The sequence below is a fragment of the Muricoccus roseus genome, from assembly GCF_900141905.1.
GTDB lineage: Bacteria > Pseudomonadota > Alphaproteobacteria > Acetobacterales > Acetobacteraceae > Roseomonas > Roseomonas rosea.
The window spans coordinates 1-53690 of record NZ_FQZF01000034.1 but is presented as its reverse complement, the minus strand read 5'-3'; the positions used below and the strand labels follow the sequence as shown (position 1 = coordinate 53690).

The following is a 53690-nucleotide window of genomic DNA, read 5'->3' as shown; positions in this document are numbered from 1 at the left end:
TGGCCCTCTCCGCCGCGCTCCGCGGCCCGGCGGCGCGCCGCGCCCATGCCATGGCGGCGGGGGACCTCTTCTTCGCGAACCATGCCGTCGCCGCCCTCTCGGCCTATGCCATCAACGCCCTGCCGGTCTGGCGCGGCCGCAGCCGCCGCGCCGATCTCGAGACGATGCGGACCCGCCTCGCCGAGGACGGCCTCGTCTACATCCTCTTCCCCGAGGGCACGCGCAGCCGCAGCGGCGCCATGGCCTCCTTCCAGCCCGGCCTCGGCATGCTCGTCGCCGGCACCGAGATCCCGGTCGTTCCCTGCTGGATCGAGGGCGCCCGCGAGGCCTGGCCGGCCCATGCCCGCGCCCCGCGCCCCTTCCGCCCGCTGAGCCTCAGGATCGGCCCGCCGCTCCGCTTCTCCGATGCGCCGCAGACGCGCGAAGGATGGCAGCAGGTGGCTGAGTCTGGCGAAATCGCGACGCGCAGCCTCTCCTTGTGATCCGGTTGCCGCTTTTCGAGATGGACGCGATGCGATACCGACGGCGCTGACCGCTCCGCCAGGACAGCGATTCCCATGCTCGATGTGAGACCGGATTCGGCCGGCAATCCGTACCGGCGCGCCCGGCTCGCCCGCCTCCGCGCCCTGGTGGACGAGGTTCTCGCCCGCAAGCCGCTCTGCCGCATCGTCGACATCGGAGGCACATCCGGCTTCTGGCGTCTCTGGCTCGCCGAACTTCCCGCCGACCGGGTGCAGGTGGATTGCTACAATCTCGACCCCGCCCATGCCGATGTGGGGCGGGTCGAGCATGTGCGCGTCATGCATGGCGATGCCACCCGCCTCTCCCAGGTGGCGGACGGCGCCTATGACGTCGCCTTCTCCAACTCCGTCATCGAGCATGTCGGCCTCTGGAACGCCCAGCTCGCCATGGCGCGGGAGGTGAAGCGCGTCGCCCCCGTCTACTTCGTCCAGACCCCCTATTTCTGGTTCCCGGTCGAGCCCCATGCCCGGGCGCCCTTCCTGCACTGGATGCCGGAATCCTGGGCCTACCGCATCCTCATGCGCCGCCGCCTCGGCTTCTGGCCGAAGCAGGAGACGGTCGCGGAGGCGGTGGGAATGCTGCAATCCGCCCGCATGCTGGACCAGGCCCAGTTCCGCGCCCTGTTCGACGACGCCGAGATCATCCGCGAAAAAGCCTTCGGCCTGACGAAGTCGTTGATGGCCATCCGGCGTTCCCACCCCAGATAGCGCCTTGAGAGGCCTTGCGGGCGCCCGTTGACGCCGGCCCCGCAATCCGCCCGAATGCCACCGGCGCCGCATGGCTGCCCTGAGGAGGAACGAAACATGGCCTGGAAGACCCCCAAGATCGTCGAGATCTCCGTCGCGATGGAAATCAACTCCTATGCCTGCGCCGAGATCTGACGCCACGGCCTGACGCCCGGCGCCCCCCGGGAACCGCCGGGGGGACAGGATTTCGATGCTCAAGCTGATCGTGCTCGGCGCGGCGGCAGGGGGTGGCTTTCCGCAATGGAACTCCGCCGGCCCCGGCTGCCGGCGCGCCCGCGCCGGTGATCCCACCGCGCGCCCCCGCACCCAATGCGCCCTGGCCGCCAGCGCGGACGGGGAACGCTGGGTCCTGCTCAATGCCGCCCCCGAACTGCCCGCCCAGCTCGCCGCCACGCCCGCCCTGCACCCGCGGCCCGGCCCCGGGCAGATCCGGCACTCCCCCATCGCCGCCGTGCTGCTCACGGGCGCCGAGGTGGACACGGTCGCGGGCCTTCTCTCTCTCCGCGAACGCCACCCCTTCGCCCTCTACGCCACCCCGCCCTCGCTGGGCGTGCTCGCGGCCAATCCCATCTTCGGCGCGCTCAACCCCGCCATCGTCCCGCGCCGCGAACTGCCACTCGGTTCGCCCCTGCCGCTGCGCGATGCCGAAGGCGCGCCGCTCGGCCTCACGGTCGAGGCCTATGCCGTCCCCGGCAAGGTCCCCCTCTTCCTCGAGACGCGCGACGAGGCCGAGCCGGGGGAGGAAGGCGCGACCATCGGCCTCGCGATCCGCGCCGGGGAGGGACCTGCCGCCCATTTCATCCCGGGCTGCGCCATGATGACCGAGGCCCTCCGCATCCGCCTGCGCGGCGCGGAGCTGGTGCTCTTCGACGGCACCCTCTTCCGTGACGACGAGATGATCCGCGCCGGCGCCGGCCCCAAGACCGGCGCCCGGATGGGCCACATGTCCATCAGCGGGGAGGGGGGCACCATCGCCGCCTTCGCCGATCTCGGCGTGCGCCGCCGCATCCTCATCCACCTGAACAACACCAACCCCGTTCTGCTCGACGACAGCCCGGAGCGCGCCCAGGTCGCCGCCGCGGGCTGGGACGTGGCCGAGGACGGCATGGAGATCACCGCGTGAGCGCGCTGCCGCAGGACGAGAAGGACCGGCTCCTGGCGCCGGAGGAGCTGGAGGCGCAGCTCCGCGCCATCGGCGCCGAGCGCTACCACAACCTGCATCCCTTCCACCGCCTGCTGCATGGCGGGAAGCTCACCAAGGGCCAGGTCCAGGCCTGGGCGCTCAACCGCTACTACTACCAGGCCAGCATCCCCGCGAAGGACGCCTCCCTCCTCGCCCGCCTGCCCACCACCGCGCTCCGCCGCGAATGGCGCCGCCGGCTGGAGGATCATGACGGCGACGGCAGCAAGCCCGGCGGCGTGGAGCGCTGGCTGGTGCTGACGCGCGGCCTCGGCCTGGAGGACGGCTATGTCACCTCCCTGCAGGGCCTGCTCCCCGCCACCCGCTTCGCCGTGGACGCCTATGTCCATTTCGTGCGCGAGCGCAGCCTCCTCGAAGCCGTCGCCTCCTCGCTCACCGAGATGTTCTCCCCCGCCATCATCTCCGAGCGCGTCAGCGGCATGCTCCGCGCCTATGACTTCGTGGACGAGGCGACGCTCGCCTACTTCACCCCGCGCCTCACCCAGGCGCCGCAGGACGTCGCCTTCGCGCTCGACTACGTGACGCGCGAGGCCCGCAGCCGCGCGCAGCAGGAACAGGTGCTGGCGGCGCTCCGCTTCAAATGCGACCTGCTCTGGGCCCAGCTGGACGCGCTGCACCACGCCTATGTCAGCCCCGGCCTGCCGCCGCCGGGCGCCTTCGTCCCCGGCATCCCATGATCGCTCCCACGGCCATCCCCCGCTTCGCCCGCGGCATGCGCCTGCGCGAGGACGCGGCACGCGCCCGCTGGGTGGTGGTCGGCCCGGAACGCCTCTTCGTGCCCGATGAGATCGCCCTCGAGATCCTCCGCCTGCTTGACGGCAGCCGCAGCGTGGACGCGATCGTGGACGACCTCGCCGCCCGCTTCGACGCCCCGCGCGAGGCCATCGCCGCCGACGTGACCACCCTGCTGGACGACCTGCTGGCCAAGGGCGTCGTCACCGCATGAACCTCCCTCCGCCGCCTCCACCCCTGGGCCTCCTGGCGGAGCTGACGCATCGCTGCCCGCTGCGCTGCCCCTATTGCTCGAACCCCGTCGAACTCTCCCGCGCCTCCGCCGAGCTCGACGCCGAAACCTGGGGCCGCGTCTTCCGCGAGGCCGCCGCCCTCGGCGTGCTGCAGCTCCACCTCTCCGGCGGCGAGCCCGCCGCCCGCCGGGACCTGCCCGAGATCGTCGCCCATGCCGCGCGCGCCGGCCTCTACAGCAACCTCATCACATCAGGCGTGCTGCTCGACACCGCGCGGCTGAAGGCCCTCGCCGCCGCCGGGCTCGACCATGTCCAGCTCTCCGTGCAGGACGCGGAGGAGGGCTCGGCGGACCGCATCGGCGGCCTGCGCGGCGGCCATGTCCGCAAGCTCGCCTTCGCCGAGGCGGTCCAGGCCGCCGACCTGCCGCTCACCCTCAACGCCGTCGTCCACCGCCAGAACCTGGACCGCCTGCCGGCGCTGATCGACCTCGCCCTGCATCTCGGCGCGGGCCGGCTGGAGGTGGCGCATGTGCAGTATTACGGCTGGGCGCTCCGCAACCGCGACGCCCTCCTCCCCAGTCGCGCCCAGCTCGAAGCCGCCACCGAAACCGTCACCGCCGCGCGCGAGGCGCTGCGCGGCCGCCTCGTCATCGACTACGTGGTGCCCGACTACTACGCGCGCCGCCCGAAGGCCTGCATGGGCGGCTGGGGCCGCTCCTTCATCGCTGTCTCCCCCGCTGGCCGCGCGCTGCCCTGCCACGCGGCCGAAAGCCTCCCCGGCTTCGACTTCCCCAATGTCCGCGACGCCTCACTCGCCGAGATCTGGGCGCATTCCGAGGCCTTCCAGCGCTACCGCGGCACCTCCTGGATGCCCGAACCCTGCCGCGCCTGCGACCACCGCGAACGGGACTGGGGCGGCTGCCGCTGCCAGGCCTTCGCCCTGACCGGGGACGCCGCGAACACCGACCCCGCCTGCGCCCTGTCCCCCCACCACCACCTGCTCGACCTCGCGGTGCGGGATGCCGCCATCGCCGGGGCGGACTTCACCTATCGCGAGATGCCCCGGATTCCGTCCGAGGCTTGATCGTCGTGGGGCTCTTGCCTGATGCGGTGGTCTGTCCCGGGGAGAGGAAGAAGGAATTCTTCCTCTCCCCGGACCCGTCGAAGGCAGTGCCTTCGACCCATCATCTTTTTCTTCGAGTTTGGAATCACTCAGCTGGCGGGGCGCCTGAGGTCGATGACCTCAGGCGACTGCAAGCGCAGGATCAATCCCCTTCAACCAGACGCCCCTACGAGCATCGTATCCACGGCAGTCAGACGGGGTTCCAATGGCCTCAGGCCCTTGGCGGGAGAGGTCCGGAGAGGGCAGGGCCCTCACCGGGAAGCCCGGCAGCCCAGAACGCCCGCAAAGCGCCCGCCGGCATCCTCACCGCTGCGCCACGTAATGCGCGATCGCGTCGATCTGCGCGTCCGTCAGCCCATGCACCGCCGCGTTCATCTGCGTATCCGTCCCGTGCCGCTGGCTATCGCGATAGGCCTTCAGCGTCGCCGCCAGGAAGTCTTCCCGCTGCCCTGCGATGCGCGGCACCTGGGCCTGGCCCGTCAGGTTCGGCAGGTGGCACACGCCGCAGCGCAGCCGGTTCGCCAGCGCCGCCCCGTTGTTGAAGGCGCCCACGTTCCGCCGCGCGCGGTCCGGCGGCACCCCATGCGGCAGGGAGGCGAAATAGGCCCCGAGATCCTCGAGCTGCGTGTCCGTCAGCCCTTCGGTCGCGGTCATCATCGGCGGCACGTCGCGCAGCCCCTCGCGGAACATCACGAGTTGCAGCGTGACGAACTCGCCTTGCTGCCCGGCGAGGGAGGGGATGGAAGGCGTGGCGGAGACGCCGCGTTCTCCATGGCAGGCGCCACAATTGCGCTCGGCGGCGACCGCCGCGCCGCGCTCCACCGCCGCGTCCTGCGCCATGGCAGGGCCGACAAAGGCGGGGGCGAAAAAGGCTGGCGCCATCAGCGCCAGCCCCATGATCCAAGCCTTCAATCCGCTCACCGCTGATAGGTGATCCGGTAGATCGCGCCGTTCTGCTCGTCGGAGACGAGCATCGAGCCGTCGGGCATCACCAGCACGTCGGTCGGCCGGCCCTTGAAGCTGTTGTCCCCGCTGTCGAGCAGCCCGGTCAGGAAGGGCTCCACCGTCCCCTGCGAGCCGTCCTCGTTCAGCGCCACCGTCACCACGTCGAAGCCGGTTTTGGCGTCGCGGTTCCAGGAGCCGTGGCGCGCGACGAAGGCGCGGCCGCGATAGGCCTCGGGGAACATGGTGCCGTTGTAGAAGCGCATCCCCAGCGGCGCCGTGTGCGGCCCGAGCAGCGCGACGGGCGCCGGGAATTCCGAGCACTTCCGCCCCGTATGCCCCGGGTCCTGCCAGGCAGCGCCAGAGCAATAGGGGAAGCCGTGATGCTCGCCGGCCCGGGCCAGCCGGTGCAGCGTGTCCTCCGGCGTGTCGTTGCCCGCCCAGTCCCGCGCGTTGTTGCTGGCATAGAGCACGTTCGTGCCCGGCCGCCAGTCGAAGCCCACCGAGTTGCGCACGCCCTGGCCCATCACCTCGCGGCCGGAGCCATCGGGGTTGAAGCGCACGATCAGCGCGTGGCGGTTCTCGTCGAAGGTGCAGACGTTACAGGGCACGCCGATATTCATGTACAGCTTGCCGTCGGGCCCGAAGGCCACGAACTTCCAGCCGTGATGCGTCTCGGTCGGCAGGTTGAAGGCCTGGGTCAGCTCCACCGGCTCGGCATTCGGGTTCTGCGCGATATTGTCGTAGCGCAGCACCCGGTTGATCGCGATGACATAGAGCGAGCCGTCCCGCACCGCGACGCCGTTCGGGTTGTCCAGCCGCTGCGCCAGCACGCGCGGCGTGCGCGTGCCGCCCTCGTCCTTCACCGCATATACGCGCCCGATCGCGCGCGTGCCGACATAGACCGTCCCGTCCTCGCCGCGCGCCATCATCCGCGCGCCCGGCATGCCCGAGGCCCAGAGCTCCGCCCGGAAGCCCTGGGGCAGGCGGATGGCACCGACCGGGATACGGTCCACGGGCGTCGCGGTCAGCCGTGGCGCATGCGGGGCGAGGGGGCTGTTCGCCTGGTCGGCCGAGCGGCCCTGCGCCCAGGCGGGCGGGGAGGCGGCAGGGGGCGAGGCGGGCGCCGGCTGCTGGGCGAGGCTCGGCAAGGCAAAGGCGAGGGAGAGCGCGCCGGCCAGGGCCGATCGCAACACGAGCTGGGACGTCATGAGTTCCTCCTCGGCGGCGCTTGTTCGCGCCGTTCCGCATGAAGGCTAGGTCATGACGTCCTGTTAAGACAATGGTTGGAAGCCCAACCAGCGCGGCCCCTGCGCACCCTCGCCCCGGACCTCAGCCCTGCCCGCCGATCTCCTGCCGCCGCACCAGCCGCCTGGCCAGCCACAGCCCGATCAGCCCCGCCACGGGCGCGGAGGGCAGCACCAGCACCCAGCCGGCATGGGCGCCCTGCGTCACCATGCCCAGCCCGATGCCCAGCATCAGCCCGCCGACCAGGCTGCCGACCACCCCCGCCGTCAGCCCGAGGATGAGGATGTCTTCGCGAAGTCCCATGCCACGCCGGTTAAGCGGGCCCACGGGGTTTGACAAGCGCCGCCCGATCCCCTATCGGCCGCCCCTCTTCCCGGGAACGTGGACGCACCCAGGGGCACCGGCCTGATCCGGACCCATGAGCGGCGCGCGCCCGCCCCGGCCCCCGCAGTTCCGCGGGGTCCGACGGACTACCGGGACAACACCACGGGCAAAGCCACACCGCGAATGCGGGGGCGCAGCCCGGACGAGCGATGAAGGAGCCGGCGCATGACCAAGCGCGCGGAAAGCAAGTACAAGATCAACCGCCGCCTCGGCGTGAACCTGTGGGGCCGCGCCAAGTCCCCGATCGCCAAGCGCGAGTATGGCCCCGGCCAGCATGGCCAGCGCCGTAAGAACAAGCCGACCGACTTCGGCATCCAGCTGATGGCCAAGCAGAAGCTCAAGGGCTACTACGGCAACATCGGCGAGAAGCAGTTCCGCAAGTATTACGACGAGGCCGTGCGCCGTAAGGGCGACACCTCCGAGAACCTGATCGAGCTGCTCGAGCGCCGGCTGGACGCGGTGGTGTACCGCATGAAGTTCGCGGTCACCCCCTTCGCCTCGCGCCAGTTCGTCAACCACGGCCATGTCACCGTGAACGGCAAGCGCGTGAACATCCCCTCCTATCTCGTGAAGGATGGCGACATCGTCGAGGTGAAGGAGAAGTCCAAGGGCCTCACCGCCGTGCTCGACGCCGCCCAGTCCGGCGAGCGCGACGTGCCCGAGTACATCCAGGTGGACCACCGCCAGATGAAGGGCTCCTTCGTCCGCGCCCCCAAGCTGTCGGACGTGCCCTACCCCGTGCAGATGGAACCGAACCTGGTGGTCGAGTTCTACTCGCGCTGATGACGGCGGGCAGGGCGCAAGGCCCTGCCCATCCGCGAAGGGGGTTCCTCGTTCCGGGCCCCCAAACCCCCGCCGCGCCCCCACGTTGTGCGCGCGGCGGAAGGGCCTAACCTTCGGCCCATCCAAGCCGGGGAACCGCCCACCATGCCGCAGGACCATCTCCGCCGCCTTCTCTGCCTCATCCTGCCCTGGGTGCAGATCGCGACGGCCTTCCTCCCGGCGCTCGGCTTCGGCACCTCCATGGCCGCCGTCTCCGCGGCCACCCGCACGCCCGTCGTGCCGGCGGGCTATGCCTTCTCCATCTGGAGCGTGATCTTCCTCCTCGCCGCCGCCTACGGCATCTGGCAGTTCCTGCCCGCGAACCGGGACAGCGCGCTCGCCCGCCGCACCGGCTGGCCGCTGGCCGGCAGCTTCGCCGCCAACACGCTCTGGCAGGTCACCTCCCAGCTCACCGGCTCGGTCGGCTTCGGGCTGCTCCTCATCATCCTCATCAGCCTCGCCTGCGCCCTCACGGCCCTCTTCCTCGCCCGCAGCACGCCCGAGCCCGGCTTCGGCCCGCGCTGGATCGTCTCGCCCCTCACGGGGCTCCTCGCCGGTTGGCTGACCGCGGCCAGCTTCGTGAACCTCTCCTCCGCCGCCCGCCAGGCCGGCATCCTGCCCGAGAACGGCATGGCGGCGACGCTGGCGGCCGTGGTCATCCTCTTCGCCGCCGGCGGCGCCGCCGCCGCGCTCACCTGGCTGCTGCGGCGCGATGCCGGCTGGTTCGCCGCCGCCCTGCTCTGGGCTTTCACCGGGGTGGTGGCCGCGAATCTGGGCGTGAACCAGGTGAACATCCCCGCCGCCCTCACCGCCGCCGTCATGCTCGCCCTCGTCTTCGCCGTCGCCTGGCAGCGCCGGCGGCCGGCGCCGCTCTCCGCCTGAGGAAAGCGACGCGACCTTAGGCAGAAGGGCGCCGGTTGCCTCCCCCTTGCGCGCCCGCCCGCCTGGCAGGCCCCGATACGGGCTCTCGCGCGTGTTGACTTGCACCGGCCGGGCTTCGCACGCTCCCGATACGAATCAGGGAAGGCAGAAACCCATGTTGAGACGCGCAATCCTGGCCACCGCCGCGGCCGCCGCCGCGCTCTTCGGCGCCGGCCAGCCGGCCAAGGCCGGCGCCACGCTTGATGCGATCCGCGCGCGCGGCCAGCTCGTCTGCGGCATCCACACCGGCATCGCGGGCTTCGCCACTCCCGATGCGCGCGGTGTCTGGCAGGGCTTCGACGTGGATTTCTGCCGCGGCCTGGCGGTGGCCCTGTTCAACGACCCGAACAAGGTGCGCTTCAGCCCGCTCAGCTCCTCCACCCGCTTCACCGCCCTCGGCTCGGGCGAGGTGGACGTGCTCTTCCGCACGAGCACCGAGACGATGCTGCGCGACGTGACGCTCGGCCTGCGCGCCATCACCCCGAACTTCTATGACGGCCATGGCTTCATGGTCCGCGCCAACGCCAACATCGCCAAGGCGTCGGACATGGCCGGCGCGACCATCTGCCTCATCCAGGGCACCACGAACGAGATGGTCACGGCCGACTACTTCCGCAGCCAGAACCTCCAGTTCAGCCCCGTGCTGTTCGAGCGCACGGACCAGGCGGCCGCCGCGCTCCAGGCCGGCCGCTGCGACAGCTTCGGCACCGACGCCTCGCAGCTCGCCGCCATCCGCTCCGCCATGCCCAACCCGTCCGACTGGACCATCCTGACCGAGCGTTTCTCCAAGGAGCCCTACGGCCCCTATGTCCGCCGCGGCGACGACGAATGGTACGACGTGGTCCGCTGGTACGTGAACGCCGTCATCCAGGCGGAGGAGAGCGGCGTCACCTCCCAGAACGTGGACGAGGTGAAGCGCACCACGACCAACCCCGACACGCGCCGCCTGCTGGGCGTGACGCCGGAGCTGGGCCAGTCCCTGAAGCTGGACCCGAACTGGGTGGTGAACATCGTGAAAGCGATCGGCAATTACGGCGAGATCTACGAGCGCCATATGGGCCCGAGGACGCCGGTGGGCCTGGCCCGCGGCCCGAACGAGCTCTGGACGCGCGGTGGCCTTCTCTACGCCCTGCCGATGCGCTGAGGCGCCTCCGTGCGGGAACGGGGCCGGGGAGGGTGACCTCCCCGGCCCTTTTCCTATCCGCCCCGCCGCAGCCGGGGCAGGACCAGCAGCGAGACCAGCACGAGCTGCCCGACCGCCAGCAATTGCGGCAGCAGCCAGCTGCCCGTAAGCGTCACCAGCCCCGCGAAGATCGCGGGCGGGATGAGGTAGCCAAGGAAGCACAGCGTCGTGGACCCCGACGTCGCCTCCGCCACCCGGCCCGGAGGCGAGAGCCGCGCGATCTCCGCCTGGTAGATGCCGTTCCAGCTCGCCACCAGCGACCCCGCCAGTAGGCCGAGCAGCAGCGTGCCCGGGAAGCCCAGCGGCGGCAGCAGGACGAAGACGGTGACCACCGCCGCGCCGCCCAGCCCCTGCCCGACGAGATTCATCGCGGCATTGCCCGTGCGGTCCGCCAGCCATCCCAGGATGATGCGCGCGAGCACGCCGCCCGCCTGCATGGCGGCGAAAACCGCGCCGGCCTGCACCAGGTTGAGATGCCGGGTCTCGGTCAGCCAGGTGACGGCGAAGGCGAAGAAGCAGCCCTGCACGGTCGCCAGGGAGCAGGCGAGCCAGGTGAGGGGCGGGAGCAGCGGGTGCAGGCGGAGCGCTGCGAAGGGGCCGACGAGGTTGCCGCGGCCGAAGAGGGCGCGGGGGTGCACGGGGCGGTCCGGTTCGCGCTCCACATCCAGGGAGCGGCGGCTGGGCTGGATGAGTGCGGCGGAGAGCAGGGCGAGGGCGATGGCCAGGGCCAGGGCCGCGGGCCAGCCGTGATAGGCGCCGACCGGGGCGATGACGAGGCCGGCGAGCATGCCGCCCAGTGGGGCGCCGGCCTGCTTGACGGAGAAGATGAGGGAGCGGTGCCGGGGCGGGGCCGTGGCGGCGAGGATGCGGCTGCCCGCGGGCGGGGTGGGGCCGTAGCCGACGCCGATGAGGAAGGCGGCGAGGCCGAGGGCCAGCATGCCTCCCAGCCCCGCTAGCGCCATGCCGGCGGCGGCGATGAGGGCCCCGGCCTGGAGGGTACGGACGGGGCCGAGCCGGGCGAGGATGGGGCTGCCGGGCACGAGGAAGGCCAGGATGCCCAGCGTGCCCAGGGCGGCGAGATGCCCCGCCGCCTCGGGCGGGAGGCCGGCGCTGCCCGTGAGGAGGGGGGCGAGCACCGGCACGCACTGGTTGAGGAAGGCCGCCACCGTCTGCATCAGCAGGGTAACGGCCAGGGCGACCTTCCAGGAGGCGTTGGCGAGAGCGCCCGGGGAGCTCACGCGGCCTGGGTGTGGGGGATGCCGTTCTCGGTGAGGAGGGTGGCCAGCTCGCCGGACTGGAACATCTCGGTGATGATGTCGCAGCCGCCGACGAACTCGCCCTTCACGTAGAGCTGGGGGATGGTCGGCCAGTTGGAATAGGCCTTGATGCCCTCGCGCACGTCGGGGTCGGCCAGGACGTTCACCCCGTGGAAGGGGACGCCCATGTGGGAGAGGATCTGCACCACGCGGGCGGAGAAGCCGCATTGGGGGAAGACCGGTGTGCCCTTCATGAAGAGGGTCACGGGGCTGCTCTCGATCTCGGAGCGGATGGTCTGGAAGACGGGGTTGTCGGACATTCCGGGGGTTCCCTTCAATCGGGTGCGGAGGTTTGGAGGGCGAGGGCGTGGAGCTCGCCGCCCATGCGGCCCTGGAGGGCGGCATAGACGAGCTGGTGCTGCTTCACGCGGGAGAGGCCCTTGAAGGCGGGGGAGACGACGGTGGCGGCGTAGTGGTCGCCGTCGCCGGCCAGGTCCTCGATCGTCACCTGGGCGTCGGGGAGGGCGGCGCGGATCAGGGCTTCGATCTCGGCGGCGGGCATCGCCATGTCTCGGGTCTCCTCAGCGGTCGGCCATGAGGGCGGGGAGGGTGCCCTCATGCGCGGCGCGCAGCTCGTCCAGGGATATGGCGGGGTGGCCGGGCAGCGCCAAGGCCTTGTTGCCCGTGACCTTGGCGATGCGGGTGGCGGGGATGCCGGCGGCCTTGGCGGCTTCCAGCAGGGCGTCCGGGTTGGCGGTGGCGCAGAGGTAGCGGGCCTGGTCCTCGCCGTACCAGAAGGCGTGGGCGGGGGTGCCGGCGGGGGCGGGTTCGATGGCGAGGCCGAGATCGGCGGCGAGGGCCATTTCGGCGAGGGCGACGAGGAGGCCGCCATCGGCGAGGTCGTGGCAGGCGGCGATGCGGCCGGCGAGGATGTTCTCCCGCACGAAGTCGCCGTTGCGGCGCTCGGCCTCGAGGTCCACGGGCGGGGGGGCGCCTTCCTCGCGGCCCGCGATCTCGCGCAGCCAGATGGACTGGCCGAGATGGCCGCGGGTTTCGCCGAGGAGGATGATGTCGTGGCCGGGCTGGGGGGCGATGCCGGTGGCCTGCCGCGCATCCTCGATGACGCCGACGCCGCCGATGGCGGGGGTGGGGAGGATGCTGACCGGGTTCGCCACGTTTCCGCGGGTTTCGTTGTAGAGGCTGACGTTGCCGGAGACGACGGGGTAGTCCAGCGCGCGGCAGGCGGCGGCCATGCCGCGGATGGCGGCGGCGAACTGGCCCATGATCTCGGGGCGCTCGGGGTTGCCGAAGTTCATGTTGTCGGTGATGGCCAGCGGCTTCGCGCCCGTGGCGGTGATGTTGCGCCAGGTTTCCACGACGGCCTGGGCGCCGCCGACCTCGGGATCTGCCGCGACGTAACGGGGGGTGACGTCGGTGGTCATGGCCAGCGCGCGGGGGCTGTCTTCCAGCTTGACGATGGCGGCGTCGGCGGCGCCGGGGCGGCGGACGGTCTGGCCGCCGACGGTGCTGTCATACTGGTCCCAGATCCAGCGGCGGGAGCAGAGGTCGGGGCTGGCGAGGAGGGTTTTCAGCGCGGCGCCGATGCCCACGGGGTCCGCGACGGAGGCGGCTTCGAGCAGGGGCTGCTTCGGGGTTTCGGTGGTGGGGCGGCGGTAGAGGGGGGCTTCGGATTCGAGGGGGGCGAGGGGGATGTCGGCCTCGAGGATGCCCTTGTGGCGCAGCGTGATGCGGCCCGTGTCCGTCAGGTGGCCGATGATGGCGAAGTCCAGCTCCCACTTCTCGAAGATGGCCTGGGCGACGTGTTCCTGGCCGGGCTTGAGGACCATGAGCATGCGCTCCTGGCTTTCGCTCAGCATCATCTCATAGGCGGACATGCCCTCCTCGCGCTGGGGGACGTTGTCCATGATGAGTTCGATGCCGACGCCGCCCTTGCCGGCCATCTCGACGCTGCTGCTGGTGAGGCCGGCGGCGCCCATGTCCTGGATGGCGACGATGGCGTCGGTTTCCATCAGCTCCAGGCAGGCTTCGATGAGGAGCTTTTCGGCGAAGGGGTCGCCGATCTGGACGGTGGGGCGCTTTTCCTCCGCGTCCTCGGAGAATTCCGCCGAGGCCATGGTGGCGCCGTGGATGCCGTCGCGGCCGGTCTTGCTGCCGACATAGACCACGGGGTTGCCGATGCCGGCGGCCGCGCTGAGGAAGATGCGGTCCTTCCGGGCGATGCCGACGGTCATGGCGTTGACGAGGGGGTTGCCGTTGTAGGCGGGGTGGAAGTTCACCTCTCCGCCCACGGTGGGGACGCCGACGCAGTTGCCGTAGCCGCCGATGCCGCGGACGACGCCATCGAGAATTTGCTTCGTGCGGGGGTGGTTCACATCGCCGAAGCGCAGGGCGTTGAGGTTGGCGATGGGGCGGGCGCCCATGGTGAAGACATCGCGCAGGATGCCGCCGACGCCGGTGGCGGCGCCCTGGTAGGGCTCGATGAAGCTGGGGTGGTTGTGGCTTTCCATCTTGAAGATGGCGGCCAGGCCGTCGCCGATGTCGATGACGCCCGCGTTCTCGCCCGGGCCGTGGATGACCCAGGGGGCCTTGGTCGGCAGTTCCTTCAGCCAGACGCGGCTGGATTTGTAGGAGCAGTGTTCCGACCACATGACGGAGAAGATGCCGAGTTCCGTCATCGACGGGGTGCGGCCGAGGATGGCCAGCACGCGGTCGAACTCGTCGCCCTTCAGGCCGAAATCCTTGGCGAGGCTGCGGGCCTTCGCTTCATCCAGGAGGTTGGCGGGGGTTTCGGCGGCATTCGGCATGGGCGGTTTTTGGGCAGGCGGGCGGGGCTTGTCGAGGGGGCTTTCCGGGGTGGGGTTCTTCCTGGGCTGCATGGCTTGGTTCAGGGCCAGGCGAGGCGGACGGAGCGGGGGATGCGGGCGCGGCCCTCCGCCGCGCGGAAGAGGTGCTTCAGGGCGCGGAGGTATTCGACGCGGCGGGTGCGGCCGGCGCGGGTTTGCGGGATTTTCAAGGGGATGGGGAGGCGGGAGAGGCGTTCGGACAAATCGGGGTCTGGCAGGAGCCAGGGGGGGCCGTTCAGCGCCGAGCGAAGGCCGATGCGGCGGATGAGGAGGAGGAAGGCCATGCCGAGGATGCGGTGGGCACGGCGGCAGGCGCGGACGATGAGGTGTTCGATCTGCCGCAGGGGGTGGGTGGGGGCGGATTCGGCCAGGGCGATGAGAAGGCGTTCCCATAGGCCGGCATGGGTGAGGCGGCGGAAGTGGCGGGCGATGGTTTCGGGTTTGGCGCCCGGTGCCTGGGCTTCGCGCCAGGGGGCGTGGGAGGCGGTGGCGCGGAAGATGGCATCCATCCGGGCGCGTAGATCGGCGATTTTGTGGCCCTGCGGGGCGCGGTGGAGGAGGTAGGGGAGGAGGGCGTGGAATTGGAGGTCGGTGAGCGGGGCGTAGGGGGCGGGAGGGGTTAGGCGGGGGGCGTGGGGGAGGGGCATGGGTGGGAGTGTGGCAGGAAATAGGAAAAAAGTCAACTGAGTTTGCTTGTTAGTTCGAAGCTGAAGAGGCGATTCTAAGTCGAAACCGAACAGAAGCGCCTGGCTTCTGGGCAGCAGATCAACAAACGTGGAGGCGGCTCGGCGTTACAAATAAAGATTATTCTATACTCACTATCTTGCTCATACTTTTTGTGTTTTATTACGAACTGGCCGTTGTGAACGAGTTCAGCTGATCTGCTCCAAAGACTTATCTTACCTGGGTTATCTGGATGCCTGAACGCCGCTGGATTGAGGTCGCCAATCACTGCCCGCGTAAACTGATAATGACAACGTCGGAGCATGACTTTATCTATAGAAATTCCGTGCTCATTTCGAAGTTGATCGCGTAATGCAGTGTGGAGCGCATTCATAAAGCCCCGATTGTCTTTGATTACCAAGGTGGCATCATACCCATCAAACGCGGAGTTCGGGTCGTTAGTCATGCAGTATATGAAGGCGTGGGCGCCTGTGGTTGCTTCGAGCATAAATGTCCTGCTCGCTCCTTCAGCGATTGCAAGGAACTGCCCTTCAGCTCCGTCCTCGATAGGAGCCTTCTCAATGCTTCTATACACCGAGAGTGTGCTAATCAGCATTTCTCCATCCGCAAAAAACCGATCTAAATGCTCCCTTTTCATTTTCTTGTAGAGCGTCGTATCTGGCCGCACATGTTGCGGGCGTCGCAAGTCAAGGTAACTCCGCTCCTCCGCCTCCCGCATTAAGTCATGCATAGCTACCGGTGCGGCGGCTCCTCTATCAACCATTTTTCTGTGAGCCCGGATGACGAGTTGTGCTTTTTCTTCTTTGCTGAGGCGCCTGTCCCATATCGCAGCTGTTGTAAGAAGCGTGCTGTAACCGCTTATTTCTAATGATTGGCCGTTGGACATTGGTTTCCTACCCACAGAACAACCCGGAATTTCCTAGCATTTGATGCGGAATGGCTCAATCCATAGACAGGTGCCCACATCGCAGTCGGCGCGATGCCGTGCAAGCTGGAGAATTTCGTTAGCGGCCTTCCAGTGGATCGCAGCCTTTGTGCCGCGAATAGGTTACGCAGATTTCTAACATGCCAAGCTGTGCAACCTCGGACGGCTGGATGACTGAGAAGTAGACAGAGGTTCCGGGGCAGGCGAGTGTGATGAAGGTGCGGCTCCAAAGGGTCTGCTCTTTAATCCCCAAAGACCGCGTTCTTGCGTGGGAACAAAACTCTGGACGGCGCGGCGAGGGCTTTTCCAAGTTGTGCATCGGGAGTGCGCCCAACCGTCCGCGGGGTCCGGGGTGGCCGTTGCCACCCCGGCGATAGGGGGTCTGGGGGAAAGCGGCGCTTTCCCCCGAGGACAGACCGCGCTTGATCGTTTCTGATCCCGCCCGTTAGCCTCGCCCCCCAGAGGGCCGGAGACATGGCCCCCCGGGGAAGGCTGCCGGTCGCGCGCATCTCAACCAGAATTCGGGGATGCTTTGCGCGATGATGACGGGGATGCGGGCCGCGCTGGGGCGCGTGGCGTTGGGGGTGGTGGCCTTGTGCGGGATGGCCGGGGTGGCCGGGGCGCAGGGTTCGGCGGATACGATCGGGGCCATTCGGGCGCGCGGGGCGCTGCTGTGTGGCGTGGCGGGGGTGACGGCGGGGTTCAGCCTGCCGGACAGCCAGGGGGTGATGCGCGGGCTGGATGCGGATGGGTGCCGGATCGTGGCGGCCGCGATCCTGGGCGATGCGAACAAGGTTCGGTTCATCAACACGACGGCGACGAACCGGTTCACCGCCTTGCAGAGCGGCGAGGTGGACATGCTGGTGCGGAACACGACCTGGACGCTGGGGCGCGAGGCGGCGCTGGGGCTCGAATTCGCGAGCATCAATTTCTATGACGGCACCGGCTTCATGGTGAAGGCGGCTTCCGGCGTGACCTCGGTGCGGGGGCTGGATGGGGCGACGGTGTGCGTGCAGCCCGGGAGCACGACGGAGCTGAGCCTGACGGATTACTTCCGGGTTCATGCGATGCGGTTCACGCCGCTGGTGATCGAGAATCTGGAGGAGTTGCGGGCGGCGTTCATCAACGGGCGGTGCGATGCGTTCACGACGGATGCGAGTTCGCTGGCCGCGTTCCGGTACACGCAGGGGGAGAATGCGAGCCAGTATGTGCTGTTGCCCGAGATCGTCTCGAAGGAGCCGTTGGGGAGCGTGGTGCGGAAGGGGGACTGGAAGTTCTTCGACATCGTGCGCTGGGCGCATTTCGCGCAGCTGACGGCGGAGGAGCTGGGAATCACGAGCCAGAACATCGAGACGTTCCGGGGGAACACGAATCCGGAGGTTCAGCGGTTCATGGGGGCGACGGGGGATCTGGGCCGGTCGCTGGGGGTTTCGCCGGACTGGGCGGTGCAGATTGTCCGGCAGGTGGGGAATTTCGGGGAGATGTGGGAGCGCAACATCACGCCGCTGGGGGTGCAGCGGGGGATCAACAACCTGTGGACCAGGGGTGGGCTGCAATACGCGCCGCCGATGCGGTGAGGGTGGCGGGGGGAGGCGGTGGCGCCTCCCCCCGGAGTGGGGCCTGGTTCGCGTGGGGGCGCGGGTCAGGTGTCCCACTCATCCGTGCGGCGGAGGGCGGAGCCGATGAGGAGGGCGGCGGCGGTGAGGAGGGCCGCGGTGGCGACGGGGCGCTTGGTGGCCTTCACGTAGAAGCTGTGCTTGCGGAGGAGGTGTGGTTCGTGGGTGCCGCGTTCATGGCCGCCATAGCCCGGCTGGAAGAGGGCGCGTGAGGGTGGGCCGCTGGAGCGGCGGGTGCGCGACTGGTGGGAGGTGTACATCAGGCGCTTCATCACCCAGTCGGTGAAGTGCGGGGCGAGGAAGCCGATGAGGGCGGCGGCCTTGGCCTGGGAGCCGACATACATGTCGCGCTTGGGGTGTTCGGCGCACCAGAGGATGGCTTCGGCGACGGCTTCGGGCGGGTAGATCATGCCGCGGTGGACGGGCTGCATGGGCATGAAGTTGCCGGCGTGCTCGTTGTAGGGCGTGTCGATGCGGCCGGGGTGGATGAGGGAGACGGAGACGGGGATGCCGTTGTGCTCCAGCTCCGTTCGCATGCCTTCGGTGAAGCCGTGGACGGCGAACTTCGCCGAGGCGTAGGTGGATTGGACGGCGGGGGCGCGGTCTCCGAAGAAGCTGCCGACGTTGATGATGGCGCCGGGGCCGCCGCGTTCGCGGTAATGGGCGAGGGCGGCGAGGGAGCCGTGGACGACGCCCCAGTAGACCGTGTCGAACATGCGGTGCCAGTCGGCCATGGGCACGTCCCAGACCTGGCCGAAGATGGAGATGCCGGCGTTGTTCACCCAGGTGTCGATGCGGCCGAATTCGCGGATGGCGGTGTCGGCGAGGTTCTTGACGTCCTCCTCCTTGCCGACGTCGCAATGCACGGCGATGGCCTGGCCGCCCTGTGCGCGGATTTCCTCGGCGAGGTTGTTCAAGGCTTCGTCGTTGCGGGCGGCGGCCACGACCTTGGCGCCCTGGCGGGCGGCCATGCGGGCGGTGACGAGGCCGATGCCGCTGCTTGCGCCGGTGATGACGATGACCTGCTGGGAGAGGGGCTTCAGGGCGACGGGCATCCAGCGTTCCTTGATCGTGGCGGGGATGCTGCGGGGGTGGGGCGTCGTTTTCCTTGCCGCATGTGAATCGTGCGGCGCCGCGCACGCGGCTGTGTTGGCGCGAGGCGTGTCGCGCGTGACCCGGGCGGAACGATGCGGGGGGTGGCGGGTTCTACGCGGGAGGCCTGCATCGTGCCGGAGGATCGTTCCTTGCTGCCATTCCATCTGTTGCCCCTCGCCGTGGTCGCGCTGGCGGGGGCGATGCTGTCCGGGTGTTCGGCGCCTTCCGAGTTGGGCGCGGAGCGGGCGCGGGTGGCGGGGCGGACCTATGTGGTCACGGGTGCATCCAGCGGGTTCGGGCGCGGGGTGGCGGTGAAGCTTGGCACCTACGGGGCGAATGTGGTGCTGGCGGCGCGGCGGGGCGCGGTGCTGGAGGAGGTGGCGGCCGAGGTGCGGGCCGGTGGGGGCCAGGCGCTGGTGGTGCCGGTGGATGTGGCCGACGAGGCGGCGGTGGAGCGGCTGGCGCGGGCGGCGGTGGAGCGCTTCGGGCGGATCGATGTGTGGATCAACAATGCGGCCGTCGCGTCCATCGGGCGGTTCGAGGAGATCCCGGTCGCGGATCATGCGCGGATCGTGGATGTGAACCTGAAAGGGGCGATCTTCGGCACGCATGCCGCGATCCGCCAGTTCCGCCGGCAGGGTGGCGGGGTGGTGGTGAACATCTCCTCGGTCGAGGGGCATGTGCCGATGGCGTATCATGCGAGCTACGCCTCGACGAAGGCGGCGCTGCTGGCGCTGGGCGGCGCGATCAACGAGGAGATGCGGCTGCAGCGGACCTCCACGATCAAGGTGGCGAATGTGCTGCCCTGGGCGGTGGACACGCCGTTCTGGGACCATGCGGGGAACTACACGGGCCGGCAGTCCCGGGTGGCGACGATGGATGGGCCGGAGGAGGTGGTGGATTCCATCATCTGGGTGTCGCTGCACCCGGTGCAGGAATACTCGGTGGGGTGGAAGGCGCGCGGGGCGGTGCTGGGCTCGCAGGTCTGGCCGTCGCTCGCGCGGGGGCTGGCGGGCGACCTGGTGCATGGATCGCAGATGGAGGATGCGCCGCCGGGGCCGGTGACCGCGGGTTCCGTGCATCAGCCGGTGCCGCAGGGGACCGGGGTGGATGGCGGGGTGCGGGCGCGGATGGAGGCGGAGCGCGAGGCGCGCCGGGGAGCGGGCGCCGCGGGCCGGTGACGGCCGGGGCGCCCGCTCCGGCGCGGTTCAGACCGCGCCGTGGGCTTCCACGTAGAGGGCGTAGAGGGAGTGGCTGCTGGTCATGTAGAGGCGGTTGCCCTTGGGGCCGCCGAAGCAGAGGTTGGCGCAGCGTTCGGGCAGGCGGATGAAGCCGATGGGCTTGCCCTGCGGGTTGAAGACCATGACGCCGTCGAGGTCTTCCGGCTTGCCGCGGAGCTGGTGGACCATGCGGTTGCCGATGCGGGCGGGCTCGGCCTCCAGGGCGCCGTTGCTGCCGTAGCCGACCCAGAGATTGCCGTCGCGGTCCACGCGGAAGCCGTCCAGCGCGCCCTGGTCGGCGGCGTCGATCAGCTTGGTCTTGTTGCCGACCGTGCCGTCGTTGTTGACGTCGAAGCTCCAGATGCTGCGGTTGGGGGTGCCGCGCCATTCGACGACGTAGAGCTTGCGCTCGTCGGGGGAGAAGGCGAGGCCGTTGGGGTTGAGGATGTCGGTGATGACGGCGGTGAGCTTTCCGTCCGGCGTCAGGCGGTAGACGTTGGTGGTGGCCTGTTCCGGCCGCGCGCGGCTGCCTTCCCATTCGCCGTTGATGCCGAAGGTCGGGTCGGTGAACCAGATGGTGTCGTCGGACTTCACCACGATGTCGTTGGGCGCGTTGAGGCGCTTGCCCTCGAAGCTGTCGGCGAGGACGGTGATGGAGCCGTCCTTTTCCGTGCGGGTGACGCGGCGGGTGACGGAGTGTTCGCAGGTGACGAGGCGGCCCTGGCGGTCCCGCGCGTTGCCGTTGGCGTAGTTCGCGGGATGGCGGAAGACGGTGAAGGAGCCGTCCTTCTCGTCATACTTCATGATGCGGTTGTTCGGGATGTCGCTGCAGAGGAGGTAGCCGCCCTCGGGGAAGTAGGCGGGGCCTTCGGCCCAGCGCATGCCGGTGCCGAGCTGTTCGACGGTGCTGCTGTAGATTCGGTAGCGCGCGAAGCTCGGGTCGAGGATCTGCACCGCCGGGTCCGGGTAGCGCTGGTTCGGCGCGAAGGGGAAGGACTGGGCCGCGGCGGCGCCGGTGAGGGCGGCCATGGAAGCGGTGGCGCCGGCGGCCCGCAGCAGGCCGCGCCGTGTGGTGGTCATGCGTGTTTCCTCTTCCCCGACGCGGTTTGCCCGCGCGATTCGTTCCGGATGATGCCCATGCCGGGCGGGGGGCTGGCAAGCGCGCGGCGCCCGTCCTGCCCGCCCGCCGGCGGCGCTATTCCCGCCAGGGGTGCTGGGCCCAGAGCTTCTCGAAATCGGTGCGGAGGGTGGTGAGCTCGGTCTTGTATTCGTCGGGGCCGAGATAGCGGAGCGGCAGGGCCTGCTGGGTGGCCATGCGGCGGAACTCGGGGTTGTCCACCACCTTGCGGAGGACATCGGCGAGCCGGTTGAGGATGCGGGGCGGGACGCCGGCGGGGGCGCCGATGCCGCGCATGGAGGACTGGATGACGTCGAAGCCCTGCTCTCGGAAGGTGGGCACGTCGGGCAGGCCTTCCCAGCGGGTGGCGGACATCTGGCCGAGGGCGCGGGCGGTGCCCTGCTGCACGTCGGGCAGGCCTTCGCTGACATTGATGGAGCCCAGCGTGACCTGGCGCGTGAGGAGGGCGTTCCGGGTCTGGGCGGCGCCGTTATAGGGCACATGGGTCATCTGGATGCCGGCGGCGCGGGAGAAGGCGAGGCCGGCCAGGTGGTCGTCCGAGCCGATGCCGGTGGTGGCGTAGGTGACCTTTTCCGGATTGGCCTTCGCATAGGCGACGAGGTCGGCGAGGTTCTGGTGCGGGCTGTCCTTCAGGACGAAGAAGCCGCCGGGATCGTCCACGATGTTGGCGATGGGGGCGATGTCGTCGAGCTTATAGGCGGTGCGGCGCTCGATCGGCATGGTGACGATGTTGGGGGTGTTGAGGAAGCCGATGGTGTAGCCGTCGGGCCTGGAGCGGCCGAGTTCGCCGAAGCCGATCTCGCCGCCGGCGCCGGCGCGGTTCAGCACCACCACGGGCTGGCCCAGTTCGCGCTCCATGAACTGGGCGAGGGTGCGGGCGGCGATGTCGGTGCCGCCGCCGGGCGGGTAGGCGACGATCATCTGGATCGGGCGGTCGGGGTAGGTCGCGCCGGCTTGCGCGCCGCTTTGGGCGCGGGCGGTGGCGGGGATGGCGGCAGCGAGGCCGGCCATGAGGGTGCGGCGCTTCATTCCTGGGTACTCCCGGCATTCGCCGCTTGGCGCGGCGTTGGCCGGGAGGGTGGCATGGGTGGCGCGAGGCACGCCAGGGGGCAAGCGCGGCGCGATGGGCTGCGCGGCCTCCGCGAGGAAGGGGGTGCGGGTCCGCCTCAGGCGGCGGGAGGGTGGCGGCGGAGCAGCGCCGCGCTGGCCAGGCCGAAGGCGGCGAGCTGGGCCGCCATGGCGAGGAAGGCGAGTTCATAGCTGCCGGTGAGGCTGACCAGCAGGGTGAAGGCGAGCGGGCCGAGGATGGAGCCCATGAAGCCGAAGAGGCCGGCGGCGGAGGTGATGTCGCTGACGAGGTGGAGAGGTGCCACGCGGGCGAGTTCGGCCATGTGGACGCCGTTCCAGCCGATGGCGGTGGCGCCGACCAGGGCGGCGCAGGCGTAGAGCGCCGCGCTGCCCTGGCCGCCCGCCATGACCAGCAGCGCGACGGCCAGGGCCGAGGCCACGGCCTGGAGCACGAGGTGCCGGAGGGCGTTGCCCATGCGGTCCGCCAGCCATCCGAGGGCGATGCGGCCGGCCATGCTGGAGAACTGCATGGCGGCGACGATGCGCCCGGCCTCGGCGAGCGAGGCGTCGTGCCGGGTGATGGCATAGGTGGCGGTGAAGGCCATGAGGCAGGACTGCATGACGGAGAAGGAGGCGCCCAGCGCGGTGAGCAGCGGCAGGGAGGGATGGGCGCGGAGGACGCGGACGGAGCGCGCCAGCGCTGCCGGGGAGAGCAGCGCGCGCGCCCAGCCCGGCTGGTTCGTGCCGCGGTCCGCATCCATGCGGCGGCGGAAGGGCTGCACCAGGAGGATGGTGAGCAGGGCGATGGCGATGACGGTGCCGAGGGCGGCGGAGAGGCCCTGGGCGAGCACCAGCGGCGCCACCACCAGCCCCGCCAGGGCGCCGCCGAGGGGCACGCCGGCCTGCTTGATGGAGAAGATGAGCGTGCGGTGGCGGGGCGGGGCGGCGCGCACCAGGATCTGGCTGCCCGCGGGGGTGTTGTGGCCGGTGCCGAAGCCGATGGCGAGCGCGCCGAGCAGGCCGAGGAGGCCGAGCGGCTGGGACAGGGCGAAAAGGCCGATGGCCATGCAGGCCAGGCCGATCTGCAGGGTGCGGATGGGGCCGTGGCGGGTGAGCATCGGGCCGCCGCAGGCGAGGCACCAGCAGATGCCGGCCGATGTCATGGCGGAGACGAGGCCGATGCTTTCCGGCTGCAGCCCGGCGCGGGCCATGAGCGGCGGGCCCAGCAGGGGGACGGCGAGCGAGGAGAAGGAGCTGACGGTCTGGACGAGAAGGGTCGCGACGAGGGCGCTGACCCACAAAGGCAACATCAATTCCCGTATCCACCCTCGCGCGGCCCGGTCCTGCACGCTGCCGGGCCTGCGCGGGATTGTGCCGGGCGCGGGGCCGCGCGGCTAGGTGGTGCCGGCGCCGGATGGCGCCGGGGTGGGTGGTGCCGGCGCCGGGTGGCGCCGGGGGTCAGGCGGAGACGAGGGTTTCGGCGAGGGACTGGAACATGGGCAGGCCGTCCTCGCCGCCCATCAGCGGGTCCACCAGGTCCTCGGGGTGCGGCATGAGGCCGCAGATGCGGAGGTTGGGGGAGAGGATGCCGGCGATGTCCCGCGCGGCGCCGTTGCGGTTGCGGTCGGCGTAGCGGAAGGCGACGAGGCCCTCGCCCTCCAGCCGGTCCAGCGTCTCGTCATCGGCGAAGTAGTTGCCGTCTCCGTGCGCCATGGGGGCGCGGAAGGTGGCGCCCTGCTGCCAACGGGCGGTGAAGGGGGTGCCGGCGCGTTCGACGCGGAGGACGCAGTCCATGGAGAGGAAGCGGAGGCCGGCATTCTGGAGGAGGGCGCCGGGCAGGAGGCCGGCCTCGCAGAGGATCTGGAAGCCGTTGCAGACGCCGAGCACATGGCCGCCCCGGGCCGCGAAGTCCCGCACCGCGCCCATGATGGGGGACTGGGCGGCCATGGCGCCGCAGCGGAGGTAGTCGCCGTGGCTGAACCCGCCGGGGAGGACGACGAGGTCCGTGCCCTTGGGCAGTTCGGTTTCGCGGTGGAAGGTGATGGAGGGCTTCCGGCCCGTCGCCTTCTCCAGCGCGATCGCCATGTCGCGCTCGCGGTTGGTGCCGGGGAAGAGGAGGATGGTCGCGTTCATTGTTGGAACACCCTGAGCCAGTGGAGGCCGCCGAGGACGGCGATGGTGAGGATGGCCGCGATGGCGGCGGCGGTGATCCAGCGGTCGATGCTCGCCTTGCCCCGGGCGATCAGGCCGGGGCGGCGGGGGGTACGGCCGCCCGCACGGCCTTGGGGGGCGGGCGTGGCCGGGCGGGCGGCCGCCATGCGGCTTTCGCGCCATGAGAGGAGCATCGCGATCAGGACCGTCAGGACGGTCATGATGAGGAGGCTGGCCTTGATCATGGCGCTCTACCGCGGCGCCGGCTTCAGGCGATTTCGACGCGGAAGGATTCGATCACCGTGTTGGCGAGGAGCTTGCGCGCCATCTCCTCGGCGGCGGCCTTCGCGGCGGCGGGGTCGGTCTCGGCCAGTTCCAGCTCGATGACCTTGCCGGTGCGGACCTCGCCGATGCCCTCGAAGCCGAGGGTGCCGAGGGCGTGGCCGATGGCCTTGCCCTGGGGGTCGAGGACGCCGTTCTTCGGCATCACGTAAACCTTTGCCTTCACTGCATCAGCCTCACTGCATCAACTCGGGGCCCTTGAGGTCCCGCACGCCGGCTTCGGGGAGGATGCCGAGGCGGCGGGCGACCTCCTGGTAGCCCTCCTCGACCTTGCCGAGGTCGCGGCGGAAGCGGTCCTTGTCCATCTTCTCGCCGGTCTTGGCATCCCAGAGGCGGCAATTGTCGGGCGAGATCTCGTCGGCGAGGACGATGCGCATCTCGTCATTCTCGTAGAGGCGGCCGAATTCGAGCTTGAAGTCCACCAGCGAGATGCCGACGCCGAGGAAGAGGCCGGTGAGGAAGTCGTTCACGCGGAGCGCGAGCGCCACGATGTCGTCCAGGTCCTGCGTGCTGGCCCAGCCGAAGCAGGTGATGTGCTCCTCGCTGACCAGCGGGTCCTGCAGGCCGTCGTTCTTGTAGTAGTATTCGACGATGCTGCGGGGGAGGCGGGTGCCTTCCTGGATGCCGAGGCGCTTGGCGAGGCTGCCGGCGGCGATGTTGCGGATCACCACCTCGAGCGGGATGATCTCCACCTCGCGGATCAGCTGCTCGCGCATGTTCAGGCGGCGGATGAAGTGGGTGGGGACGCCGATCTCGCCCAGCTTCGTCATCAGGTATTCGCTGATGCGGTTATTGAGCACACCCTTGCCGGTGATGATGCCCTTCTTCGCGCCGTTGCCGGCGGTGGCGTCGTCCTTGAAGTACTGGACGAGGGTTCCGGGCTCGGGGCCCTCGAAGAGTACCTTCGCCTTGCCTTCGTAGAGCTGTCGCCTGCGGGCCATGGGGGGTTTCCGAAATTCGTGCGGCCGCCGGAATCGGGCTTTCCGGCCCGGCCCGCGGCGGCGAATGAGCGGGGCGTATAGCAGGGCAGGTGTGGCAGGGCCACCGCCTCCCGCGCAGGGCGGGGGTGCTTTGGCGCCAAACCTCACGGCTGCGTGAGGTGCGCCGACCTTCCGGGCCCGGCGGCGTTAACACAGGGCAAGGCGCCGGTCGTTGCGCCTTCAGTGAAGAACAGCTTCGCGATAACCTTTTGGGAGAGACCCGATGCGCACGAGTGTCGCCGCCCTGGCCCTTGCCGCGGCCCTGGCCACCCCCGCCCTTGCCCAGCAGGGCAACACCGCCAACCCCGGTTCGCAGGGCACCACCGGTGGCGGGAATGCCATGACCATGGCGCCCGCGACCCAGCCTTCCGGCACCACCGCCGCGCCGGGGACCACCACCGGCCCGGCCGCTTCCCAGTCCCGCGCCGGGACCGCCACCCAGGGCGCGCCCATGGGCAGCACGGCCGGCACGACGACGACACGCACCGATGGCAGCGCCGCGGGCAGCACCGCCGCGGGCACCACGGGCAACCGCGCGCCGGACAACAACAACGCCGCCGTGCAGAACAACCCGGGTGATGCCCCGCGGGTGACGGCCACCCCGGCCGCCGGCGCCAATTCCTTCACCGAGGGCCAGGCGCGCAGCCGGATTGAGGCCGCTGGCTTCACCGGCGTGCAGGACCTGAAGAAGGACGAGGCTGGCGTGTGGCGCGGCCGCGCGATGCGCGGGGGGCAGACCGCCGAGGTGGGCCTGGACTTCCAGGGCAATGTCGTGACGGGCGCCGCCCCGGCGCGCTGAGGCGATCCGCGGACCCAGACATCCAGAACAAGGAACAGAACCATGGCCATGCGGACGATTGCCCGCCTTTACGACACCTATGCCGATGCCAGCGCCGCGGTGAGCGCGCTGGAGGCGGCCGGCTTCATGCGTGACGACGTCAGCATCGTGGCCCGCGACGGCTCCGCCGGGACGACGACCGGCGAGGCGGTGGTGGACCGCGACGAGGCGGCGACCGGCGCCGGCACGGGTGCCACCATCGGCACCGTGCTCGGTGGCGGCGCGGGCGTGCTGGCCGGCATCGGCGCGCTCGCCATTCCCGGCATCGGGCCGATCGTGGCCGCGGGCTGGCTGGTGGCGGCGCTGACCGGCGCCGGCGTGGGCGCGGCGGCGGGCGGCCTGCTGGGCAGCCTGACCGGTGCCGGCGTGGAGGAGCGCGAGGCCCATGTGTATTCCGAGGGCGTCCGCCGCGGCGGTAGCCTGGTGACCGTGCGCACCGACGACATGCGCGCGGCCGAGGCCGAGAGCATCCTGATGCGCTACAACCCGGTGGATGCCACCACCCGCGAGGCGGATTACCGCGCGGGCGGCTGGACCGGCTATGCCGACCAGCATGACGACGGGCTGGTGGCGAACTCGCCGGACGGCTCGCCGGGCAACCCGCCGGGCACCATGGCCTCCCGCGGGGTGGACAAGACGCTGGGCACCAATATCTCCGGTGCGCATCCGGAGAACGAGGTGAGCCGCGCCGACACCACCGTGTATCCGAAGGGCGGCATGGGCCGTGACGGCACGGCGGGCAACCCGCCGGGCACCGAGGCGAGCCGGACCTTCGACCGGGCCGCGGGGACCAACGTCTCCGGCGCTTATCCGGGCCAGTCTGACGGGACGGCGGTGAACCCGCCGGGCACCGCCGCCGGCCGCGCGGTGGACAAGACGCTGGGCACCAACACCACGGGCGCCAACCCGACGCACAAGACCCTCTGATCCGCCTCTTCGCGGTTCAGGGACTGAGAGAGGGCGGCTCCTTCGGGGGCCGCCCTTTTTTATGGCTTCTTCCGCGCGGGGTTTGGTTCTGGGCTGTCGGTCTGTCCCGGGGAGAGGAAGAAGGAGTTCTTCCTCTCCCCGGACCCCTCACCATCATCTTCTTTTTCAAGTTTGGAATCGCGGGGCTGATGGTGCGCCTGAGGTCTGGGACCTCAGGCGACTGCAAAGGCAGGAAGAAGCGCCTTCAACCAGAAGCCCCTTCGATCATCGTATCCACGGCAGTCAGACGGGGTTCCAAGGGCCTCAGGCCCTTGGCGGGCGGAGGGCGGAGCCCTCTCCGGGCCGAGGCGGGTTCAGCCGCAGCGGCGGAGGAGTTGGCCTGGCTTGACGCCCATTCGGGAGAGGGCCGGGGGGATGGCGCCGGAGAGGCGGAGGCTGTTGTCGGGCAGGCCTTCGAGGATGCGGGGCGGGCCGGCGGGGGTGAGGAGGTAGAAGCGTTCCGCGTCGGCGAAGATTTCATAGGTCTCGCCGGGTTCGGGGAGGTTTCCGATGCGGAGGGTGTTGCCTGTCCAGGAGGCGGTGGGCGCGTTGCAGCGGGTGACGGCGTAGCGGGCGTTCAGGGCGGGGGGGAAGCGCGGGAGCCAGACGGTGTTGGGTGGCGCGGCGTTGGCGGGCGAGGGCGGCGGCGGCAGGGCGGCGGTCCGGGCGTCGAGGAAGCCGGTGGGGGGCAGGGCGGCGCCGCGTTGCAGGGCGGCGATGGCTTCGCGCCGGGCTTCGGGCGAGGCGGTGGGGAGGCCCAGGCGGGCATTCAGGGCTTCGGCCGCCTCCGGGTCGCGGTCGGCTTCCTCGGCGGCGGGGGGCTGGAGCCAGCGGCGGAGGTCGTCGCGCTTGGTGGCATGGGCGCGCGCGATGCAGGCCGGGTCGGGCGTGCCGGCGGGCTGGCATTGTTCCGTGATGAAGGCGTGGAAGGCACGGGCATCGGCTTCGAGGCCGGGGCGCTGGGCGGGGTGGAGCTGGTGGCGCAGGGCTTCGTAGGCCAGGGCGCGGCGGCGGTCTGCGAGGCGCGCGGCGGGGTCGGCGCAGGTGGCTGCGGCGATGGGGCCGGAGGGGGCGGCGCAGGCTGCCGGATCGCCCGGGAGGGGCGCGGGGGCCTGGGCGAGGGCGGCGGATGACGAGAGGAGGGCGGCCAGGGCGGCTGCGATACGGGGGCGCAGGATTCGGCGCGGCAGTCGGGCGGGCACGTGCGGAGTGTCCTGGCGGCCGCCCCGCGGGTCAAGCGGCGGGTGGCCGGCCCGGGCCGCCGGGGCGGACCGGGCCGCCCGGGCGGCTTCGGCTTCAGCTGGTGCCGGAGTTGTCGGTCTTGTCGCTGTTCGCGAGCTTGCGCAGTTCCTCGGAGCTGAGGCCGGCGGGAACGGAGCCGGTCAGCGTGCCGTCGCCGACATCCTCATGCGCCTGGTCGGTGGGCGCGCCGCCCTCGGTGTGGGTGGCGTCGTCGGTGGACGGCTCGGGGGAGGGGGCGGGCTTGTTCTCGTTCTTCACGGTCATGATGGTCTCCAGCGCCGGTTCGGTCCGGTCCTGGAGCAACGCCGGGCCGGGGGATCGGATGCCCCCATGGCTCGGCCCGGCCGCGACTCAGTAGCGGTAGTAGAGGCCCGGGGGCGCGTAGTAGCGCGGCGGCGGGGGCGGCGGCGGCGGGGCGTAGTAGACCGGCGGCGGCCGGCGCCAGTGGCGGCGGTAGTAGTAGCCGGGCGGCGGGGGCGGCACGTAGTAGGCCGGGGGCGGCGGGTAGTAATACTGCACGGGCTGCAGCGCCTGGCCGGCGGTAACCGCGGCGGCCGGGGCAGGCAGGGCTGCTTCCGCGCGGGGCGCGGCCAGGCCGATGCCGGCCAGGGCGGCCACGGCGAGCGCGGCGCGGCAGGGCAGCGTCAGGGACGACGTCATCTCGGGCTCCTCCTTGCGCCGGGAGACCGGCTGGGGACGCCCGAGGATTGGGCGCCCATCACGGCTTAACGGAGGCGGGGGGCGCCGCATTGCGGCCCTGGCCCATCACGCCTCCGAGAGAGGCTGCGCCGGCTTAGGCCGGGTCGGCGAAGACCCGGGCGAGGGTGGCGCGGATATGGGTGAAGTCCCGCTGCGGGTCCATCACGTCGTCCAGCGCCTCGGGCGCGATCAGGGCGGTGACGGCGGGGTCGGCCAGGAGGTTGTCGCGGAAGCTGCGGCCTGCGGGCGTGCCGAGGTTTTCCCAGGTGGCCATGGCGTTGCGCTGGACGGTGGCATAGGCGTCCTCGCGGCTCATCCCCGCCTGGGTGAGGGCGAGGAGCACCTTCTGGGAGTGGACCACGCCGCCCAGGCTTTCGAGATTCGCCTTCATCCGCTCGGGATAGACCGTCAGCTTCTCCATCATCCCCGCCGCGCGGGCGAGGGCGAAGTCCAGCGCGATGGTCGCGTCCGGCCCGATCACGCGCTCGACCGAGGAGTGGGAGATGTCGCGCTCGTGCCAGAGGGCGACGTTCTCCAGCGCGGGCATCGCATAGCCGCGCACCAGGCGGGCGAGGCCGGTGAGGTTCTCCGACAGCACCGGGTTGCGCTTGTGGGGCATCGCCGACGACCCCTTCTGCCCGGGGTGGAAGTATTCCTCGGCTTCGCGAACCTCGCTCCGCTGCAGGTGGCGGACTTCGATCGCCAGCCGCTCGATCGCCGAGGCGGTGACGGCGAGGGCGCAGAAATAGGCCGCGTGGCGGTCGCGCGGGATCACCTGGGTCGAGACCGGCTCCGGCCGCAGCCCCAGCCGCCCGGCCACGAAGGCCTCCACGCGCGGATCGGCGGAGGCGAAGGTGCCCACCGGGCCGGAGATGGCGCAGGTGGCGACCTCGGCCCGGGCCGCGACGAGCCGGGCGCGGCAGCGGGCGAATTCGGCCCAATGCCCCGCGAGCTTCACGCCGAAGGTCGTCGGCTCGGCATGGATGCCGTGCGAACGGCCGATGGTGGGGGTGAGGGCGTGTTCCTCGGCGCGGCGGCGGAGCGCGGCGAGGAGGGCGTCCAGGTCCTCGATCAGCAGGTCGGCGGCGCGGACCATCTGGAGGTTGAGGGCGGTGTCCAGCACGTCGGAGCTGGTCATGCCCTGGTGCATGAAGCGCGCATGCTCGCCCATGCCCGAGCCGTCCGGGCGCGTCTCGCCGAGCCAGGTGAGGAAGGCGATGACGTCGTGGCGGGTGACGCGCTCGATCTCGTCGATGCGCTCCAGGTCGGCCGCCGAGATGGCGGCGATGCGCTTGTCGCCCTCGCGCCGGATGGCCTCGGCGGATTCGCGGGGGATGGTGCCCAGCTCCGCCATGGCCTCGGCCGCCAGCGCCTCGATCTCGAACCAGATGCGGAAGCGGGCCTCGGGGGACCAGATCGCGGCCATCTGGGGGCGGGTGTAGCGCGGGACCATGGCGGGGCTTCCGGTTCGAAGGGGCGGCGCGGCCGCGGTATCCGGGGGGCGGCGCGGCGTCAACCTTTGCGCGCGCCCCAGGCAGGGCGGGGCCGGCCCGGGCGACGACATATGAATGGTTGCTCAGGCATTGCCGATTGTTTATGCGCCATCGGCCGCTCGGCTTTCGCGCGGAAGGCTGCGATGGCGCGGCTGGCGTTCCCGCCCGGTGTGGGAGCGCGTCCATTCATGGCCGGTGCCCGACTATCGGCGGCCGGCAGGGGAGGCAGATCGCCGATGGGAGCGGATTGGTTCTTCGCCCTCGGGCAGGTCCTTTTGATCGACCTCGTGCTCGCGGGCGACAACGCCATCGTGGTCGGGATGGCCGCGGCAGGCCTGCCGCCGGAGCAGCGGCGCAAGGCGATCCTGTGGGGCATCGGTGCCGCCACGGTCATGCGCATCGGCTTCGCCGCGATCACGACTCAGCTGCTCTCGATTATCGGGCTGACGCTGTTCGGCGGCCTGCTGCTGCTCTGGGTCTGCTGGAAGATGTATCGCGAGCTGCGGCAGCCGCATGAGCAGGACGAAGGCGCGGAGGCGGCCAAGGATGCCGTCGTCGGCGACCCGCTCGAGCAGGGCGGAAAGCAGAAGTCCCTGCGACAGGCCATCATCCAGATCCTCGTCGCGGACGTGTCCATGTCGCTCGACAACGTGCTGGCGGTGGCCGGCGCGGCGAAGGAGCACCTGGACGTGCTGGTCATCGGCCTCGCCATCTCGGTGGTGCTGATGGGCGTGGCCGCGACCTTCATCGCGAAGCTGCTGGAGAAGCACCGCTGGATTGCCTGGGTGGGCCTGCTGGTCATCCTGTACGTGGCCGTCGACATGATCTGGTCCGGTTCGGGCGAGGTGACGGCCTGGTTCAACGGCACGCCGTTCGAGCGTCCACCGGCGCATTGACCCGCTTTCCCGCCTGATGTGGCGGGGCGGTTAAGGTCTTGTCATGTCAGTGCTTTGGCGCCGCCCGGGAGACCGGGCGGCGCTTTCGCGTCCGGGGGGGCGCGGCTAGGGTCCGCGCGCGGGCGCGCACCCCGGGGCCTTGCCCGGGAGCGGCCCGGCTTCCCCCAGAATCCAGGGCCGACCGGTGCCGCGTCGCGGTGGCGCGGCCCGACCGGAGATGTTCATGGAATCCCTCACCAGTTCGCTGCCGCAGCTCCTCGAGATCATGTGGCTGAACATCATCCTGTCCGGCGACAACGCGGTGGTGATCGGGCTCGCGGCCGCCGGCCTGCCGGAGAGCCAGCGCAACAAGGCCGTGCTGTTCGGCATCGGCGCGGCGGCCGTGCTGCGCATCGTCTTCTCGCTCATCGCGCAGCAGCTCCTCGCCCTGTGGTGGATCGACATCGTGGGCGGCCTGGCGCTGCTCTACATCGCCTTCAACTTCCTCATGGAACTCCGCAAGGCGCAGCACGAGGAGGGCGAGACGGGCTCTTCCGCCCATGACAAGACGCTGATGGCCGCGCTCTGGCAGATCATCGTGGCCGACGTCTCCATGTCGCTGGACAACGTGCTGGCGGTGGCGGCCGTGGCGCGCAGCAACGTCACGCTGCTGATCGTGGGCCTGGCCATCTCGATTGTGATGATGGGGCTTCTGGGCGGTCTGCTGGCCCGCATCCTGGATCGGTACAAGTGGATCGCCTATCTGGGCGTCGCGCTGATCGCCTATATCGGCGTGGAACTGCTCTGGGAGGGTCTGATCATGGCGAATGCGACGCTGAGCATGGGGCTGCCGCTGCCGGCGCCCCACGTGGCCGGCCATTGAGGGCGGCCGCTTGAGGCTGGTTCTGAAGAAGGGGATGGCGCCGGCCGGCGCCATCCGGATGCGGGCCGTGCTGGCCCCGGTGCTCCTGGCCGGCGGGCTGCTGGCGGGATGCGCCGTTCCCGAGGAGGCGAGCGCGCCGCGTGAGCGCCAGCCGGCGGAGGCGGTGCTGGGACGGTTGCCGGCCCAGGTGGCCGGCTTCGAGCGCGGGGCGGTGCAGGACGTGGCGCCGAACGACCCCGGCGCGGGCAAGGTGGTGGAGTACACCACGCCGCGGCGCGTCGCGGTGGCCTTCGTCTTCCTCTATGACATGGGGCGGCCGAACGTGACCCAGGCGGAGCTGCCGGCCGAGGTGGAACGGGCGGTTTCCGAGGCGACGGCCCTGCCCTCGGACCGGACGGGGCGGCAGCTTTCGGTCGCCTCCCGCTCGCCCTTGCCCGTGCCGGGCGGGGACCTCTCCTGCGCCGCGCTGGAAGGCACCTTCGGGCGCAACCGGGTGGAACGGCAGGTCTGCGTCGGTGTGGCCGGCGGGCGGTTCCTGCGGGTGCAGGTGACGATGCCGAGCCGCGGCGGCGCGCCGGTGGCGGATGCGCAGGCCTTCACGACGGCCATCGCTGCGGCGGCGCGCGGGGGGTAGGGGGTCAGGTGAGGGCTCCGCCCTCAACCCGCCAAGGGCCTGAGGCCCTTGGAGCCCCTTCTGACTGCCGTGGATGCCCAGGAGTGTGGGGGTCTCTGGTTGCGGGCGCTTTTCCTGTCTTTGCAGTCGCCTGAGGTCTGAGACCTCAGGCGCGCCGGCAGCCGAGTGGTTCCAAATTTCTAGAAAAAGAAGAAGGTGAGGGGTCCGGGGAGAGGAAGAATTCCTTCTTCCTCTCCCCGGGACTCACCGACAGATCAGAAACCAGCCCCTAATTCAGGCAGCGCAGGAACAGCACCGAGGGGTGGATGGCTTCCCCCACCTCGGCCGCCGTGCGCGAGGTGGTGCTGGGTGCGGTGCGGGGGCGGATGTTGTTCTCGCGCAGGAAGGCGAGGGCTTCCTCCGATTTCACCGCGAAGTTCACGTTCTGCGGGATGTCGCCGGTGCGCTGGGCAACGCGCTGGGCATTCAGCTTGCTTGTGATGATGCCGACGACATTCCCTGCCAGGTCCAGCAGCGGGCCGCCGGAGTTGCCGGGCTGGACGGGCGCGCTGATCTGGTAGTGGGCACGGTTGTCGGCCAGGCCGGCGAGGGCGGAGATGTCGCCCGTGGTGAGGGTGGGGCCGGAGGAGAGCATTCCGGCCAGCGGGAAGCCGTAGGTCACCACCGCTTCCCCGCGGCGGATGGCGGGCTCGGCGCGGAAGGCTAGGGGCGGGCCGGCCGCCTCCCGGAGATCCAGGATGGCGAGGTCGCGCCGGCTGTCGCGCGAGCGGACGGTGGCGGTGATGTCCCGGCCTTCCGGCGTGCGGGCGCGGACCTGGCGGCAGTCGCGCACCACGTGGTCGTTGGTGAGGGCTTGGCGGTCCCCGACGACGAATCCGGTGCCGGAGGAGACCTCCCGCGAGCGGGGCGGCGGGGCGTCCCCGGGGGCGAGGGGCGGCGGCTTGCCGTCGGGGCCGGTGGGCGGGCCGTTGGGTGGCGTGGGCTGGGCGCGGGAATCGGGCCGGGGTTCCGGGCCGGGGCGCGAGGGCGGGCCGGGGCGGCGGGGCGCCGGGTCCGGCATGTCGTAGAGCGGCGGCGGCTTGCCGTCGGGCGTGCTCGCCTGGGCGCGGGAGGCCGGGGGTCGCGTCGGCGCGCCCGCGGGGGGCGGCTTGGACGGGTCTGGGACAAGCTGCGCGAGGCCAGGCGTGGCGGCGAGCAGCAGGGCGGGGAGGATCGCGGCGAGGGGGGCGCGCATTGATTCAGGGTGGGGTGAGCGGGGCGGCGGGTCAATCGCGGCGGCGCACAAGCTTTCGCGTTGGAGGCGTCCTGCCCTCGTTGCGGCGCTACAGCAGGCCCTCGCGCCGGAAGGAGAGGTGGCGGCCGTTGCCGATGATGAGGTGGTCATGGACCACGATGCCGAGGGTGGCGGCCCCCTGGCGGATCTCGGCGGTCATCTCGATATCGGCCCGCGAGGGGGTCGGGTCGCCCGAGGGGTGGTTGTGGACGAGGATGAGGGCGGTGGCCCCGACCTCGAGGCAGCGCTTGATGACCTCGCGCGGGTAGACGGGCGTGTGGTTCACGGTGCCGCGCGCCTGGGCTTCGTCGGCGAGGAGACGGTTCTTGCTGTCGAGGAAGAGGACGCGGAACTGCTCGACGTTCTCGCGCGCAAGGGCGGCGGAGAGATAGGCGATCAGCCGGTCCCAGTTGTTGAGCACGGGCTGGTCGCGCACCTCCTCGGCCAGGAGCTTGATGGCGGTGGCCTGGGCGAGGCGGAGGGCGGCGATGGCGGCGTCGCCGATGCCCTCCACCGAGCGAAGCTCCGGCTCGGGGGCGGTGACGGCGCGGGCGAAGCTGCCGAAGCGGGCCATGAGGCGCTTGGCATGGGGCTTGGTGTCCACCCTCGGCAGGGCGAGGAAGAGGAGCATTTCCAGGAGCTCGTAATCCGCCAGGGCCTCGGGGCCGGCGCGGAGGAGCTTTTCGCGTAGGCGCTTGCGGTGGCCCTCGGGGCCGAGGGCGGGTTCGGCGGGCCTGGGAGCGCGTGCGCGGGTGGAGCTGGGCGGGATGTCCAGCAGGCCGGCGAAGCCGGGGCTTGCTTCCTCCATGCCGGGGCTGCGGGCCAAGGCGGCCTCCCGAATTCGTGAGGCAGGGAAGATGCGGCGGGGCGCGGGGCTTGTCCACGGGGAAGGGCGGGCGGAGGGCGCTTCCCAAGGCGGTGTTGCGCGGGGCAGATGAGGTGGGGGCCCGGCGGGCCGCTCGGGGGGATGCGATGCGGTTCGATTTCGTGACGGTGGGCTTCGGGCCGGACCTGGCGCTGCTGCGGCTTCAGGCGCGCTCCATGGGGCGGTTCCTGGATGCCGGGACGGTCGGGCAGATCCTGGTGGTGGAGAACGGGGCGGAGGGGGACGGCTTTCCCGAGGCCTTCGCGCGGGAGGTGCTGCCGGAATACGGGCCGCTGGCCGGGCGGGTGCGGCTGCTGCGGGGCGCGGAGGTGAGGGATTATGGCGGAGCGCCGCTGGCGGGGCGGGGGTGGCGGCGGCAGCAGGGGCTGAAGCTGGACGTGCACCGCTTCGTCGGGAGCGAGGCCTATGTGACGCTGGACTGCAAGAACCACTTCATCCGGCCGACCGATGCCACCGCCTTCGCCGAGGGTGGGCGGCTGCGCGTGCCTTCGCGCGGGGTGCAGGCGCGGCAGATGGGGGCGTTCCGGTACTTCGGCGTGGCCGAGGAGCGCTGGCCGGAGGCGGTGTTCGGGATCAGCACGCCTTTTCCGCTGTGGCGGGCCGAGGTGGCCGCGCTGGACGAGGCGGTGCGGGCGCGGGGGCTGGCGAGCGCGGGCGCGCTGCCGGTTTCGGATGACAGCGTGGTGGAGTACCGGCTCTACGGCGCCTTTCTCTTCGCCTGCCGGCGCGGGTGGGAGGCGGGGCATGTGCTGTCGGCGCCGCCGGCCGTGACCTTCCATGCCCGCGCGACGGATCGGCTGGAGGCCTTCCTCGCTGCCGTCGAGCGGCCGGCGGTGCGGATGATGGGCGTGCACCGGCGGGCGATGTGGTGCGACGCGGCGATGAAGGCGGCGATCGTCGCGCGCTGGATCGGCTTCGGGTTGGTGCGGGACGCGGTGGAGGGGGAGGCGTTGCTGACGCCGCCGGAAGGGGCGGCGCGGCCGGTGTGAGGGCCGCGCCCGGGGACCGTGCCTGGAGCCGCTCAGCCGAGCGGGGCGTCGTCCAGCCGGGTGAAGCCGCCGCTGGCCTCGTCCAGCACGCGGAGGGAGCCGTCGGCCACGTCGAACCAGAGGCCGTGCAGCGCGAGTTCGCCGGCCTTTTCCCGGGCGGTGAGCCAGGGGAAGGTGCGGAGGTTCTGGATGGACTGGCGGATGGCGGCGAGCTCCATCGCGGTCTGGTCGTGCAGGGGGTCGACGGCGTCGCAGGCGAGGGCGAGCTTCGTGGCGGGGGCGATCAGGTCCATCCAGCGGGCGACGAAGTCGCCATGAGCGGCGTCCACGCCGTTCAGCGCGTTGTGGCGGAAGGCGTTGATGCCGCCGCAGGAGGCGTGGCCGCAGACGATGATATGGGCGACCTTCAGCTGGCGCACCGCGAATTCGATGGCGGCCGAGGTGCCGTGGTAGTTCGCGTCCGGCTGGTAGGGCGGGACGAGGTTGGCGACGTTGCGGACGACGAGCATCTCGCCGGGGTCGGCGTCGAAGACGACCTCGGGGGCGACGCGGCTGTCCACGCAGGCGATCATCAGCGTGTTGGGCTGCTGCCCGGCCTCGGCCAGGCGGGCATAGTGGTCGCGCTCACGCCGGAAGCGGGTATGGCGGAAGCCGCGATACCCCTCGACCAGCCGTTCCGGAAGATTCATGCAGCCTCAGGCGTCGTATGGGGGCTTGTGAAGGCCGGCGGGTGAGAGGGTGAAGACCTCCACGCCGGATTCGGTGACGCCGACCATATGCTCGAACTGGGCGGACAGGGAACGGTCGCGCGTGACGGCCGTCCAGCCGTCGTCGAGCACCTTCACCTCGGCGCGGCCGGCATTCACCATGGGCTCGATGGTGAAGAACATGCCGGGCTTGAGCACGGGGCCTTCGCCGCGGCGGCCGAAATGGAGGATGTTGGGTGGGGCGTGGAACTTGCGGCCGACGCCGTGGCCGCAGAAGTCCCGCACGACGGAGAAGCGGTGCTTCTCGACATAGCTCTGGATGGCGTGGCCGATGTCGCCCAGCGTGGCGCCGGGCTTCACCGCCGCGATGCCGCGCACCATGCTCTCATAGGTCACGTCCATCAGCAGCCGCGCCTTGGTGGAGGGCTGGCCCGCCACGTACATGCGCGAGCTGTCGCCGTGCCAGCCGTCGAGCAGCGGGGTGACGTCGATGTTGAGGATGTCGCCCTCCACCAGCACGCGGTCGCCCGGGATGCCGTGGCAGACGACGTGGTTGATGCTGATGCAGGAGGACTTGGTGTAGCCGCGATAGCCGAGCGTGGCGGGGACGGCGCCATGGTCGAGCATGAAGTCGTGGCAGAGCTGGTCGAGCTGGCCGGTGGTGGCGCCGGGGCGGACATGGGGGGTGATCATGTCCAGGCACTCGGCCGCGAGGCGGCCTGCGCGGCGCATGCCTTCGAAATCTTCCGGTCCGTGCAGGGGGATGCGGCGTGCTTCGCCGGCAGTCTGGTCCATAAGGCGAAAATGCGCGCGCGATCCGGCGGTTGCAAGGCATGGCGGGGTTGCGCATGGCGCGATGGCGTGCGGCCGCGCGCCGGGGGCTTCAGGCCGCGAGGGTGGCCCGGATGGCCTGGGCGGCGAGGGCGGCGGTGGCGAGCAGGCGCTCCTGGCCCTGGCCGGCGCGCGCGGCGGTGGACAGGCCGGTGAGGACGGCCCCGACATAGTCGGTCAGCGCCTCGGCCTGCCTGGGGTGCCTCGCGGCGATGAAGGCGCGGATGGCTTCGACCGCGGCGTCGTTCAGGGCGCTGGCGGCGTCCCGCGCGGCGGGGTCGTTGCAACGCTGGCCTTCAAGCACGAGGCATCCGGCCGCGGCGGGGTCCGCGACATTGGCGGCGTAGCGCCGGGCGGCTTCCTCGAGGAGGGCCGCCAGGGCCTCGGCCACCGGGCGGCCGGGCTGGAGGAGGGCGTCCAGGGGCAGGCCGTTGCAGCGGGTGTAGCGCTCCAGCACGCGGGCGAAGAGGCCGGCCTTGCTGCCGAAGGCCGCGTAGAAGCTGGGCGGGTTGATGCCGAGCGCCTCGGTGATGTCGGCGACGCCCACGGCGTCGTAGCCGCGCGCCAGGAACAGGTCCTGGGCGGTGGCCACGGCCTGGTCGGGGTCGAATTTGCGCGGGCGGCCTCTCGGGCGGGGCGGCGGGCGCGGCAAATTTGTAGTCATCAGTACAAAATGCCTTGACGGGCTTGGGTGAGGGTTTATTTAGCGGCCACTACATTTGAGATCAAGGAGAAGGCCGATGGCCGGAATGAGTGGCAAGCGCGCGCTGGTGCTCGGCGGGAGCCGGGGGATCGGGGCCGCGATCGTGCGGCGCCTCGTGGCGGACGGGGCGGCGGTGACCTTCACCTTCTCCGGCTCCCGCGAGGCGGCGGAGCAGGTGGCGGCGGAGACCGGCGCGACGGCCGCCCAGACCGACAGCGCGGACCGGAACGCCGTGATCGCGCGGGTGCGCGACAGCGGGCCGGTCGACGTGCTGGTGGTCAATGCGGGGGTGGCCATGTTCGGCGACCCGCTGGAGGCGGAGCCGGAGGAGGTGGACCGGATGTTCCGCATCAACGTCCATGCGCCCTATCACGCGGCGGTGGAGGCGGCGCGGCGGATGCCGGATGGCGGGCGCATCATCGTCATCGGCTCGGTGAGCGGGGATCATGTCGGCTTCCCGGGGGTGGCGGCCTATGCCCTCACCAAATCGGCGGTGCAGGGGATGGTGCGGGGCCTGGCGCGGGACTTCGGGCAGCGCGGGATCACGGTGAATGCCGTGCAGCCCGGGCCGGTGGACACGGACATGAACCCGGCCGATGGGCCGATGAAGGACATGCTCTACGGCATGATGCCGATGAAGCGCCACGGGCGGCCGGAGGAGGTGGCGGCCATGGTGGCCTTCCTCGCCGGGCCCGAGGCGGGCTTCGTGACCGGGGCGCTGCACACGATCGACGGCGGCTTCGGGGCCTGATCTGGGAGGGGTGGGGTTGCCGGAAGGCCGGCGGCCCCACCCGTTTGTGTCACTTCCACTCCGCTCCGGGGCTTCGCGCGCGGCACGGCCGGGCGCAATAAGGGCGCGGCGCGGCGGCCGGCCGGGCCGCGTACGAGGGGTGGGGCGTGGCGGTTTCGGGGTTGGACGCGGCTGAGGGCGTGGCGGGCGCGGCGGGCGATCCGGCGCCGAGCCCGCCCCCCAATGCGCGGCTGACCGCGATCATCGTCGCCTCCGCCCTCATCATGCAGAACCTGGATTCCAGCGTGATCGCGACGGCGCTGCCGGCGATGGCGCGGGACCTGGGCGCGGACCCGCTGCACCTCTCCGCCGCCATCACCTCCTATCTCGTCGCGCTGACGGTGTTCATCCCGCTCTCCGGCTGGGTGGCGGACCGGTTCGGGGCCAAGCGGGTGTTCATGGTGGCCATGGCGGTCTTCGCCTTCACCTCCGCGCTGTGCGGGCTTTCGCGGGGCCTGGGGGAGTTGGTGGGCGCCCGGGTGCTGCAGGGGCTGGGCGGCGCCATGATGGTGCCGGTGGCCCGGCTGCTGCTGCTGCGCCAGGTGCGGCCGGAGGAGGTGGTGCGCGCGACCACCTGGCTGACCATGCCCGCGCTGCTGGGGCCCATCCTCGGCCCGCCGCTGGGCGGGTTGCTGACCGACACGGTCTCCTGGCGGGCGGTGTTCTGGATCAACCTGCCGGTGGCGGCGGTCGGGCTGCTGGCGATCTGGCGCTTCATTCCCGCGGAGCGGCAGGCGCGGCCGCCGAGGCTGGACCTGGTGGGGGTGACGCTGATCGGCGCATCGCTGGCCTGCCTGATGTTCGGGGCGGAGACGATCGGGCGCGGCATGGTGCCGGCCCCACTCGCGCTGGCGGGCTTCGCGGCCGGCATCGGGCTGGGCTGGGCGGCGGTGCGCTGGGCGCGGCGGGCGCCCAACCCGGCGCTGGACCTCTCCATGTTCGCGGTGCCGTCCTTCCGGATCGCGGTGGCGGCCGGCAGCCTGTTCCGCATCGGGGCGGGGGCCTCGCCCTTCCTCCTGCCGCTCTTCATGCAGCTGGGCTTCGGCGCCTCGGCCACCACCTCGGGCATGATCACTTTGGCGACCGCGCTCGGCGCCTTCGCGATGAAGCCGATGACGAGCTTCGCCCTGAAGCGCTTCGGCTTCCGCAATGTGCTCGTCTGGAATTCCGTGATGGTGGCGGCGTCCTTCGCGGTCTGCGCGATGTTCACGCCGGACTGGCCGCTCTGGGCCGTGTTCCTCGTCCTCGCCTGGGGCGGGCTGGCGCGGAGCCTGCAATTCACCTCCTCCAACTCGCTCAGCTACGTGGACGTGCCGCCAGGCAAGCTCTCCTCGGCCACCGCCATCACGGCGACCGCGCAGCAACTCTTCATGGCGCTGGGCGTGACCTGGGGGGCCGGATGGCTGGCCGCCTCCGCCGCGATCGGCGGGCGCGACGGGCCAGGGGTGGCGGATTTCTCGGCGGCCTTCCTCGGCGCCGCCCTGCCGGTGCTGCTGGCGGCGCCACTCGCGGCACGGCTGGCGCGGGATGCGGGGGTCAGGGCTTCGGGGCATCCGGGGTAGGAAGGGCAGGGCTCTGCCCTGCACCCGCCAAGGGCCTGAGGCCCTTGGAACCCCGTATGACTGCCGTGGATACCGTTGACCGGCGGGGTCTCTGGTTGGCGGGATTGATCCTGGCTTTGCAGTCGCCTGAGGTCGCTGACCTCAGGCGCACCGTCAGCCCTGCGATTCCAAACTCGAAGAAAAAGATGATGGTGAGGGGTTCGGGGAGAGGAAGAATTCCTTCTTCCTCTCCCCGGGACAGACCGTCAGCCCAGGATCAAGCCGCCCGCGACCCCCGGTCCATCAGCATGGAGGCCACGGCCTTGCGGAAGGGCGAGAGGACCCCGCCTGCGCGCAGGACGGCGTGGCGGAGGAGGCGGGCGGGGGGGCTTTCCTCGGCGTAGAGGCGGGCGAGGGCGTTGGTGCCGGCGTAGAGGGGGCCGGTGGCGAGGCGGTGGGCGGCCTCGTAGCGGCCGAGGGCTTCGGGGGCGGCGATGTCGCGGCCGCGCTGTTGGGCGGAGAGGATCTCGCGCGCCAGGGTTTCGGCGCCGCGCAGGCCGAGGTTGAAGCCGTGGGCGGTGACGGGGTGCATGCCGACGGCGGCGTCCCCGAGCAGGGCGAAGCGGCGGGCGATGAAGCGGCGGGCATAGGTGGCGACGAGCGGGTAGGCGTGGCGCGTGCTGGCCAGGCGGATGGGGCCGAGGTTCCGCTGGCGGAGGCTTTCGGCCATTTCGGCCTCGAATTCCGCCGCGGGGAGGTTTTTCAGGCGGGTGATCTCGGCGTGGCTGCGGGTGATGACGAGGGAGGAGGCGTCCCCGTTCACGGGCAGCAGGGCGATGGTCTGGCCGTAGTCGAACCATTCGGTCGCGACATGGCCGTGCGGTGCCTCATGGGCCATGCGGCAGACGAGCATGGAGCGCTGGAAGTCGAGGGTGGAGGCGGCGATGCCGAGCTGGGCGCGGGAGCGGGAGAAGCGCGTGTCGGCGGCGATGGCGAGGCGGGCGGTGATCTCCTGCCCGTCGGAGAGGCGGAGTCGCGCGCAGTCGGAGGTGGTGGCGACGCGGTCCACCCCGGTGCCGGCGAGGATGCGGATGGTCGGGATGCTCTGCGCCACTTGGTGCAGGGCGCGGCGGATGAGGTGATTGGAGACGAGGAAGCCGAGGGCTTCCGTGCCTTCCGCGCCCGTGTCGAAGGTGAGGGCGTAGGAGGCGGTGCCGTTCAGGACGCGCGCCTCGCGCAGCGGGGAGACGGCGTTGGCGGGGATTCGGGTCCAGGCGCCGAGGGATTCCAGCAGGGCGCGGGAGTGGTGGGTGAGGGCGATTTCCCGCCCGTCGAAGGCGGGATTTTCCAGGGCTTCGGCGGGCTGGCGCTCGATGAGGGTGGTGGAGAGGCCGCTTCCGGCGAGGGCGATGGCGAAGCTGAGGCCGACCGGGCCCGCGCCGATGATGGCGACATCCTGCACTGACTGGCACTCCTCATTCTGCCTGGCTCAGTTAGGCGGGGGAGGCCGATAGGGGAAGGTGTGGGGGTGAGTTCGGGGCGGGGCGGGAGGGAGGCCGGTCCTGAAGGATGCGGGAGGAGCCCTCGAATTCGGTTGAGGCGGCTCTGGATGGGTGCGACGCGGGGGGCATGCGGATGACAGCCCCTGGCCCCTTGCTGCCCCAAGCCCTGTTCGATGCCGAGACCGGATCGGGCGGCGGCGGGGCACCTTCCCTCTACGACATGGCGGAACTGTACGATGCGATCGTGCCGCCCGGGCCTTGCGAGGCCTTCTATCGCGAGGAGGCGCGGCGGGGAGGGCCGGTGCTGGAGCTGGCCTGCGGGACGGGGCGGCTGACCCTGCCGCTCGCGCGGGATGGGCATGAGGTGGTGGGGCTGGATTCCTCCCGCACCATGCTGGCGGCGGCGGCGCGCAAGGCGGCCGCCGTGGGGCTGCGGGCCTCCTTCGTGCTGGGCGATATGCGGGACTTCGCGCTGGACCGGCGGTTCGGGCTCATCATCCTCTCCTGCAACTCGCTGGCGCATCTGACGGAGATGGGGGATCTGCGGGCCTGTCTCTCCGCGGTGCGGCGGCACCTGGCGCCCGGGGGGATCTTCGCCTTCGACGTGGTGCGGCCCGACCTGCGGGAGCTGGCGCGGCCGGAGGGGGAGGTGCGGCGGCTGGACCTGGGGCCCAACCCCGCTTCGGCGGTGGAGGCGGAGGAGGTGGCGGAATACGACCCGGTCCGGCAGGTGCGCGTCTCCCATTGGCGTCTGCGGGAGACGGGCGGGCGCCGGCGGGCCATGGCGCCGCTGGTGCTGCGCCAGTTCTTTCCCCAGGAGCTGCCGCTGTTGCTGGAGGCCTGCGGGCTGGAGGTGGTGGAACGCTATGGCGACTTCGCGCGGGACCCGCTGGGGGCGGGGAGCCTAAACCAGATCTGCCTCGCGCGGGCGGCCGGCGGCGGGTGATGCCCTGCCTTTCCGCCGGCGGCCGCGCCGGGCGGGCTACTCCACCCGGAAGCCGCCCTCGCGGATCAGCGGGTCCCAGCGGGCGACCTCGCGGGTGACGTGGTCGGCGAAGTCCTTGGGCGTGCCGCCGACCATGCGGCCGGCCTGGGCGCGGAAGACGGCTTCCTTCACCTCGGGCAGGGCGGCGATGCCGTTGAAGACGGTGTTGATGCGCTCGGCCAGGGCGGGGTCCAGGCCGGCGGGGGCCATGATCCCGTGCCAGACGGCGAGGTCGAAGCCCGGCAGGGTGCGGGCGACGGGCGGGATGCCTGGGAGGGCGGGGGTTTCTTCCGCCGTGCTGACCGCGATGGCGCGGGCCTGGCCGCCGCGGATCATCTGCAGGGCGGAGGAGACGGTGGGGAAGCCGAACTGGGCGTCGCCACGGACAAGGGCGGTGACCATTTCCGCGCCGGAGCGGTACGGGACATGGACCATCTCCACCCCGGCCTGGCGGAGGAGGAGGGCCATGAAGAGGTGGCTGCCATTGCCGGTGCCGGCGGAGGAGTAGGTGAAGGCGCCCGGGCGGGCCTTGGCCTGGGCGATGAGGTCCGGCAGGTCCTTCACCGTGACGGAGGGGTGGGCGATGACCACGCCGGGCAGGTTCACCAGGTGGATGACCGGGGTGAAGGATGTCACGGGGTCGTAGGCGAGGCCGGGGTTGAGGAGCTTGCCGATGGCGTTGGCGCCGACATCGGCCATCATCAGCGTGTAGCCGTCGGGCTTTTCCCGGGCGACATAGGCGCCGGCGACCGCGCCGCCCGCGCCGGAGCGGTTCTCGACGACGAGGGTCTGGCCGTTCGCGAAATCCGCGAAGCGCTGGGCGACGGTGCGGGAGAGGGTATCGATGGCGCCGCCGGCGCCGAAGGGGACGACCAGGCGGACGGGGCGGTCCGGCCATGCGGCCGCGGATTGGGCGCGGGCCGTGGCCGTGATGGCGGAGGGGGCGGCGAGCCCGGCGGCGAAGGCGGCGCCGAATCCCCGGCGTGACAGATTCCCGTTGTTCATCCGTTTCGTCTCCCTGCGTTGTTTCTTTGATTGGGAGGGAGCTTAGCGTGGCCGGGGCTGTCGCCCAGGGACTTATTGGCCGCCCGGACCGTGTTGGCGCTTGCGAATCGCTGATTGGTTATATAGCCATATGGCTATGCAAGACCTGCTCAGCCTTCGCCTCTCGGCCCTGGCGGACCCGACGCGGCGGGCCATCCTGGCCAGGCTGGCCCGGGGGGAGGCGACGGTTTCGGAGTTGCGGCAGCCCTTCCCGCTCAGCCAGCCGGCGATCTCGAAGCATCTCAAGGTGCTCGAGACGGCGGGGCTGATCGAGAGCGGGCAGGCGGCGCAGACGCGGCCGCGGCGGCTTCGGCGCGAGGCGCTGGAGGAGACGGGCGCCTGGTTCGCGCAGATGCGGGCGATGTGGAGCGACAGCCTCGACCGGCTGGAAGAGCTGCTCGCGCATCCGGAAGACCGGCCGGAGAAGGGAACGACATGAGCATGGCTGCTTCCGATGGGGAGGCCTTCGTCCTCACCCGCGTCTTCGCGGCTCCACGGGCGCGGGTCTGGGATGCCTGGACCCGGCCCGAGATGCTGGCGCGCTGGTTCGGCCCGCGCGGCACGACCAACACGGTGCTGCGGTCCGAGCTGCGGCCGGGCGGCCTGCTGCATTTCCGGCTGGACATGCCGGATGGCGGGCGGATGTGGGGCCGCTTCGTCTACCGGGCGGTGGAGGCGCCGAGGCGGCTGGTCTGGGTGCATTCCTTCGCCGATGAGGCGGGCGAGGTGGCGCGGGCGCCGTTCCCGGGCGAATGGCCGCTCGAGATGCTGAACACCGTGACCTTCGAGGAGGCGGCGGCGGGCACGGAGGTGACGCTGCACTCCGTGCCGATCGGGGGCACGGCCGAGGAGCGGCGCGCCTTTGAGGCGGGCAAGCCCTCGATGCAGGAGGGCTGGGGCGGGAGCTTCGGGCAGCTCGACCTCTTCCTTGCCGGGCAGGGCTGAGGAGGATCACGGGGCTGTGAATGGGGGCGCTGCGTCCAGTCGCGTCGCCGCTCCGTAGCGTGGAGGCGGGGCAAGGGTCCCGCCCTATTCACGGAGAGACGCGATGAGCCCCTTCCTTCGCAGCACGGCCCTGGCGAGCCTGGCCTTCCTCGGCCTGTCCGGCATGGCGCAGGCCGCCACGCTGGTGGACCTGACGGCCGATGGCAGCCTGGTGCGGATCGATACCGAGACGCGCCGCGCCTCGGCGCCCATGCGGGTGCGCGGGGCGGAGGGCGCGCTGCTCGGGATCGATATGCGGCCGGCGGACGGCAAGCTGTATGGCGTGACGGATTCGGGGCAGATCGTGACGATCGACCCGATGAGCGGGATGGCGACGCGGGTGAGCCAGCTCGGCGAGCGCTTCGAATCGGGCGGGCGCGCGGTGGTGGACTTCAACCCGGTGGCGGACCGGCTGCGGCTGATGGGCAGCTCCGGCGTGAACTTCCGGGTGAATGTCGAGAACGGGCAGGTCGTCCGTGACGGGCAGCTGAAGTACCAGGCCGGGACGCCGCTGGCGGACACGGCGCCGCGCATCACGGCCGGGGCCTATACGAACAGCATGCAGGGCGCGCAGCAGACGATGCTGCTGACGGTGGATGGCGTGCTGGGGCAGCTGAACCTGCAGGCGCCGCCGAATGACGGCGTGCAGCAGATGCGCGGGCGGATCGGGAATGGCGTGCCGGCGACGGCGGCCTTCGACATCCTCACCGAGGGTGCGACCAACACCGCCTATCTGCTGGCGGGCGGCGTGCTGCACACGCTGAACCTGGAGAACGGGACGCCCACGCCGCTGGGGCCGGTGAGCGGCGCGGCCGAGGTGATCGACATCGCGGCGATGCGCTGAGAGAGGGTTCCGGGCCCGGGCAGGGGATTACTCCGCGCCCGGTGCCGGCATGCGGCCGGAGCGGCGCCAGGCGGCGTTCCAGGCGGGCAGGGCACTGGCGGGGAGCGGACGGCCGACGGCATAGCCCTGCGCGTTGTCCGCCCCCGCCAGGGCCAGGGCCCGCCAGAGCGGCGCGCTGGTGACGCCTTCGGCCGTGACGATCATGCCGCGTTCATGCGCGAGGCCGATCAGCCGCCGGACCTCCGCCCGGGCGCGGTGGCTGTGCGGGATGGCGCCGACGAGGAAGCGGTCGAGCTTGATGCCGGTGAAGGGGAGGTCGAACAGGAGGTCGCGGTTTTCCTCGAGGCTCATGTCGTCCACCCAGACCGGGTGGCCGGCCTGACGCAGGCGGAGGACCGCGCGGCGCAGCGCGATGGCGTCGCGCACCGGGCTCGTCTCGGTCAGCTCGATGCCCAACCCGCGCGGGCGCAGCCTTTCCTCATGGCAGAGGCGTTCGAGCCAGGGGGCGGTGTCGTGCCGGAGCACCACCTCCAGCGGCAGGTTGATGGTGACGGGCAGGACGAGATGCGGGTGCAGGGCGCGCATCTCGGCGGCGGCCATATGGGCGACCGCGCGGGCGAGCGGGTTGGCGAGGCCGCCGCGCTCGGCCATGGGCACGAAGGCATCCGGGCCGAGGGCGGTGGCGCCCTGGGGGCCATCCGGGCGGAGCCAGCGGACCAGGCCCTCGAGCGCGACGGGGGCGCCGTCGCTCATGCGGACGATGGGCTGGTAGCGCATGGCGACCTCCCCCTCCGCCAGGCCGCGGCGCAGGGCGTCCACCTCGGCGGCCTCGCTCCGGTCCTGGCGGCCGGTGAGGGCGCGGAGGGCGCCGACCAGCGCGGCCGGGTCCTCGGGCATGCCCTGCGGCGCGCCGAGGATGAGGGTGCGGGTGGGGCTGAAGGGGTCCCGCGCGGCGTCCTGCAGGGCGCGCCAGCCATCCTCTTCCGGCTGGGCTTCGCAGAGCAGGCCCAGGGGCGGGCGGCCCGGGCCGACGAGGAGGGCCATGGCCTCGGGGATGGCGACGACCCGGGCCGGGGCGGCCCCGATGTGGCGCAGGCTGTCCTGGACGAGATTCAGGAGGTGCGGGCTGCGGAGCACGGCGATGAGCTCGCCTTCCTCCGGGGCCGGACGGGTCCGGAGAGCTTCGGCCGGGGCCGGTTCAGGGGGCACTGATCGCACCTACCACCACTGCGGGACGAGACGATAACGCCTGGGCCTCGGCGAGACCAAGATGCCGCCGCGGGCGGATGTTCCGCCGGGTGGGTGGGTTCAGCCGCCGCTGACGGGCCAGGGGGAGGTTTCCCAGCGGTGGCGGAGCTCGGCGCGGTCGTGGTGGACCAGGGCGGTCCAGGCCTCGGCGTCACGGAAGACGGGGAGGATGCCGCGGGCTTCGGCCTGGGCGAGGAATTCCGGGTCGGTCACCGCCGCGCGGAGGGCGCGGATGACGGCGGCGGAGGCGGCCGGGGCGATGCCGGCCGGGGCGGCGATGCCGCGGCGCAGGGCGCCCTCCACCGGCATGCCGAGCTCGCGCAGCGTGGGGGTTTCGGGCCATTGCGGGTGGCGGGCGGGGGCGGCGATGCCGAGCAGGGCGAGCTTGCCTTCCCGCACCGCGCCGGCGGCTTCCGAGATGGCGAGGAGGGCGGCGGCGACATTGCCGGAGGCCGCGGCCTGGCGGGCGGCGGCGGCGGAGGGGAAGTGGAGCTGCTCCATGGGCAGGAGCTGGGCGAGCTCGGCGGCGGCGACGGAGGCGGCGCTGACGGGCGGAGGCAGGCCGAGGGGGCGGGTGCCGCCGCGGATGCGGAGCTGGTCCAGCTCGGTGCCCGGGGTGGCGAGGAGGGCGACGGGTTCCTCGGTGACGGCGCCGAGAAAGGCGATGCGGTCCAGCAGCGGGGCCGCGTCGCGCTCCACCGCGCGGACGATGTGGAAGGGGGTGGCGGCATAGGCGAGGACGGTGCCGTCCGGCCGGGCCTCGGCGAGGTCGCGCATCGCGGTGAGACCGCCGCCGCCGACGCGGTTGGCTATGGTGACCTGCACCTGCTTCAGGTGGCGTTCGAGGAAAGGGGCGAAGCCGCGCACCCAGAGATCCGTGCCGCTGCCGGCCGGGCCGCCGACCAGCAGGGTGAGGGCCTTGGGCCGGCTGACCGGGGGCACGTAGGGGATCGCCATCTGCGCGCCGGCGGGGCGTGCCGCCAGGGCCAGGGTGCCTGCCAGGGTGCCGAGAAGCGCGCGGCGCGTCGCCATGGCGGCGTTACCCCTGGCGGGTGGGCGTGCCGGCGCCGGCCGGGCGCGGGGTGCCCGGCTTCTGGGTGGCTGGCTTCTGGGTGGCTGGCTTCTGGGTGGCTGGCTTCTGGGTGGCTGGCCGGGCTGGGGCCTCCGTGCCGCGGCGCAGGCGGTTCTCCCCGAGGAAGAGGAGGATGGGGGCGGCGATGAAGATGGAGGAGGAGGTGCCGACGATGATGCCGAAGAGCATGGTCCAGGCGAAGCCCGAGAGGGTTTCGCCGCCGAAAAGGGCGAGCGGCAGGGCCGAGAGGGCGAGGGTGATGGAGGTGCCGAGGGTGCGGTTCAGCGTCTCGTTGATCGAGCGGTCGATCAGCTCGCGCAGCGGCATCGTCTTGAACTTGCGGAGGTTCTCCCGCATCCGGTCGTAGACCACGACCTTGTCGTTCACGCCGAAGCCGATGATGGTGAGGATGGCGGCGACTGTGGTGAGGTTGAATTCGAGCCGGGTGACGGCGAGGAAGCCGACGACCTTCGTCGTGTCCAGGATGAGGGTGACGATGGCGCCGATAGCGAACTGCCATTCGAAGCGCACCCAGATGTAGATCAGCATGGCGCCGAGCGAGACGGCGAGCGCGATGAGGCCGCCGCGGAAGAGCTCGGCCGAGACGCGGTTGCCGACGGCTTCGGTGCGGAGGATGCGGGTGCCGGGCGCCGCCTGTTCCAGCGCGCCGCGCACGCGGGAGACGGCCTGCTGGGTGGCGGCTTCCTCCCCCTGCACGGGCAGGCGGATGAGGACGGTGGAGACGTCGCCGAATTCCTGCACGCCGACATCGCCGAGGCCGAGGCCGGAGACGGCGTCGCGGAGCTGACCGAGATCGGCGGGGCCCGGGGTGCGGGCCTCCATGATGATGCCGCCCTTGAAGTCGATGCCCTTTTCCAGCCCCGGGTTGAAGGCGAGGATGACGGAGGCGGTGGAGAGGATCGCGGAGACGACGAGGCCCGCGATCCGGCCCTTCATGAACTGGATCCGCGTGTCGTCCGGCACGATCCGGAAGAGGGGGCGGCGGAGGAAGCCGAACATGGACGTGTTTCCTCTCAGACCGGCAGCTCGCGCGGGCGGCGCGCGCGGTACCACCAGGAGATGATCAGGCGGACGAGGGTGGTGGCGGTCCACATCTGGACGATGGTGCCGATGGCCACCGTGACGGCGAAGCCCTTCACCGAGCCGGAGCCGACGGCATAGAGGCAGGCCATGGCGATCAGGTTCGTCAGGTTGCTGTCCATGATCGTGCCGGAGGCCTTGGTGAAGCCGGCCTCGAGCGCCTGGATCGGGTTGCGGCCGGCGCGCACCTCCTCTCGGATGCGTTCGTTGATGAGGATGTTGGCGTCCAGCGCGGTGCCGAGGGTGAGCACGATGCCGGCGATGCCGGGCAGGGTGAGCGTGGCCTGCAGCAGGGAGAGGGCGGCCATCATCAGCATGATGTTCACCAGCAGGGCGATGTTGGCGAACCAGCCGAAGAGGCCGTAGGCGAGGCCCATATAGAGGAAGACGAAGAGGGTTCCGACGGCCAGCGAGATCATGCCGGCGCGGATGGCATCCGCCCCCAGCTCGGGCCCGACGGTGCGTTCCTCCACCACGGTCAGCGGCGCGGGCAGGGCGCCGGCGCGGAGCAGGACGGCCACGTCGTTCGCCGTGCGGGCGTTGAAGCTGCCGCTGATCTGGCCGGAGCCGCCGATGATGGGTTCGCGGATGACGGGGGCGGTGATGACCTTGTCGTCCAGCACGATGGCGAAGGGACGGCCGACATTCTGGCGCGTGACCTCCGCGAAGCGGCGGGTGCCGACGGAATCGAAGGTGAAGTTCACCACCCATTCGCCGTTGCGGCTGTCCTGGCCCGCGCGGGCGTCGGAGAGGTTGGCGCCGTCCACCTCCACGCGGCGGCGGACCGCGTAGCGTTCGGGCTGGACGCCGTTGCGGGCCTCGCCCTGGAGGAACTGCACGCCGGGCGGGGGGGCGCCGGTGCCGGCGGGGTTCGCGTTCTCGTCCAGCAGGTGGAAGGTCATGCGGGCGGTGCGGCCCAGCAGGTCCTTGATGCGGTTGGGGTCCTCGACGCCGGGGAGCTGGACGAGGATGCGGTTGGAACCCTGGCGGGCGATGACGGCCTCGGCCACGCCGGTTTCGTCGATGCGGCGGCGGACGATCTCGATGGACTGCTCCACCGCGCCGCCGGCGCGGGCGACCAGGGCGGCCTCCGACAGGGTGGCGGTGACGGTGCCGTCCGGGGCGGTGGTGACGGTGATGTCCGGTTCGGTGCCGCCGGTGGCCGAGCCGCGGATGGGGATGGGGTTGGCCAGTTCGCGCAGCTGGTTGGCGGCGGCCTCGGCCTGGGCGGGGTCGCGCACGCGGAGCGAGAGGCGGCGGTTGTTCGGGTCCCCGGCCAGGGCGAGATAGCCGATATTGGCCTGGCGGAGGCGGGTGCGGGCGCCGTCGGCAAGGGATTCCACGCGTTCGCGGACCACGGCGTTCATGTCCACCTCCAGCAGGAGGTAGGAGCCGCCGCGCAGGTCGAGGCCCAGCGAGATCTGCCGTGCCGCCCAGCTCGGCATGGCCGAGCGGGGCAGGAGGTTCGGGACGCAGAGAAGCAGGCCCAGGGCGATGACGCCCAGGATCGCGGCGACCTTCCACCGCGCGAAATACAGCATGGCCTGTGCGGCCCCCCGTGTAAGAACTGGCGATCTGCCTGGAAACAGGGGCGGAACATGCTTCCCGGCGTCCCCCGATGCAACCCTTGCGCGGTTTTGCTACACGCCGCCGGGATTTGTGGGGGATCGGGCATGCGCCGTCTGCGTCTTGGCATCCTGGGGGCCGGGCATTTCGGGCGCTTCCATGCGCTGAAGGCCGCCCGCGGGCCGCGCTTCGACTTCGTGGGACTGCATGACGCGGATCCCGCCCGGGCGGCGCTGGTGGCGGGGGAGGCCGGCTGCCCCGCGCTTTCGGCCGAGGCGGTGATCGGGGCGGCGGAGGCGGTGATCGTCGCGGCGCCGACCGCCTTTCACCATGGGCTGGCGCATGCGGCGCTTTCCGCCGGGCGGCATGTACTGGTGGAGAAGCCGATCGCGGCGACGCTGGAGCAGGCGGACGACCTCGTCGCCCTCGCGCGGGCGAAGGGCGTGGTGCTGCAGGTGGGGCAGCTGGAGCGCTTCTCCGGCGGGATGCGGGCGCTGCGGGGCACGGCGGGCGAGGGCGGGGGGCTGGCGGCCCGGGTCGGGCGGCCCCTCTATATGGAGGCGATCCGCATCGCGCCTTTCCGGCCGCGCAGCCTGGATGTCTCCGTGGTGCTGGACCTGATGATCCATGACCTGGACCTGGCGCTGGCCCTGGCGGCGAGCCCGCTGGTGGGGGTGGATGCGGTGGGGACGCGCGTGGCCTCGCCGACCATCGACATCGCCAATGCGCGGCTTCGCTTCGGGAACGGGGCGGTGGCGACCATCACGGCCAGCCGCGTCTCGTTGCATATGGAGCGGCGGCTGCGGGTGTTCGGGGATGCGGGCTATCTCAACCTCGACCACCTGAAGCGGGAGATGATCTGGGTGCGGCGCGGCGAGGGGGAGGCGCTGGAGGAGATTCCTGGCCATGGCCTCTCCCGTGCCACCTGGGCGGAGAGCGACAGCCTGGAGGCGGAGCATGCCTCTTTCGCCGCCGCCTGCCTGGACGGCGCGGCGGTGGAGGCGGATGGTGTCGCCGGCCGTGCGGCGCTGGATGCGGCGCTGCGGGTGGAGGCTGCGGTGCGCGCCTCGCTCGAGGCCGCCGGGGGCTAGGATCGCGTCTCCGGCAATCGATCGGAGCCGGAGAATCGCCCATGGCCATCCCCCCCATCAGCCGCGTGCAGGATGATCCGGGCCTGCCGGAGGCGGTGGATGTCGCCGTGATCGGCGGCGGCGTGGCGGGGGTGGCCGCGGCCTATTTCCTCGCCAAGGCCGGGCGTTCGGTCGCGATCCTGGAGAAGGGGGCGATCGCGGCCGAGCAGTCCAGCCGGAACTGGGGCTGGTGCCGGGTGCAGAACCGGGACGAGCGCGAGATCCCGCTGATGCAGCGGAGCCTGGAGATCTGGGCCGGGCTGGCCGAGGAGACGGGCGGCGACTACGGCTTCCGGCGGGACGGGCTGGTCTATGTGACGCGCAGCGAGGCCGAGATGGCGCGCTGGCAGGCTTGGGTGGACATGGCGCGCGGGTACCAGGCGCACAGCCGGATGCTTTCGGCGGCCGAGGCACGGGCGGCGACGCCGGGAAATGACGGCGCCTGGATTGGCGGCGTCGCCTCCCCGCGGGACGGCATGGCGGAGCCCTTCAAGGCGGTGCCGGCGCTCGCCGAGGCGGCGCGGAAGCTGGGGGTGACGGTGCATCAGCGCTGCGCGGTGCGCGGGCTGGACACCACGGCCGGGCGGGTGACGGGGGTGGTGACCGAGCGCGGGCGGATCCGCGCCGAGGCGGTGCTGCTGGCGGGCGGGGCCTGGTCCGGCATGTTCCTGCGCCGGCACGGGGTGGACCTGCCGCAGACGAGCGTGCGCTCCACCGTCTTCCTCACCCAGCCGGCGCCGGAGGTGACGAAGGGCGGCATCTACACGCCGGACATCACGATCAGCAGGCGGGGGAATGGGGGCTACATCGTCGCCGCGAACAACCGTGGGCGCATCGAGGTGACGCCGGGCGGGCTTCGCCATGCGCGCAAGTTCTGGCCCACGCTGGTGAGCCGCTGGAACAGCGTGAGCTTCGGCGTCGGCTCCTCCTTCTTCCGGGGGCCGGATGCGCTGGCAGGGAAGTGGTCCTTCGACGGGCCGGCGCCCTATGAGGCGGAGGACATGCGGGTGCTGGACCCGGCGCCCAGCCGGAATGTCGAGGAGCCGGGGCTGGAGCAGCTGGCGAAGTCCTGGCCGGCCCTGGCCGGAACCAAGGCGGCGGCGACCTGGGGCGGGTGGATCGATTCCACCCCCGATGCGGTGCCGGTGATCGCGCCCATCGACGCGCTGCCCGGGCTGTTCCTCTCCACCGGCTTCAGCGGGCATGGCTTCGGCATCGGGCCCGGGGCGGGGCGGCTGGCGGCGGACCTCATCCTGGGCGCGGTGCCGGTGGTGGACCCGGCGCCCTTCCGGCTGGAGCGGTTGGTGGACGGGTCGCCCATTCGCAAGCCCGGGATGATCTGAGGGGGCCTGTTGAGGGCTTCGCCTTCAACCCGCCAAGGGCCTGAGGCCCTTGGAACCCCGTCTGACTGCCGTGGATACCCCGGATCGAAGGGGTCTCGGGTTGAAGGGTGCTGATTCTGCCGTTG

Annotated in this window: 58 protein-coding genes (1 of these 58 running past the window's edge); 26 read left to right on the top strand and 32 right to left on the bottom strand. The window is 71.3% G+C overall.

Features of this window, described 5'->3' with window-relative positions; all coding sequences use genetic code 11:
• From BUB97_RS21625 to pqqE, 7 genes are all read left to right on the top strand, one after another.
• Window positions 1–482, top strand: partial view of a lysophospholipid acyltransferase family protein gene (locus BUB97_RS21625; RefSeq protein ID WP_086062449.1) — the 3' portion only. 238 nt of this gene lie to the left of the window's left edge; the window shows 482 of its 720 coding nt (coding positions 239–720); its start codon lies beyond the left edge, outside the window; it ends in the stop codon at window positions 480–482.
• A gap of 75 nt (window positions 483–557) precedes the next feature.
• Entirely contained in the window at window positions 558–1229 is a 672-nt protein-coding gene (locus BUB97_RS21620; RefSeq protein ID WP_073138744.1) for a methyltransferase domain-containing protein, read from the top strand.
• A gap of 54 nt (window positions 1230–1283) precedes the next feature.
• A complete protein-coding gene (pqqA, locus tag BUB97_RS21615) occupies window positions 1284–1403 on the top strand; it encodes a pyrroloquinoline quinone precursor peptide PqqA (protein ID WP_073138742.1) in 120 nt (39 codons plus the stop codon).
• Between the two features lie 55 nt (window positions 1404–1458).
• A complete protein-coding gene (pqqB, locus tag BUB97_RS21610; RefSeq protein ID WP_073138739.1) occupies window positions 1459–2391 on the top strand; it encodes a pyrroloquinoline quinone biosynthesis protein PqqB in 933 nt (310 codons plus the stop codon).
• A 5-nt stretch (window positions 2392–2396) separates the two neighbouring features.
• Window positions 2397–3146, top strand: a complete 750-nt coding sequence (gene pqqC / locus BUB97_RS21605) for a pyrroloquinoline-quinone synthase PqqC (RefSeq protein ID WP_073138783.1) — start codon at window positions 2397–2399, stop codon at window positions 3144–3146.
• Window positions 3143–3415 carry a pyrroloquinoline quinone biosynthesis peptide chaperone PqqD gene (pqqD, locus tag BUB97_RS21600; protein ID WP_073138736.1) on the top strand — a complete coding sequence of 91 codons (273 nt, stop codon included), beginning with the start codon at window positions 3143–3145 and terminating at the stop codon, window positions 3413–3415. Before pqqC ends, pqqD begins: the two co-directional genes overlap by 4 nt.
• Complete coding sequence (pqqE, locus tag BUB97_RS21595) at window positions 3412–4518, top strand: pyrroloquinoline quinone biosynthesis protein PqqE (RefSeq protein WP_073138734.1); 1107 nt, start codon at window positions 3412–3414, stop codon at window positions 4516–4518. Before pqqD ends, pqqE begins: the two co-directional genes overlap by 4 nt.
• Window positions 4519–4860: 342 nt before the next feature.
• On the opposite strand, the gene BUB97_RS21590 is transcribed toward pqqE, so the two are convergent.
• The 3 genes from BUB97_RS21590 to BUB97_RS21580 form a co-directional block, all read right to left on the bottom strand.
• Window positions 4861–5469, bottom strand: a complete 609-nt coding sequence (locus BUB97_RS21590) for a c-type cytochrome (RefSeq protein WP_139281417.1) — start codon at window positions 5467–5469, stop codon at window positions 4861–4863.
• Between the two features lie 5 nt (window positions 5470–5474).
• The gene (locus BUB97_RS21585; RefSeq protein WP_086062447.1) at window positions 5475–6710 is read right to left on the bottom strand and encodes a PQQ-dependent sugar dehydrogenase; all 1236 of its coding nucleotides are present in this window, start codon (window positions 6708–6710) and stop codon (window positions 5475–5477) included.
• A gap of 121 nt (window positions 6711–6831) precedes the next feature.
• On the bottom strand, window positions 6832–7050 hold the full coding sequence (locus BUB97_RS21580; RefSeq protein ID WP_073138731.1) for a hypothetical protein: 219 nt from the start codon (window positions 7048–7050) through the stop codon (window positions 6832–6834).
• A 246-nt stretch (window positions 7051–7296) separates the two neighbouring features.
• Here BUB97_RS21580 and rpsD point away from each other — a divergent pair, with 246 nt between their 5' ends.
• The 3 genes from rpsD to BUB97_RS21565 all read left to right on the top strand — a co-directional run bounded on the left by rpsD (window position 7297) and on the right by BUB97_RS21565 (window position 10018).
• Window positions 7297–7914 (top strand): 30S ribosomal protein S4, encoded by a 618-nt coding sequence (gene rpsD, locus BUB97_RS21575; protein ID WP_073138728.1) that lies wholly within the window; start codon window positions 7297–7299, stop codon window positions 7912–7914.
• Between the two features lie 144 nt (window positions 7915–8058).
• The gene (locus tag BUB97_RS21570) at window positions 8059–8835 is read left to right on the top strand and encodes a hypothetical protein (RefSeq protein WP_073138725.1); all 777 of its coding nucleotides are present in this window, start codon (window positions 8059–8061) and stop codon (window positions 8833–8835) included.
• A gap of 154 nt (window positions 8836–8989) precedes the next feature.
• Window positions 8990–10018 (top strand): amino acid ABC transporter substrate-binding protein, encoded by a 1029-nt coding sequence (locus tag BUB97_RS21565; RefSeq protein WP_073138722.1) that lies wholly within the window; start codon window positions 8990–8992, stop codon window positions 10016–10018.
• A 53-nt stretch (window positions 10019–10071) separates the two neighbouring features.
• On the opposite strand, the gene BUB97_RS21560 is transcribed toward BUB97_RS21565, so the two are convergent.
• From BUB97_RS21560 to BUB97_RS25960, 6 genes are all read right to left on the bottom strand, one after another.
• Complete coding sequence (locus BUB97_RS21560; protein WP_073138720.1) at window positions 10072–11295, bottom strand: MFS transporter; 1224 nt, start codon at window positions 11293–11295, stop codon at window positions 10072–10074.
• Window positions 11292–11633, bottom strand: coding sequence for a Grx4 family monothiol glutaredoxin (grxD, locus tag BUB97_RS21555; protein ID WP_073138717.1), 342 nt, complete (start codon window positions 11631–11633; stop codon window positions 11292–11294). The genes BUB97_RS21560 and grxD overlap by 4 nt, the downstream gene beginning before the upstream one ends.
• Before the next feature lie 14 nt (window positions 11634–11647).
• A complete protein-coding gene (locus BUB97_RS21550; RefSeq protein WP_073138714.1) occupies window positions 11648–11881 on the bottom strand; it encodes a BolA family protein in 234 nt (77 codons plus the stop codon).
• Between the two features lie 13 nt (window positions 11882–11894).
• Window positions 11895–14138 (bottom strand): phosphoribosylformylglycinamidine synthase subunit PurL, encoded by a 2244-nt coding sequence (gene purL / locus BUB97_RS21545; RefSeq protein ID WP_073138775.1) that lies wholly within the window; start codon window positions 14136–14138, stop codon window positions 11895–11897.
• Window positions 14139–14218: 80 nt separating this feature from the next.
• The gene (locus BUB97_RS21540; protein ID WP_073138712.1) at window positions 14219–14824 is read right to left on the bottom strand and encodes a transposase; all 606 of its coding nucleotides are present in this window, start codon (window positions 14822–14824) and stop codon (window positions 14219–14221) included.
• Window positions 14825–14898: 74 nt separating this feature from the next.
• On the bottom strand, window positions 14899–15747 hold the full coding sequence (locus BUB97_RS25960) for a hypothetical protein (protein ID WP_139281416.1): 849 nt from the start codon (window positions 15745–15747) through the stop codon (window positions 14899–14901).
• Window positions 15748–16313: 566 nt separating this feature from the next.
• Between BUB97_RS25960 and BUB97_RS21535 the strand changes: the two genes are divergently transcribed.
• Entirely contained in the window at window positions 16314–17363 is a 1050-nt protein-coding gene (locus BUB97_RS21535) for an amino acid ABC transporter substrate-binding protein (RefSeq protein WP_408906149.1), read from the top strand.
• A 65-nt stretch (window positions 17364–17428) separates the two neighbouring features.
• On the opposite strand, the gene BUB97_RS21530 is transcribed toward BUB97_RS21535, so the two are convergent.
• Window positions 17429–18457: an SDR family oxidoreductase gene (locus tag BUB97_RS21530; RefSeq protein WP_086062446.1), complete on the bottom strand. Its 1029-nt coding sequence runs from the start codon at window positions 18455–18457 to the stop codon at window positions 17429–17431.
• A gap of 189 nt (window positions 18458–18646) precedes the next feature.
• Between BUB97_RS21530 and BUB97_RS21525 the strand changes: the two genes are divergently transcribed.
• Entirely contained in the window at window positions 18647–19678 is a 1032-nt protein-coding gene (locus BUB97_RS21525; RefSeq protein ID WP_245818405.1) for an SDR family NAD(P)-dependent oxidoreductase, read from the top strand.
• Window positions 19679–19705: 27 nt separating this feature from the next.
• Here the strand turns inward: BUB97_RS21525 and BUB97_RS21520 are convergent, their stop codons facing one another.
• From BUB97_RS21520 to purC, 7 genes are all read right to left on the bottom strand, one after another.
• Window positions 19706–20797, bottom strand: coding sequence for an SMP-30/gluconolactonase/LRE family protein (locus BUB97_RS21520; RefSeq protein ID WP_073138709.1), 1092 nt, complete (start codon window positions 20795–20797; stop codon window positions 19706–19708).
• 115 nt (window positions 20798–20912) lie between these two features.
• Window positions 20913–21884, bottom strand: a complete 972-nt coding sequence (locus BUB97_RS21515) for a tripartite tricarboxylate transporter substrate binding protein (RefSeq protein WP_073138706.1) — start codon at window positions 21882–21884, stop codon at window positions 20913–20915.
• A 137-nt stretch (window positions 21885–22021) separates the two neighbouring features.
• Entirely contained in the window at window positions 22022–23233 is a 1212-nt protein-coding gene (locus tag BUB97_RS21510) for an MFS transporter (RefSeq protein ID WP_086062444.1), read from the bottom strand.
• Window positions 23234–23381: 148 nt separating this feature from the next.
• The gene (gene purQ / locus BUB97_RS21505) at window positions 23382–24056 is read right to left on the bottom strand and encodes a phosphoribosylformylglycinamidine synthase subunit PurQ (protein WP_073138700.1); all 675 of its coding nucleotides are present in this window, start codon (window positions 24054–24056) and stop codon (window positions 23382–23384) included.
• Entirely contained in the window at window positions 24053–24319 is a 267-nt protein-coding gene (locus BUB97_RS21500) for a hypothetical protein (protein ID WP_073138696.1), read from the bottom strand. Before BUB97_RS21500 ends, purQ begins: the two co-directional genes overlap by 4 nt.
• A 23-nt stretch (window positions 24320–24342) precedes the next feature.
• On the bottom strand, window positions 24343–24582 hold the full coding sequence (gene purS / locus BUB97_RS21495) for a phosphoribosylformylglycinamidine synthase subunit PurS (RefSeq protein WP_073138693.1): 240 nt from the start codon (window positions 24580–24582) through the stop codon (window positions 24343–24345).
• A gap of 10 nt (window positions 24583–24592) precedes the next feature.
• Entirely contained in the window at window positions 24593–25357 is a 765-nt protein-coding gene (purC, locus tag BUB97_RS21490) for a phosphoribosylaminoimidazolesuccinocarboxamide synthase (protein WP_073138690.1), read from the bottom strand.
• A 262-nt stretch (window positions 25358–25619) separates the two neighbouring features.
• Between purC and BUB97_RS26375 the strand changes: the two genes are divergently transcribed.
• Window positions 25620–26195 (top strand): hypothetical protein, encoded by a 576-nt coding sequence (locus tag BUB97_RS26375; RefSeq protein WP_175562707.1) that lies wholly within the window; start codon window positions 25620–25622, stop codon window positions 26193–26195.
• Window positions 26196–26237: 42 nt separating this feature from the next.
• Entirely contained in the window at window positions 26238–27161 is a 924-nt protein-coding gene (locus tag BUB97_RS27010; RefSeq protein ID WP_073138687.1) for a general stress protein, read from the top strand.
• Window positions 27162–27514: 353 nt separating this feature from the next.
• Here BUB97_RS27010 and BUB97_RS26370 read toward each other — a convergent pair whose 3' ends face one another.
• From BUB97_RS26370 to purB, 4 genes are all read right to left on the bottom strand, one after another.
• Window positions 27515–28402 carry a hypothetical protein gene (locus BUB97_RS26370; RefSeq protein WP_073138684.1) on the bottom strand — a complete coding sequence of 296 codons (888 nt, stop codon included), beginning with the start codon at window positions 28400–28402 and terminating at the stop codon, window positions 27515–27517.
• Between the two features lie 94 nt (window positions 28403–28496).
• On the bottom strand, window positions 28497–28706 hold the full coding sequence (locus BUB97_RS21470) for a hypothetical protein (protein WP_139281415.1): 210 nt from the start codon (window positions 28704–28706) through the stop codon (window positions 28497–28499).
• 87 nt (window positions 28707–28793) lie between these two features.
• The gene (locus BUB97_RS21465) at window positions 28794–29102 is read right to left on the bottom strand and encodes a hypothetical protein (protein WP_073138679.1); all 309 of its coding nucleotides are present in this window, start codon (window positions 29100–29102) and stop codon (window positions 28794–28796) included.
• A gap of 133 nt (window positions 29103–29235) precedes the next feature.
• Window positions 29236–30594 carry an adenylosuccinate lyase gene (gene purB / locus BUB97_RS21460; protein WP_073138676.1) on the bottom strand — a complete coding sequence of 453 codons (1359 nt, stop codon included), beginning with the start codon at window positions 30592–30594 and terminating at the stop codon, window positions 29236–29238.
• A gap of 276 nt (window positions 30595–30870) precedes the next feature.
• Between purB and BUB97_RS21455 the strand changes: the two genes are divergently transcribed.
• The 3 genes from BUB97_RS21455 (at window position 30871) to BUB97_RS21445 (ending at window position 33026) form a co-directional block, all read left to right on the top strand.
• Window positions 30871–31530: a TerC family protein gene (locus tag BUB97_RS21455; protein WP_073138673.1), complete on the top strand. Its 660-nt coding sequence runs from the start codon at window positions 30871–30873 to the stop codon at window positions 31528–31530.
• Between the two features lie 223 nt (window positions 31531–31753).
• Window positions 31754–32392 (top strand): TerC family protein, encoded by a 639-nt coding sequence (locus BUB97_RS21450; protein ID WP_073138670.1) that lies wholly within the window; start codon window positions 31754–31756, stop codon window positions 32390–32392.
• Window positions 32393–32402: 10 nt separating this feature from the next.
• Window positions 32403–33026: a hypothetical protein gene (locus BUB97_RS21445; protein WP_139281414.1), complete on the top strand. Its 624-nt coding sequence runs from the start codon at window positions 32403–32405 to the stop codon at window positions 33024–33026.
• 268 nt (window positions 33027–33294) lie between these two features.
• Here the strand turns inward: BUB97_RS21445 and BUB97_RS21440 are convergent, their stop codons facing one another.
• Complete coding sequence (locus BUB97_RS21440) at window positions 33295–34260, bottom strand: S1C family serine protease (protein ID WP_073138663.1); 966 nt, start codon at window positions 34258–34260, stop codon at window positions 33295–33297.
• Between the two features lie 88 nt (window positions 34261–34348).
• Window positions 34349–35125 (bottom strand): RadC family protein, encoded by a 777-nt coding sequence (radC, locus tag BUB97_RS21435; RefSeq protein ID WP_073138660.1) that lies wholly within the window; start codon window positions 35123–35125, stop codon window positions 34349–34351.
• Window positions 35126–35271: 146 nt separating this feature from the next.
• Here radC and BUB97_RS21430 point away from each other — a divergent pair, with 146 nt between their 5' ends.
• Window positions 35272–36174, top strand: coding sequence for a hypothetical protein (locus tag BUB97_RS21430; RefSeq protein ID WP_073138657.1), 903 nt, complete (start codon window positions 35272–35274; stop codon window positions 36172–36174).
• Between the two features lie 32 nt (window positions 36175–36206).
• On the opposite strand, the gene BUB97_RS21425 is transcribed toward BUB97_RS21430, so the two are convergent.
• The 3 genes from BUB97_RS21425 to BUB97_RS21415 form a co-directional block, all read right to left on the bottom strand.
• On the bottom strand, window positions 36207–36863 hold the full coding sequence (locus BUB97_RS21425) for a carbonic anhydrase (RefSeq protein ID WP_073138654.1): 657 nt from the start codon (window positions 36861–36863) through the stop codon (window positions 36207–36209).
• A gap of 6 nt (window positions 36864–36869) precedes the next feature.
• On the bottom strand, window positions 36870–37676 hold the full coding sequence (gene map, locus BUB97_RS21420; protein ID WP_073138651.1) for a type I methionyl aminopeptidase: 807 nt from the start codon (window positions 37674–37676) through the stop codon (window positions 36870–36872).
• 88 nt (window positions 37677–37764) lie between these two features.
• Window positions 37765–38304 carry a TetR/AcrR family transcriptional regulator gene (locus BUB97_RS21415; protein ID WP_245818404.1) on the bottom strand — a complete coding sequence of 180 codons (540 nt, stop codon included), beginning with the start codon at window positions 38302–38304 and terminating at the stop codon, window positions 37765–37767.
• A gap of 148 nt (window positions 38305–38452) precedes the next feature.
• Between BUB97_RS21415 and bdcA the strand changes: the two genes are divergently transcribed.
• Window positions 38453–39166: an SDR family oxidoreductase gene (gene bdcA, locus BUB97_RS21410; protein ID WP_073138645.1), complete on the top strand. Its 714-nt coding sequence runs from the start codon at window positions 38453–38455 to the stop codon at window positions 39164–39166.
• 161 nt (window positions 39167–39327) lie between these two features.
• Entirely contained in the window at window positions 39328–40767 is a 1440-nt protein-coding gene (locus tag BUB97_RS21405) for an MFS transporter (protein ID WP_245818403.1), read from the top strand.
• A gap of 256 nt (window positions 40768–41023) precedes the next feature.
• Here the strand turns inward: BUB97_RS21405 and ubiM are convergent, their stop codons facing one another.
• A complete protein-coding gene (gene ubiM, locus BUB97_RS21400) occupies window positions 41024–42208 on the bottom strand; it encodes a 5-demethoxyubiquinol-8 5-hydroxylase UbiM (RefSeq protein ID WP_073138642.1) in 1185 nt (394 codons plus the stop codon).
• Window positions 42209–42381: 173 nt separating this feature from the next.
• Here ubiM and BUB97_RS21395 point away from each other — a divergent pair, with 173 nt between their 5' ends.
• Window positions 42382–43194, top strand: coding sequence for a class I SAM-dependent methyltransferase (locus tag BUB97_RS21395; protein WP_175562706.1), 813 nt, complete (start codon window positions 42382–42384; stop codon window positions 43192–43194).
• Window positions 43195–43230: 36 nt separating this feature from the next.
• Here BUB97_RS21395 and BUB97_RS21390 read toward each other — a convergent pair whose 3' ends face one another.
• Complete coding sequence (locus BUB97_RS21390) at window positions 43231–44238, bottom strand: Bug family tripartite tricarboxylate transporter substrate binding protein (RefSeq protein WP_073138639.1); 1008 nt, start codon at window positions 44236–44238, stop codon at window positions 43231–43233.
• A 130-nt stretch (window positions 44239–44368) separates the two neighbouring features.
• Between BUB97_RS21390 and BUB97_RS21385 the strand changes: the two genes are divergently transcribed.
• The 3 genes from BUB97_RS21385 to BUB97_RS21375 all read left to right on the top strand — a co-directional run bounded on the left by BUB97_RS21385 (window position 44369) and on the right by BUB97_RS21375 (window position 46105).
• Window positions 44369–44716, top strand: coding sequence for an ArsR/SmtB family transcription factor (locus BUB97_RS21385; RefSeq protein ID WP_245818402.1), 348 nt, complete (start codon window positions 44369–44371; stop codon window positions 44714–44716).
• Window positions 44713–45222, top strand: coding sequence for an SRPBCC family protein (locus BUB97_RS21380; protein ID WP_217659730.1), 510 nt, complete (start codon window positions 44713–44715; stop codon window positions 45220–45222). The genes BUB97_RS21385 and BUB97_RS21380 overlap by 4 nt, the downstream gene beginning before the upstream one ends.
• A 103-nt stretch (window positions 45223–45325) precedes the next feature.
• The gene (locus BUB97_RS21375; protein ID WP_086062442.1) at window positions 45326–46105 is read left to right on the top strand and encodes a DUF4394 domain-containing protein; all 780 of its coding nucleotides are present in this window, start codon (window positions 45326–45328) and stop codon (window positions 46103–46105) included.
• A 27-nt stretch (window positions 46106–46132) separates the two neighbouring features.
• Here BUB97_RS21375 and BUB97_RS21370 read toward each other — a convergent pair whose 3' ends face one another.
• The 4 genes from BUB97_RS21370 to secD form a co-directional block, all read right to left on the bottom strand.
• Window positions 46133–47242: an EAL domain-containing protein gene (locus BUB97_RS21370; RefSeq protein WP_073138631.1), complete on the bottom strand. Its 1110-nt coding sequence runs from the start codon at window positions 47240–47242 to the stop codon at window positions 46133–46135.
• 171 nt (window positions 47243–47413) lie between these two features.
• Complete coding sequence (locus BUB97_RS21365; protein ID WP_073138628.1) at window positions 47414–48385, bottom strand: tripartite tricarboxylate transporter substrate-binding protein; 972 nt, start codon at window positions 48383–48385, stop codon at window positions 47414–47416.
• 7 nt (window positions 48386–48392) lie between these two features.
• Window positions 48393–49445, bottom strand: coding sequence for a protein translocase subunit SecF (gene secF, locus BUB97_RS21360; protein WP_073138625.1), 1053 nt, complete (start codon window positions 49443–49445; stop codon window positions 48393–48395).
• Between the two features lie 14 nt (window positions 49446–49459).
• Window positions 49460–51067: a protein translocase subunit SecD gene (gene secD, locus BUB97_RS21355; RefSeq protein ID WP_073138622.1), complete on the bottom strand. Its 1608-nt coding sequence runs from the start codon at window positions 51065–51067 to the stop codon at window positions 49460–49462.
• A 132-nt stretch (window positions 51068–51199) separates the two neighbouring features.
• Here secD and BUB97_RS21350 point away from each other — a divergent pair, with 132 nt between their 5' ends.
• Both BUB97_RS21350 and BUB97_RS21345 read left to right on the top strand, forming a co-directional pair.
• Window positions 51200–52183 carry a Gfo/Idh/MocA family protein gene (locus BUB97_RS21350; protein ID WP_073138619.1) on the top strand — a complete coding sequence of 328 codons (984 nt, stop codon included), beginning with the start codon at window positions 51200–51202 and terminating at the stop codon, window positions 52181–52183.
• A 41-nt stretch (window positions 52184–52224) separates the two neighbouring features.
• A complete protein-coding gene (locus BUB97_RS21345) occupies window positions 52225–53565 on the top strand; it encodes an NAD(P)/FAD-dependent oxidoreductase (protein WP_073138616.1) in 1341 nt (446 codons plus the stop codon).
• Window positions 53566–53690: the final 125 nt, after the last annotated feature.

Bases quoted from the DNA above. Each gene is read 5' to 3' on its own strand.
- BUB97_RS21620 (WP_073138744.1), top strand. From the start codon at position 558: ATGCTCGATGTGAGACCGGATTCGGCCGGCAATCCGTACCGGCGCGCC.
- pqqA (WP_073138742.1), top strand. From the start codon at position 1,284: ATGCCACCGGCGCCGCATGGCTGCCCTGAGGAGGAACGAAACATGGCC.
- pqqB (WP_073138739.1), top strand. From the start codon at position 1,459: ATGCTCAAGCTGATCGTGCTCGGCGCGGCGGCAGGGGGTGGCTTTCCG.
- pqqD (WP_073138736.1), top strand. From the start codon at position 3,143: ATGATCGCTCCCACGGCCATCCCCCGCTTCGCCCGCGGCATGCGCCTG.
- pqqE (WP_073138734.1), top strand. From the start codon at position 3,412: ATGAACCTCCCTCCGCCGCCTCCACCCCTGGGCCTCCTGGCGGAGCTG.
- BUB97_RS21585 (WP_086062447.1), bottom strand. From the start codon at position 6,710: ATGACGTCCCAGCTCGTGTTGCGATCGGCCCTGGCCGGCGCGCTCTCC.
- BUB97_RS21580 (WP_073138731.1), bottom strand. From the start codon at position 7,050: ATGGGACTTCGCGAAGACATCCTCATCCTCGGGCTGACGGCGGGGGTG.
- rpsD (WP_073138728.1), top strand. From the start codon at position 7,297: ATGACCAAGCGCGCGGAAAGCAAGTACAAGATCAACCGCCGCCTCGGC.
- BUB97_RS21570 (WP_073138725.1), top strand. From the start codon at position 8,059: ATGCCGCAGGACCATCTCCGCCGCCTTCTCTGCCTCATCCTGCCCTGG.
- BUB97_RS21565 (WP_073138722.1), top strand. From the start codon at position 8,990: ATGTTGAGACGCGCAATCCTGGCCACCGCCGCGGCCGCCGCCGCGCTC.
- grxD (WP_073138717.1), bottom strand. From the start codon at position 11,633: ATGTCCGACAACCCCGTCTTCCAGACCATCCGCTCCGAGATCGAGAGC.
- BUB97_RS21550 (WP_073138714.1), bottom strand. From the start codon at position 11,881: ATGGCGATGCCCGCCGCCGAGATCGAAGCCCTGATCCGCGCCGCCCTC.
- purL (WP_073138775.1), bottom strand. From the start codon at position 14,138: ATGCCGAATGCCGCCGAAACCCCCGCCAACCTCCTGGATGAAGCGAAG.
- BUB97_RS21540 (WP_073138712.1), bottom strand. From the start codon at position 14,824: ATGCCCCTCCCCCACGCCCCCCGCCTAACCCCTCCCGCCCCCTACGCC.
- BUB97_RS25960 (WP_139281416.1), bottom strand. From the start codon at position 15,747: ATGTCCAACGGCCAATCATTAGAAATAAGCGGTTACAGCACGCTTCTT.
- BUB97_RS21535 (WP_408906149.1), top strand. From the start codon at position 16,314: ATGCTTTGCGCGATGATGACGGGGATGCGGGCCGCGCTGGGGCGCGTG.
- BUB97_RS21530 (WP_086062446.1), bottom strand. From the start codon at position 18,457: ATGCCCGTCGCCCTGAAGCCCCTCTCCCAGCAGGTCATCGTCATCACC.
- BUB97_RS21520 (WP_073138709.1), bottom strand. From the start codon at position 20,797: ATGACCACCACACGGCGCGGCCTGCTGCGGGCCGCCGGCGCCACCGCT.
- BUB97_RS21515 (WP_073138706.1), bottom strand. From the start codon at position 21,884: ATGAAGCGCCGCACCCTCATGGCCGGCCTCGCTGCCGCCATCCCCGCC.
- BUB97_RS21510 (WP_086062444.1), bottom strand. From the start codon at position 23,233: ATGTTGCCTTTGTGGGTCAGCGCCCTCGTCGCGACCCTTCTCGTCCAG.
- purQ (WP_073138700.1), bottom strand. From the start codon at position 24,056: ATGAACGCGACCATCCTCCTCTTCCCCGGCACCAACCGCGAGCGCGAC.
- BUB97_RS21500 (WP_073138696.1), bottom strand. From the start codon at position 24,319: ATGATCAAGGCCAGCCTCCTCATCATGACCGTCCTGACGGTCCTGATC.
- purC (WP_073138690.1), bottom strand. From the start codon at position 25,357: ATGGCCCGCAGGCGACAGCTCTACGAAGGCAAGGCGAAGGTACTCTTC.
- BUB97_RS26375 (WP_175562707.1), top strand. From the start codon at position 25,620: ATGCGCACGAGTGTCGCCGCCCTGGCCCTTGCCGCGGCCCTGGCCACC.
- BUB97_RS27010 (WP_073138687.1), top strand. From the start codon at position 26,238: ATGGCCATGCGGACGATTGCCCGCCTTTACGACACCTATGCCGATGCC.
- BUB97_RS21470 (WP_139281415.1), bottom strand. From the start codon at position 28,706: ATGACCGTGAAGAACGAGAACAAGCCCGCCCCCTCCCCCGAGCCGTCC.
- BUB97_RS21465 (WP_073138679.1), bottom strand. From the start codon at position 29,102: ATGACGTCGTCCCTGACGCTGCCCTGCCGCGCCGCGCTCGCCGTGGCC.
- purB (WP_073138676.1), bottom strand. From the start codon at position 30,594: ATGGTCCCGCGCTACACCCGCCCCCAGATGGCCGCGATCTGGTCCCCC.
- BUB97_RS21455 (WP_073138673.1), top strand. From the start codon at position 30,871: ATGGGAGCGGATTGGTTCTTCGCCCTCGGGCAGGTCCTTTTGATCGAC.
- BUB97_RS21450 (WP_073138670.1), top strand. From the start codon at position 31,754: ATGGAATCCCTCACCAGTTCGCTGCCGCAGCTCCTCGAGATCATGTGG.
- BUB97_RS21440 (WP_073138663.1), bottom strand. From the start codon at position 34,260: ATGCGCGCCCCCCTCGCCGCGATCCTCCCCGCCCTGCTGCTCGCCGCC.
- BUB97_RS21430 (WP_073138657.1), top strand. From the start codon at position 35,272: ATGCGGTTCGATTTCGTGACGGTGGGCTTCGGGCCGGACCTGGCGCTG.
- BUB97_RS21425 (WP_073138654.1), bottom strand. From the start codon at position 36,863: ATGAATCTTCCGGAACGGCTGGTCGAGGGGTATCGCGGCTTCCGCCAT.
- map (WP_073138651.1), bottom strand. From the start codon at position 37,676: ATGGACCAGACTGCCGGCGAAGCACGCCGCATCCCCCTGCACGGACCG.
- bdcA (WP_073138645.1), top strand. From the start codon at position 38,453: ATGGCCGGAATGAGTGGCAAGCGCGCGCTGGTGCTCGGCGGGAGCCGG.
- BUB97_RS21395 (WP_175562706.1), top strand. From the start codon at position 42,382: ATGACAGCCCCTGGCCCCTTGCTGCCCCAAGCCCTGTTCGATGCCGAG.
- BUB97_RS21390 (WP_073138639.1), bottom strand. From the start codon at position 44,238: ATGAACAACGGGAATCTGTCACGCCGGGGATTCGGCGCCGCCTTCGCC.
- BUB97_RS21385 (WP_245818402.1), top strand. From the start codon at position 44,369: ATGGCTATGCAAGACCTGCTCAGCCTTCGCCTCTCGGCCCTGGCGGAC.
- BUB97_RS21380 (WP_217659730.1), top strand. From the start codon at position 44,713: ATGAGCATGGCTGCTTCCGATGGGGAGGCCTTCGTCCTCACCCGCGTC.
- BUB97_RS21375 (WP_086062442.1), top strand. From the start codon at position 45,326: ATGAGCCCCTTCCTTCGCAGCACGGCCCTGGCGAGCCTGGCCTTCCTC.
- BUB97_RS21365 (WP_073138628.1), bottom strand. From the start codon at position 48,385: ATGGCGACGCGCCGCGCGCTTCTCGGCACCCTGGCAGGCACCCTGGCC.
- secF (WP_073138625.1), bottom strand. From the start codon at position 49,445: ATGTTCGGCTTCCTCCGCCGCCCCCTCTTCCGGATCGTGCCGGACGAC.
- secD (WP_073138622.1), bottom strand. From the start codon at position 51,067: ATGCTGTATTTCGCGCGGTGGAAGGTCGCCGCGATCCTGGGCGTCATC.
- BUB97_RS21350 (WP_073138619.1), top strand. From the start codon at position 51,200: ATGCGCCGTCTGCGTCTTGGCATCCTGGGGGCCGGGCATTTCGGGCGC.
- BUB97_RS21345 (WP_073138616.1), top strand. From the start codon at position 52,225: ATGGCCATCCCCCCCATCAGCCGCGTGCAGGATGATCCGGGCCTGCCG.